Source organism: Kosakonia pseudosacchari, assembly GCF_900184035.1.
GTDB lineage: Bacteria > Pseudomonadota > Gammaproteobacteria > Enterobacterales > Enterobacteriaceae > Kosakonia > Kosakonia pseudosacchari.
This window is the reverse complement of the sequence record NZ_FXWP01000025.1, coordinates 456959-514197: the sequence shown is the minus strand read 5'-3', so window position 1 is coordinate 514197 and position 57239 is coordinate 456959. Positions and strand designations below refer to the sequence as shown.

The 57239-nt window shown below is 55.2% G+C and carries 58 protein-coding genes and 5 tRNA genes (2 of these 63 running past the window's edge); 34 read left to right on the top strand and 29 right to left on the bottom strand.

Going from position 1 to position 57239, the window contains the following annotated elements:
- Nucleotides 1-461, top strand: partial view of a substrate-binding domain-containing protein gene (locus tag BN2591_RS21065; RefSeq protein WP_086873729.1) — the 3' portion only. Its footprint begins 553 nt before the window's first position; 461 of the gene's 1014 nt are visible here — the last part of the coding sequence; the start codon falls outside the window, past its left edge; its stop codon occupies nt 459-461.
- A gap of 244 nt (nt 462-705) precedes the next feature.
- On the opposite strand, the gene BN2591_RS21060 is transcribed toward BN2591_RS21065, so the two are convergent.
- Entirely contained in the window at nt 706-1977 is a 1272-nt protein-coding gene (locus BN2591_RS21060) for a lipase family protein (protein ID WP_244173042.1), read from the bottom strand.
- A gap of 153 nt (nt 1978-2130) precedes the next feature.
- Here BN2591_RS21060 and BN2591_RS21055 point away from each other — a divergent pair, with 153 nt between their 5' ends.
- From BN2591_RS21055 to tcp, 6 genes are all read left to right on the top strand, one after another.
- The gene (locus BN2591_RS21055; protein ID WP_086873727.1) at nt 2131-2442 is read left to right on the top strand and encodes an ArsR/SmtB family transcription factor; all 312 of its coding nucleotides are present in this window, start codon (nt 2131-2133) and stop codon (nt 2440-2442) included.
- Between the two features lie 2 nt (nt 2443-2444).
- Nucleotides 2445-2969, top strand: coding sequence for a rhodanese family protein (locus BN2591_RS21050; protein WP_086873726.1), 525 nt, complete (start codon nt 2445-2447; stop codon nt 2967-2969).
- A gap of 120 nt (nt 2970-3089) precedes the next feature.
- Nucleotides 3090-3437: a type II toxin-antitoxin system RelE/ParE family toxin gene (locus BN2591_RS21045; protein WP_086873870.1), complete on the top strand. Its 348-nt coding sequence runs from the start codon at nt 3090-3092 to the stop codon at nt 3435-3437.
- Nucleotides 3424-3708: a NadS family protein gene (nadS, locus tag BN2591_RS21040; protein ID WP_086873725.1), complete on the top strand. Its 285-nt coding sequence runs from the start codon at nt 3424-3426 to the stop codon at nt 3706-3708. Before BN2591_RS21045 ends, nadS begins: the two co-directional genes overlap by 14 nt.
- 79 nt (nt 3709-3787) lie before the next feature.
- A complete protein-coding gene (locus BN2591_RS21035; RefSeq protein WP_086873724.1) occupies nt 3788-5209 on the top strand; it encodes a DNA cytosine methyltransferase in 1422 nt (473 codons plus the stop codon).
- A gap of 132 nt (nt 5210-5341) precedes the next feature.
- On the top strand, nt 5342-7006 hold the full coding sequence (gene tcp, locus BN2591_RS21030) for a methyl-accepting chemotaxis citrate transducer (protein WP_086873723.1): 1665 nt from the start codon (nt 5342-5344) through the stop codon (nt 7004-7006).
- A gap of 94 nt (nt 7007-7100) precedes the next feature.
- Here the strand turns inward: tcp and BN2591_RS21025 are convergent, their stop codons facing one another.
- Together BN2591_RS21025 and BN2591_RS21020 are read right to left on the bottom strand one after the other, a co-directional pair.
- Nucleotides 7101-7982 carry a hypothetical protein gene (locus tag BN2591_RS21025; protein ID WP_086873722.1) on the bottom strand — a complete coding sequence of 294 codons (882 nt, stop codon included), beginning with the start codon at nt 7980-7982 and terminating at the stop codon, nt 7101-7103.
- 151 nt (nt 7983-8133) lie between these two features.
- A complete protein-coding gene (locus tag BN2591_RS21020) occupies nt 8134-8292 on the bottom strand; it encodes a YqaE/Pmp3 family membrane protein (protein WP_017459341.1) in 159 nt (52 codons plus the stop codon).
- 178 nt (nt 8293-8470) lie between these two features.
- On the opposite strand from BN2591_RS21020, the gene BN2591_RS21015 reads away from it, so the two are divergent.
- From BN2591_RS21015 to alaE, 3 genes are all read left to right on the top strand, one after another.
- Complete coding sequence (locus BN2591_RS21015; protein WP_020454900.1) at nt 8471-8650, top strand: hypothetical protein; 180 nt, start codon at nt 8471-8473, stop codon at nt 8648-8650.
- A gap of 176 nt (nt 8651-8826) precedes the next feature.
- Entirely contained in the window at nt 8827-9018 is a 192-nt protein-coding gene (locus BN2591_RS21010; RefSeq protein WP_086873721.1) for a hypothetical protein, read from the top strand.
- 82 nt (nt 9019-9100) lie between these two features.
- Nucleotides 9101-9550 (top strand): L-alanine exporter AlaE, encoded by a 450-nt coding sequence (gene alaE, locus BN2591_RS21005; RefSeq protein ID WP_017459339.1) that lies wholly within the window; start codon nt 9101-9103, stop codon nt 9548-9550.
- 31 nt (nt 9551-9581) lie between these two features.
- On the opposite strand, the gene BN2591_RS21000 is transcribed toward alaE, so the two are convergent.
- A complete protein-coding gene (locus BN2591_RS21000) occupies nt 9582-9926 on the bottom strand; it encodes a DUF2002 family protein (RefSeq protein ID WP_086873720.1) in 345 nt (114 codons plus the stop codon).
- 162 nt (nt 9927-10088) lie between these two features.
- Between BN2591_RS21000 and BN2591_RS20995 the strand changes: the two genes are divergently transcribed.
- From BN2591_RS20995 to emrB, 14 genes are all read left to right on the top strand, one after another.
- The gene (locus BN2591_RS20995) at nt 10089-10415 is read left to right on the top strand and encodes an ElaB/YgaM/YqjD family protein (protein WP_086873719.1); all 327 of its coding nucleotides are present in this window, start codon (nt 10089-10091) and stop codon (nt 10413-10415) included.
- A gap of 260 nt (nt 10416-10675) precedes the next feature.
- On the top strand, nt 10676-10921 hold the full coding sequence (nrdH, locus tag BN2591_RS20990) for a glutaredoxin-like protein NrdH (protein WP_086873718.1): 246 nt from the start codon (nt 10676-10678) through the stop codon (nt 10919-10921).
- Nucleotides 10918-11328, top strand: a complete 411-nt coding sequence (gene nrdI, locus BN2591_RS20985; protein ID WP_086873717.1) for a class Ib ribonucleoside-diphosphate reductase assembly flavoprotein NrdI — start codon at nt 10918-10920, stop codon at nt 11326-11328. Before nrdH ends, nrdI begins: the two co-directional genes overlap by 4 nt.
- Nucleotides 11301-13445 carry a class 1b ribonucleoside-diphosphate reductase subunit alpha gene (gene nrdE / locus BN2591_RS20980; protein ID WP_086873716.1) on the top strand — a complete coding sequence of 715 codons (2145 nt, stop codon included), beginning with the start codon at nt 11301-11303 and terminating at the stop codon, nt 13443-13445. Before nrdI ends, nrdE begins: the two co-directional genes overlap by 28 nt.
- Before the next feature lie 10 nt (nt 13446-13455).
- On the top strand, nt 13456-14418 hold the full coding sequence (nrdF, locus tag BN2591_RS20975; protein ID WP_086873715.1) for a class 1b ribonucleoside-diphosphate reductase subunit beta: 963 nt from the start codon (nt 13456-13458) through the stop codon (nt 14416-14418).
- Nucleotides 14419-14806: 388 nt separating this feature from the next.
- Nucleotides 14807-16009 (top strand): glycine betaine/L-proline ABC transporter ATP-binding protein ProV, encoded by a 1203-nt coding sequence (proV, locus tag BN2591_RS20970; RefSeq protein ID WP_086873714.1) that lies wholly within the window; start codon nt 14807-14809, stop codon nt 16007-16009.
- Nucleotides 16002-17066 carry a glycine betaine/L-proline ABC transporter permease ProW gene (gene proW / locus BN2591_RS20965; protein ID WP_086873713.1) on the top strand — a complete coding sequence of 355 codons (1065 nt, stop codon included), beginning with the start codon at nt 16002-16004 and terminating at the stop codon, nt 17064-17066. The genes proV and proW overlap by 8 nt, the downstream gene beginning before the upstream one ends.
- 59 nt (nt 17067-17125) lie before the next feature.
- A complete protein-coding gene (gene proX, locus BN2591_RS20960; protein WP_065370247.1) occupies nt 17126-18127 on the top strand; it encodes a glycine betaine/L-proline ABC transporter substrate-binding protein ProX in 1002 nt (333 codons plus the stop codon).
- Nucleotides 18128-18363: 236 nt separating this feature from the next.
- Nucleotides 18364-19548 (top strand): MFS transporter, encoded by a 1185-nt coding sequence (locus tag BN2591_RS20955; protein WP_086873712.1) that lies wholly within the window; start codon nt 18364-18366, stop codon nt 19546-19548.
- Between the two features lie 130 nt (nt 19549-19678).
- Complete coding sequence (locus BN2591_RS20950; RefSeq protein WP_086873869.1) at nt 19679-20425, top strand: AzlC family ABC transporter permease; 747 nt, start codon at nt 19679-19681, stop codon at nt 20423-20425.
- Nucleotides 20415-20750, top strand: coding sequence for an L-valine transporter subunit YgaH (gene ygaH, locus BN2591_RS20945; RefSeq protein WP_086873711.1), 336 nt, complete (start codon nt 20415-20417; stop codon nt 20748-20750). The genes BN2591_RS20950 and ygaH overlap by 11 nt, the downstream gene beginning before the upstream one ends.
- A gap of 90 nt (nt 20751-20840) precedes the next feature.
- Nucleotides 20841-21371 carry a transcriptional repressor MprA gene (mprA, locus tag BN2591_RS20940; RefSeq protein ID WP_017459325.1) on the top strand — a complete coding sequence of 177 codons (531 nt, stop codon included), beginning with the start codon at nt 20841-20843 and terminating at the stop codon, nt 21369-21371.
- 122 nt (nt 21372-21493) lie between these two features.
- Nucleotides 21494-22666: a multidrug efflux MFS transporter periplasmic adaptor subunit EmrA gene (gene emrA / locus BN2591_RS20935; RefSeq protein WP_086873710.1), complete on the top strand. Its 1173-nt coding sequence runs from the start codon at nt 21494-21496 to the stop codon at nt 22664-22666.
- Nucleotides 22667-22681: 15 nt separating this feature from the next.
- Nucleotides 22682-24217 (top strand): multidrug efflux MFS transporter permease subunit EmrB, encoded by a 1536-nt coding sequence (gene emrB, locus BN2591_RS20930; protein ID WP_020454913.1) that lies wholly within the window; start codon nt 22682-22684, stop codon nt 24215-24217.
- A 51-nt stretch (nt 24218-24268) separates the two neighbouring features.
- Here emrB and BN2591_RS20925 read toward each other — a convergent pair whose 3' ends face one another.
- From BN2591_RS20925 to mltB, 20 genes are all read right to left on the bottom strand, one after another.
- Nucleotides 24269-26305 (bottom strand): FKBP-type peptidyl-prolyl cis-trans isomerase N-terminal domain-containing protein, encoded by a 2037-nt coding sequence (locus tag BN2591_RS20925; protein ID WP_244173041.1) that lies wholly within the window; start codon nt 26303-26305, stop codon nt 24269-24271.
- Entirely contained in the window at nt 26302-26586 is a 285-nt protein-coding gene (locus tag BN2591_RS20920) for a hypothetical protein (protein WP_086873709.1), read from the bottom strand. Before BN2591_RS20920 ends, BN2591_RS20925 begins: the two co-directional genes overlap by 4 nt.
- Nucleotides 26587-26949: 363 nt before the next feature.
- Nucleotides 26950-27465 carry an S-ribosylhomocysteine lyase gene (luxS, locus tag BN2591_RS20915; protein ID WP_086873708.1) on the bottom strand — a complete coding sequence of 172 codons (516 nt, stop codon included), beginning with the start codon at nt 27463-27465 and terminating at the stop codon, nt 26950-26952.
- Nucleotides 27466-27617: 152 nt separating this feature from the next.
- On the bottom strand, nt 27618-29162 hold the full coding sequence (gene gshA / locus BN2591_RS20910; RefSeq protein WP_086873707.1) for a glutamate--cysteine ligase: 1545 nt from the start codon (nt 29160-29162) through the stop codon (nt 27618-27620).
- An 80-nt stretch (nt 29163-29242) separates the two neighbouring features.
- Nucleotides 29243-29671, bottom strand: a complete 429-nt coding sequence (locus BN2591_RS20905) for a YqaA family protein (protein ID WP_086873706.1) — start codon at nt 29669-29671, stop codon at nt 29243-29245.
- Complete coding sequence (gene yqaB, locus BN2591_RS20900) at nt 29668-30234, bottom strand: fructose-1-phosphate/6-phosphogluconate phosphatase (protein ID WP_086873705.1); 567 nt, start codon at nt 30232-30234, stop codon at nt 29668-29670. Before yqaB ends, BN2591_RS20905 begins: the two co-directional genes overlap by 4 nt.
- Before the next feature lie 267 nt (nt 30235-30501).
- Nucleotides 30502-30578 (bottom strand) — tRNA-Arg (locus tag BN2591_RS20895).
- Between the two features lie 174 nt (nt 30579-30752).
- Nucleotides 30753-30829 (bottom strand) — tRNA-Arg (locus tag BN2591_RS20890).
- Nucleotides 30830-30891: 62 nt separating this feature from the next.
- A tRNA-Arg gene (locus BN2591_RS20885) sits at nt 30892-30968 on the bottom strand.
- 62 nt (nt 30969-31030) lie between these two features.
- Nucleotides 31031-31107 (bottom strand) — tRNA-Arg (locus BN2591_RS20880).
- A 4-nt stretch (nt 31108-31111) separates the two neighbouring features.
- A tRNA-Ser gene (locus tag BN2591_RS20875) sits at nt 31112-31204 on the bottom strand.
- Nucleotides 31205-31543: 339 nt separating this feature from the next.
- Entirely contained in the window at nt 31544-31729 is a 186-nt protein-coding gene (csrA, locus tag BN2591_RS20865) for a carbon storage regulator CsrA (RefSeq protein ID WP_007370562.1), read from the bottom strand.
- Nucleotides 31730-31967: 238 nt separating this feature from the next.
- On the bottom strand, nt 31968-34598 hold the full coding sequence (gene alaS, locus BN2591_RS20860; protein ID WP_086873704.1) for an alanine--tRNA ligase: 2631 nt from the start codon (nt 34596-34598) through the stop codon (nt 31968-31970).
- A gap of 129 nt (nt 34599-34727) precedes the next feature.
- Complete coding sequence (gene recX / locus BN2591_RS20855) at nt 34728-35228, bottom strand: recombination regulator RecX (RefSeq protein ID WP_086873703.1); 501 nt, start codon at nt 35226-35228, stop codon at nt 34728-34730.
- 68 nt (nt 35229-35296) lie between these two features.
- Nucleotides 35297-36361, bottom strand: a complete 1065-nt coding sequence (gene recA, locus BN2591_RS20850; protein ID WP_020454923.1) for a recombinase RecA — start codon at nt 36359-36361, stop codon at nt 35297-35299.
- A gap of 89 nt (nt 36362-36450) precedes the next feature.
- On the bottom strand, nt 36451-36948 hold the full coding sequence (gene pncC / locus BN2591_RS20845; protein ID WP_086873702.1) for a nicotinamide-nucleotide amidase: 498 nt from the start codon (nt 36946-36948) through the stop codon (nt 36451-36453).
- A 136-nt stretch (nt 36949-37084) separates the two neighbouring features.
- On the bottom strand, nt 37085-37963 hold the full coding sequence (locus BN2591_RS20840) for a metal ABC transporter substrate-binding protein (RefSeq protein ID WP_086873701.1): 879 nt from the start codon (nt 37961-37963) through the stop codon (nt 37085-37087).
- A 12-nt stretch (nt 37964-37975) separates the two neighbouring features.
- A complete protein-coding gene (locus BN2591_RS20835; protein ID WP_086873700.1) occupies nt 37976-38839 on the bottom strand; it encodes a metal ABC transporter permease in 864 nt (287 codons plus the stop codon).
- Nucleotides 38836-39510: a metal ABC transporter ATP-binding protein gene (locus tag BN2591_RS20830; protein ID WP_086873699.1), complete on the bottom strand. Its 675-nt coding sequence runs from the start codon at nt 39508-39510 to the stop codon at nt 38836-38838. Before BN2591_RS20830 ends, BN2591_RS20835 begins: the two co-directional genes overlap by 4 nt.
- A gap of 227 nt (nt 39511-39737) precedes the next feature.
- Nucleotides 39738-40820 (bottom strand): lytic murein transglycosylase B, encoded by a 1083-nt coding sequence (gene mltB, locus BN2591_RS20820; protein ID WP_020454928.1) that lies wholly within the window; start codon nt 40818-40820, stop codon nt 39738-39740.
- 272 nt (nt 40821-41092) lie between these two features.
- Here mltB and srlA point away from each other — a divergent pair, with 272 nt between their 5' ends.
- From srlA to gutQ, 7 genes are all read left to right on the top strand, one after another.
- On the top strand, nt 41093-41653 hold the full coding sequence (gene srlA, locus BN2591_RS20815) for a PTS glucitol/sorbitol transporter subunit IIC (protein ID WP_017459307.1): 561 nt from the start codon (nt 41093-41095) through the stop codon (nt 41651-41653).
- On the top strand, nt 41650-42615 hold the full coding sequence (gene srlE / locus BN2591_RS20810) for a PTS glucitol/sorbitol transporter subunit IIB (RefSeq protein ID WP_086873697.1): 966 nt from the start codon (nt 41650-41652) through the stop codon (nt 42613-42615). The genes srlA and srlE overlap by 4 nt, the downstream gene beginning before the upstream one ends.
- A gap of 10 nt (nt 42616-42625) precedes the next feature.
- On the top strand, nt 42626-42988 hold the full coding sequence (srlB, locus tag BN2591_RS20805) for a PTS glucitol/sorbitol transporter subunit IIA (RefSeq protein ID WP_086873696.1): 363 nt from the start codon (nt 42626-42628) through the stop codon (nt 42986-42988).
- A 17-nt stretch (nt 42989-43005) separates the two neighbouring features.
- Nucleotides 43006-43785, top strand: a complete 780-nt coding sequence (gene srlD, locus BN2591_RS20800) for a sorbitol-6-phosphate dehydrogenase (RefSeq protein ID WP_017459304.1) — start codon at nt 43006-43008, stop codon at nt 43783-43785.
- Between the two features lie 46 nt (nt 43786-43831).
- On the top strand, nt 43832-44188 hold the full coding sequence (gene gutM / locus BN2591_RS20795; protein WP_017459303.1) for a transcriptional regulator GutM: 357 nt from the start codon (nt 43832-43834) through the stop codon (nt 44186-44188).
- 70 nt (nt 44189-44258) lie between these two features.
- Nucleotides 44259-45032 carry a glucitol operon DNA-binding transcriptional repressor SrlR gene (gene srlR / locus BN2591_RS20790; RefSeq protein WP_065370234.1) on the top strand — a complete coding sequence of 258 codons (774 nt, stop codon included), beginning with the start codon at nt 44259-44261 and terminating at the stop codon, nt 45030-45032.
- Nucleotides 45025-45990 carry an arabinose-5-phosphate isomerase GutQ gene (gene gutQ / locus BN2591_RS20785; protein ID WP_086873695.1) on the top strand — a complete coding sequence of 322 codons (966 nt, stop codon included), beginning with the start codon at nt 45025-45027 and terminating at the stop codon, nt 45988-45990. Before srlR ends, gutQ begins: the two co-directional genes overlap by 8 nt.
- A 240-nt stretch (nt 45991-46230) precedes the next feature.
- Here gutQ and norR read toward each other — a convergent pair whose 3' ends face one another.
- Complete coding sequence (norR, locus tag BN2591_RS20780) at nt 46231-47745, bottom strand: nitric oxide reductase transcriptional regulator NorR (RefSeq protein WP_086873694.1); 1515 nt, start codon at nt 47743-47745, stop codon at nt 46231-46233.
- A 183-nt stretch (nt 47746-47928) separates the two neighbouring features.
- Between norR and norV the strand changes: the two genes are divergently transcribed.
- Both norV and norW read left to right on the top strand, forming a co-directional pair.
- Entirely contained in the window at nt 47929-49380 is a 1452-nt protein-coding gene (gene norV, locus BN2591_RS20775) for an anaerobic nitric oxide reductase flavorubredoxin (RefSeq protein ID WP_086873693.1), read from the top strand.
- The gene (gene norW / locus BN2591_RS20770) at nt 49377-50510 is read left to right on the top strand and encodes an NADH:flavorubredoxin reductase NorW (protein ID WP_086873692.1); all 1134 of its coding nucleotides are present in this window, start codon (nt 49377-49379) and stop codon (nt 50508-50510) included. Before norV ends, norW begins: the two co-directional genes overlap by 4 nt.
- Here norW and hypF read toward each other — a convergent pair.
- The 4 genes from hypF to BN2591_RS20750 form a co-directional block, all read right to left on the bottom strand.
- Complete coding sequence (gene hypF, locus BN2591_RS20765; protein ID WP_086873691.1) at nt 50491-52749, bottom strand: carbamoyltransferase HypF; 2259 nt, start codon at nt 52747-52749, stop codon at nt 50491-50493. The genes norW and hypF overlap by 20 nt on opposite strands.
- Nucleotides 52733-54883 (bottom strand): formate dehydrogenase subunit alpha, encoded by a 2151-nt coding sequence (gene fdhF / locus BN2591_RS20760; protein ID WP_086873690.1) that lies wholly within the window; start codon nt 54881-54883, stop codon nt 52733-52735. The genes hypF and fdhF overlap by 17 nt, the downstream gene beginning before the upstream one ends.
- Nucleotides 54884-54919: 36 nt before the next feature.
- Nucleotides 54920-55465 carry an electron transport protein HydN gene (hydN, locus tag BN2591_RS20755; protein WP_020454941.1) on the bottom strand — a complete coding sequence of 182 codons (546 nt, stop codon included), beginning with the start codon at nt 55463-55465 and terminating at the stop codon, nt 54920-54922.
- 137 nt (nt 55466-55602) lie between these two features.
- Nucleotides 55603-56616, bottom strand: coding sequence for a LacI family DNA-binding transcriptional regulator (locus BN2591_RS20750; RefSeq protein WP_086873689.1), 1014 nt, complete (start codon nt 56614-56616; stop codon nt 55603-55605).
- A 265-nt stretch (nt 56617-56881) separates the two neighbouring features.
- Between BN2591_RS20750 and ascF the strand changes: the two genes are divergently transcribed.
- A protein-coding gene (ascF, locus tag BN2591_RS20745) for a PTS cellobiose/arbutin/salicin transporter subunit IIBC (RefSeq protein ID WP_086873688.1) crosses the window boundary here: on the top strand, nt 56882-57239 show its start. Its footprint extends 1085 nt past the window's final position; 358 of the gene's 1443 nt are visible here — the first part of the coding sequence; it begins with the start codon at nt 56882-56884; the stop codon falls past the right edge of the window.

Below are 57239 nucleotides of genomic sequence, written 5' to 3'. Positions count from 1 at the left end.
AAGTCTACTTTCTTGGCGGGCAACCGCGCCTGTCGCCCACCAAAGACCGCCTGGCCGGGTTTATGCAAGGGCTGGAGCGCGCCGGTGTTACCCCGCGACCGGAGTGGATTATTCACGGTAATTACCATCCAAGCAGTGGTTATGAGATGTTCGCCGCTCTGTGCGCGAAACTGGGTCGCCCGCCCAAAGCGCTATTCACCGCTGCCTGCGGCCTGCTGGAAGGGGTGCTGCGTTATATGAGCCAGCACCATATGCTGGAAAGCGATATTCACATTGCCAGCTTTGACGATCACTATTTATATGATTCGCTGACGCTGCCGATTGACACGGTGGAGCAGAATGTCCCGCGCCTCGCGCAGGACTGCTTTGATATCATCACCCGGATGATAGAAGGCAATGAACCGGCTTCACCACAGCGCGTGCTGCCCGCCACGCTGCGCTTTCGCCACCCCGCTTCATAAGAAAATATTCCCCTTCAGCCCTCTCCTGTTTGCTCTATTTTTAATCATGCAGCCCGACTGGCGGCATAACACAAACAGGAGAGAGCAATGAGCCCATCCCTTTACAGTAAAACCCCGTCGGTCGCGGTGCTCGATAACCGCGGCCTGACGGTGCGGGACATTATCTGGCACCGACTTCTCCTTTTTACTTGCCGGCCGTTTTAGGCGGTGCGTGTATCGCTGCGTTTGCGGTTGACCTGGTGCGCTACCGGTTAAACGGCACACCTTCTAATGGTTGCTGCAATTTCCCCGGAGCCTGTAACGAACCACAACTATTGGGCTGCGGGGTGTTTTCCATCACCCCGCGCACAAATTTCAGTTCATCGTCGAAAGCGACGTTAACCACACCGTTATGCGTAATGCCAGGATACGTTTTCCACTCCACCGCATTGCCACCCGCGCAGAGCGCGGCGATAGCGGCATACTGGTGGTGCGGTGACAACGTATGATCGGCAAGCCCGGTTGCGGTAAACAGCGGCGCAGGAAAGGTTTTCACGGGCATATCCGTTACCGCAAGCAATGTTGACTCCACCTGTTTTGTGCCACCGATAAACACCGTGGCGCCAGTCAGTTTTTCGCGCCGCTCATAGCGTCCCAGTTCCGGCATACAGGATGTTCTCGCGAGCGCCAGCATCTTCGCGCCCTTCTCAGTCACCCATTTTTCCGCTGGCGGTGCACCGTCCGGCAGCGAACCGCCAATGATGCGCAGCAGCGTAAAACGGGCAGGATCGCGCTGCCCTGGCCGCGCAGATCCCGGTTTGATCGGGCCATCCGGAAACGTGGCGACCACACCGGTAGCAATGGTCGCGCGAAGCTGAAGTTCCGGCGCGTAATCCGGCGCGAGCAGGCAGGCACCAAGCGATGCGCCAGAACCTTGCGACTGACCGCTAATCACCAGATTATTTGCTACCTGCGGCGTGCTGTTGAGCACCGCGCGCACGCTATCCAGCACCGAACGCCCTTCTGCTTCCCAGTTCATATACGGATGCGGACCAGGCCCGCCAAGCCCCTGATAATCGGTGGCGACGACGGCAAAACCGTGCTTCAGCCACTGGTTGATATAGTGCGCATCTCGCGGGGTCGGGTTAGTCCAGGAAGGCGCACAGCTATCGGCCACGCCCAGCGTACCGTGCGCCCAGGCAACAAGCGGCCAGCCGCCTTTTGGCGCTTGTCCTTTCGGCAACCACAGCGTACCACTGACCGGCACGATGCCGGCATTCCAGCGTTTATCCTGCGAGGTATAAAGAATGCGCGCGATCTGGCTGGCATCGGTAATGTCCGGCTGACCGGGAATTGGCTCTTCACGCAGCATCACGCCGGGTTTATCAGGTAACGTGCCATCCCAGATATAAAACGGGGAAAGCGTTTGATCACCTGCCGCCGGCCCAACCGGCAACGCATTGCTCCAGGCGTTCGCGCCGTTGACCCACATGGTAAGAGCGCAAATCGCATAGTTGAGACGGGGGCAAACGTTCACGATTTTCTCCATAGATAGCGGGATGTTAGCCGTCAGTAAACGAAGTTGGCGGCAAGAATTCAAACCGAAAGTGTGAGTAATTTATTCATACAGGTTGCTTTTGCCTCGCTACTTATTTTAGAGTTATCTAAATTTAGACAATGCTAAACTAAAATGACCAGTCCGGATATCACTTTACTGCAAGCGCAGGCAGAGAAAGCGTCTGCCCTGCTGAAAGCGATGAGTAACCCGCATCGTTTATTGATCCTCTGCATGCTGTGCGATGCGCCTGGCACGTCCGCCGGGGAATTAAGCGCGATCACAGGCCTGAGCCCTTCAGCGACCTCACAGCATCTGGCGCGAATGAAAGAGGAAGGATTGATCGAAAGCCAGCGCCAGGCGCAGCGGGTGAACTACTTCATTAAAGCGCCTGCGATTCGCACGCTGGTCCATACGCTGAAAACCCTTTATTGCCCGGAGGTATAGCCATGCAATACACCCTCGTCACACCAAAAGGAGCCAGCGCGCAGCAGCAAAACGGCGCGCTGATTATTGATATTCGCCAGGCGGATGAATTTCGTCGCGAACATTTGCCCGACGCGCGTTCTCTGCCGCTGGATACACTACTCGCCGGGCAAACCATTACCCAAGTGTCACCGGGCCAGACGGTGATTTTCCATTGCCAGTCCGGCATGCGCACGCAACAAAACGCCGAGGCGCTGGTGCGCGCGGCAGCGCCAGCAAACGTCATGATCCTCGAGGGTGGGCTCAATAACTGGAAGCGCGAAAAGCTACCGACAGTGCAGGATAAACGCCAGCCGCGCCCGCTGATGCAGCAGGTGCAGATTGTGGCAGGCAGCCTGATCCTGCTCGGTGTGGTGCTCGGTTTTACGCTTCATCCCAATTTCTTCCTGCTATCGGGTTTTGTCGGCGCGGGTCTGCTGTTCGCCGGGCTGAGCGGCTGGTGCGGCATGGCGCTGCTGCTGGCAAAAATGCCGTGGAATCGCAGTTAAGAAGCATCGTTATCGCGCGTCATCGCTTCTGCCGATCATTCTGGAAGCTAAATACGCCGAGCCGTATTGTAAGCCTACTCCACAAAGTGTACCCTGTACACCAAAAGGAGAGGTGTGACAGTGAGTCAAGCTATTGTTTTTATTGAAACCTCGATATTTACCCGACAAATTAAACAGATTGCAACGGACGATGAACTGAGAGTGCTCCAGAGAACGCTGATTGAATCCCCGGACAAAGGAGATTTGATTCAGAAGACGGGCGGCCTGCGTAAAATAAGGATGGCAACAGGGTCCCAGGGAAAAAGCGGCAGCGCCAGAGAGATCTATTTTCTGGCAACAGAAGACGTTATCTACCTGGTGATGGCTTATCCTAAAAACGTGAAAGATAGTCTGACTGATGCAGAAAAGGCTGAACTTAAGAAGCTTACCAGGCAATTGAAAGATGAGGTGCAATATGAGTTTCTTTGACGAGCTAAAGGCGTCGCTGGAAGAGGCTGTAGAGATAAAAAAAGGTGCTAAAAAACCAGCCCGTGTTACCCGTTATGAAATTGCAGATGTGAAAGCGATAAGAGAACAACTTAACGTGTCACAGGGCGAAATGGCGAAAGCACTGGGAACGAGTGTGGATACCATTAAAAGTTGGGAGTCCGGGCGGCGCAACCCTACCGGGCTGGCAGCAAAAGTTCTGGCAGCTATCAAAGCTAACCCTGCGTTTTTTAAAGAATTGTCTGCACATTAATGAATAACCTCCGCTGTTGCCGATTATCCTCTGGGTCAAATGAGTGATATATTTCAGAGCCTAACCCCAAGGAGACGTCATGGCGGAATTTGATTCACTTGCGCAGGATCTGCTGGCGCATGCAGATACTGACCAGCAGCGACAGCAGGAACGGGATCGGGTACTACTGGATCAGGTGCTGGAAATTTACGGCCAGAAATATGTGGCGGAGCAGTTAAAAAAAGCGGGTAAAGCCGAGTGGAGCCGCGAATCACTCAATCGCTGGGTCAACGGCAAAGGCAATCCGAGAAGGTTCACCGCCGCCGAAGAGGCGCTGCTGCGCAGCTTGCTGCCCTCCCCGCCCGCTCATCATCCGAACTATCGTTTTCGCTTTATCGATCTCTTCGCCGGTATCGGCGGTATTCGCAGCGGGTTTGAAGCCATTGGCGGGCAGTGCGTGTTTACCAGCGAATGGAATAAAAACGCGGTACGCACCTATAAAGCCAACTGGTACAACGACCACACCGCGCATACCTTCAATCAGGATATTCGCGAAGTGACGCTGAGCGGCAACCCGAATGTTTCCGAAGCCGACGCCTACGCGCACATTGCCGCCACGATCCCCGATCATGACGTTCTGCTCGCCGGTTTTCCCTGCCAGCCCTTTAGCCTTGCGGGTGTCAGTAAAAAGAACGCCATGGGCCGCGCGCACGGGTTTGAGTGTGAAGCGCAGGGCACCCTGTTTTTCGATGTGGCGCGTATTATCAAAGCCCGCCGCCCGGCCATCTTCGTGCTGGAAAACGTTAAAAATTTAAAGAGCCACGACAAAGGCAAAACCTTCAGCGTGATTATGAATACGCTCGATGAGCTGGGCTATGACGTGGCTGACGCCGCGCTAAACGGCAAAGACGATCCGAAAATTATCGATGGCAAACACTTCTTACCGCAGCACCGTGAACGCATTGTGCTGGTGGGTTTTCGCCGCGATTTAGATCTGGCCGACGGTTTTACGTTGCGCGATATCGACCGCTTTTATCCGACAAAACGGCCCGCATTTGGTGAGCTGCTGGAGCCGACCGTCGACAGCAAATATGTGTTGTCGCATAAGCTGTGGGATTACCTCTATCGCTATGCGAAAAAACACGCCGCGAAAGGCAATGGGTTTGGCTTTGGGCTGGTTGATCCAACCCGCGCCGATAGCGTCGCGCGCACCCTTTCGGCGCGTTATCACAAAGATGGTTCGGAAATTCTTATCGATCGCGGCTGGGATAAAGCGCTCGGTGAAACCGATTTTGCCAACGCGGAAAATCAGGCGCGTCGCCCGCGACGGCTGACGCCGCATGAGTGCGCGCGTTTAATGGGGTTTGAAAAAGTGGGCGAAAAACCGTTTCGCATTCCGGTTTCCGATACGCAAGCCTATCGCCAGTTCGGCAACTCGGTTGTCGTCCCCGTCTTCGCCGCCGTGGCCAAACTGCTGGAACCCCGTATTGCTCTCGCCGTAAAACGGCGCAAAAAAATCTAAAACACTTTCCCGGCGCGCAAAGCGCCGGCGCTTATTTAAGTCTTATTTAAGTGTTTAAAAAGTGATCATAAAGTTAATGCTGGCCAGGTCGATATTAGTGGTGCAATCCCGACTCTTTCACGGACTATGGCCATGCTTAAAAATATACGGGTTATTACAGGCATCATTATTGCTCTTTCAGTATTTTGTCTTCTTCAACTGGTTACTGGGGGTCTTTTCTACTCTGCGGTCAATAACGACAGGATTAACTTTCAGAACACTGGCGTGCTGAACGCGCAGCAAGAAAATCTTGGCGACAGCGTGAACACGCTTATTAAAACACGCGTTACGGTTACCCGCGTGGCAATCCGCTTTTTGAAAAACCAGCGCGATCCGGCGTCGCTGGCCAGCATTGAAAAGCTGCTCACTACGGCGGCAGATTCGCTGGGTAAATCTGAAGGGTATTTCAACAACTACAAAAGCACGCCGCGCGTTGCCGGTCAGGACGCCGCATTAGCCGACGAAGTGGCGCAGAACATCACCCAAATGCACGATGTGTTGCAGCAGTCGATCGCTTTCCTGCGCGCCAATAATTACGAAGCTTACGGCAACCTCGACGCGCAGCAAGCGCAGGATGATATGGACGCCAGCTACGCCAAATGGCGGGCGGAAAATAACACCTTCCTGCAAGCCGCCGCGCAACAAAACCAGAGCAGTTTTACCAGCATGCAGTGGACGCTGGGCGTAATTTTGTTAGTAGTGATTGCTGTAATGACCGTTATCTGGCTGGGTTTGCAGCACTTGCTTCTGCGCCCGCTGCACAGCGTGATGGGGCATATCCGCGCCATCGCCGGTGGCGATTTGACGATGACCATCTCGGCCGAAGGGCGCAACGAAATGAGCCAGCTCGCCGCTGGTTTACATGAAATGCAAACGTCGCTGGTGAAAACCGTCAGCGCGGTGCGTAATAGTTCCGATTCGATTTACACCGGCGCCAGCGAAATCTCCACCGGTAACAACGATCTCTCGTCGCGTACCGAGCAACAAGCCGCCTCGCTGGAAGAAACGGCCGCCAGCATGGAACAGTTAACGGCGACGGTGAAACAGAACACCGATAACGCCCGTCAGGCATCGCATCTGGCGAAAAACGCCTCTGATACCGCCGCGCGCGGTGGTGAAGTGGTGAATAACGTGGTGCGCACGATGAGCGAAATTTCCGACAGCTCGCAGCAAATCGCCCATATCACCAGCGTGATCGACGGCATTGCCTTCCAGACCAATATTCTCGCGCTCAACGCGGCGGTCGAAGCGGCGCGTGCCGGTGAGCAGGGCCGTGGTTTTGCGGTGGTGGCAGGCGAAGTCCGTACGCTGGCAAGCCGCAGCGCGCAGGCGGCGAAAGAGATCAAAACCCTGATTGATAACTCTGTGAACCGGGTGAACTCCGGGACCACGCAAGTTGCCGAAGCGGGCGATACCATGAAAGAGATCGTCAACGCCGTGACGCGCGTGACGGATATCATGGGCGAAATCGCCTCCGCCTCTGAAGAACAGAGCAAAGGCATTGAGCAGGTGAGCCTCGCGGTATCGCAGATGGATAGCGTCACCCAGCAGAACGCCGCGCTGGTCCAGGAATCGGCTGCCGCTTCCGCTGCGCTGGAACAGCAAGCCGAGCAGTTGCGTCAGGCGGTTGCCGTGTTCCGTGTTAACGGACACAGCACGCTTCTGAATGCAAAAGCTGGTAAGCCGCAAGCCACGCCGCTGCGCCCGGTCGCTACCGCGGCACCTTCGAGCAGTGACAACAACTGGGAAACGTTCTAACTCCTCGCTAAAAACCAGCGCGATATGCTTGTCGCGCTGGTTTTTCTTCATTTCACAATAGCGTTTGGCACTACAACGCTGTCGCGGTTACTGGCTACTGCTTGCCAGCCTCATGTGCTGCATCGCTCTGTTTTGCGGTCTGCAAAAAGACCGCAAACTGCTGCCACTGCTGCTGTAGCGCGCTGATGTGGTTTTTCTCGATATCACGCATAAACGGCAGCGTTCCGCTACTCTCCACTGACTGGTTGAACTGCCTGAACCAGCTCTCGCTGTCGCTGTTACTGGCGGTAATACTCAGCATTTGATTGCGTACCGCTTGGGAGGCATGTGTGCCCGCGCTTAGTTGATCCATCGCTTGCTGATGTTGCCTGGCTTGTGCCGTATTGCCCAGGCTTTGTGCCAGATTCGACGCCTGCGTCAGTACCACGCGGTGCGTCTGATCGGCCTGCTCGGCTTTTTCGGCAATAAAACCGGCGACAAACTCGCTGGCCTGCTGCTGATAATCAGCAGAGATGTACTTTGACACGACCTCATTCAGCTTCGCCTGGGTCATCGACAGATCCATCGCGCTGGTCGTGTAATCACCGCTCGCTTGCGGTGAGACCAGCGCCTGATGCAGCGCGGCGGCCATGTCATCAGGGTTAACGGTCGAGTGCTGGAAAAAGTCGATAAACTTCACCGCGTCGCCCGCGCTTTGCGGATCGGAATAGAACTCGCTGGCGAGGCTTGGCCCACGCGCATAAGTAGCCGTGTTGGCATTACGAACCACCGCCATTGCCTGCGCCCGCTTTTCAGCTTCTTCTTTGGTTGGCGCAGTGCGCCCTTCCATGCCCTTTGCCAGCGCTTCTGCTGAAATGTTGACGGAAATCGAGCGCTCCGTGACGATCTCTTTTCCGGCAAAGGTGATGGTTTTTGACTGACGTATTTCGGGTAGCGTCTGCAACGCGGCAGCCGAACCGACATCCTGAATGCTCATATCTTCTCCATAGAATTGACCTTCACCAGTCGGTTATCGTCGACAACGCAGGGGTTCTTTACTGGTTTGCGCAAAATTCACGCAAAACCACCATAACCAGGGGTGTTGTGAGGTGAGTTTTAATAGTGGGCGGAGACCCGCCCGACAGGAGTTAATTACGGGTTTGCACCCAAAACGCGTGGATCAGGCCAGGGAAATAGCCCAGCAGTGTAAGCAGGATGTTAATGATAAATGCCCAACCAAAGCCTTTGCCAAGCAGCACGCCCAGCGGCGGCAGAATAATGGTAAATACAACTCGCCAGAAACCCATATAAACCTCCTGTGCAACGTCATTCCAGCTGATTGAAAAAAAGACAATCCCTTAAAGATTAGCCACTTTGCCTGCACCTGCCACTTTCATTGGCCGTGTTTACCCTCTTTTACGCTGTACCCTGGCGGACGTTCAGGCTATGTTTACCTTCACAAACTCATTACAAAAGGAGCAAAGCATGTTTTCTGTCGGCGATATTGTGCAGCCACGCATTGGCGGGCCAAAACTGAAAGTACTGGAAGTTCATCAGGATCAGATTGTCGCGGTTCCGGCCCACGACGAGCAGGCAGCAAAAATCACGCTGAAAGCGGAAGATGTCTCTCTGTATAAAGAAGACGGTGATTTTGGCGTCTGCTGATCGGCGGCGGTGGGCGTTCTCCCACCGCTTAAATCTTCATTTCCATTCAAAAAAACCGCATAAACACGCAACCTCATTTTCAGCACTAAACACTGCCATTCACGCTTAGTTAGCATAAAAAATGCTGCCCACGGTTTTATTTCTCCCCCGGAAGCATAGCGCGCTAAAACAGGGGTATGCGCTTACCTGTTAATGAGTGCATCACATCACATATCAAAAATAACGCTTTGATATTTAATGAATTTAATGACCGCTCCAACAAAAATAATGAAATGCGTAAAATTCACGCAAACGCAGAGCACTTTATCCAACAAAAAAAAGAAAATAAAAATTTATCGCTAGTTGTTAGTTTCAATGCAGATAGATAATCTACACACATCAAACCAGCCGTTGTAAAACGCTAACACGACCGTTCATTTGCCCGTTTATTGATTATCAAGGAGCACCACCATGTTCTCTTCGCAGTCTCGCCTGCGTCACGCCGCTGCGGACACCTTTGCTATGGTTGTCTACTGTTCGGTAGTGAACATGTTGATTGAAATATTTCTCTCCGGAATGAGCTTTGAACAGTCACTTTCATCGCGGCTTGTCGCTATCCCGGTGAACATTATTATTGCCTGGCCTTATGGTATGTACCGCGATGCGTTTATGCGTTACGCCCGTCGTATTAGCCCGTCTGGCTGGATGAAGAATCTCGCCGATGTGCTGGCCTACGTGACCTTTCAGTCACCGGTGTATGTCGCCATTTTGTGGGGAGTCGGTGCCGACTGGCACCAGATTGTCGCCGCGGTCAGCTCCAATATTGTGCTGTCGATGATGATGGGCGCGGTGTACGGTTACTTCCTCGATTATTGCCGCCGCCTGTTCCGGGTGAGCAACTACCATCAGGCCAAGGCCTGATGGCGGGCGGCAGGCTTTGGTCTGTCGCCTTTTAATGCGCGTCGCCAAATAACCCCGTAATAAACTTTTCCAGCGCCACGCGCGAGCTAAAGCCGTGCGGAATGCCGTAATGCTCCTGCGCATCGCCGCCGAAATAGAGCGGGAAATTCTGGTAGTGATCGCACAGTTTGATGTCCGAGGCGGGTTCCGCAAGCGACGAACTGCGTTCTTTCAACGTGGGGTGGATCACCAGCGCCGTGCGTCCCATACGCGCTTCGCGGTTAACATACACATAATTTTCGCCACGGCGATAACCATAGGTTTTCGGCGTGGCCACATCCATGGTAAATCCCACTTTTTCCAGCACGCGCGCCACTTCATCGGGTCTTAAATACATAGATTTTCCTCGTCATCTTTCCAAAGCCTCGCCACCTTACATGACTGAGCATGGACCGTGACTCAGAAAATTCCACAAACGAACCTGAAAGGCGTGATTGCCGTCTGGCCTTAAAAATTATGGTCTAAACTAAAATTCACATCGAAAACGAGGGAGGATCCTATGTTTAACAGACCGAATCGCCGTGACGTAGATGAAGGTGTTGAGGATATTAACCACGATGTTAACCAGCTCGCTGACAGCCTCGAAGCTGTGCTGAAATCCTGGGGCAGCGACGCAAAAGACGAAGCGGAAAGCGCGCGCCGTAAAGCACAGGCCCTGCTGAAAGAGACCCGCGCGCGCATGCATGGCCGCACCCGTGTGCAACAAGCGGCAAGAGATGCCGTGGATTGTGCCGATACATTTGTCAAAGACAAACCCTGGTGCAGCGTTGGCGCTGCCGCTGCGGTCGGTATTTTTGTTGGCGCGCTGCTAAGCTTGCGCCGCTAACGAATTTCCGCACGACGCAACCCCTGCCGGTTCTCCCGCAGGGGTTTTTATTTGCCTGCTCCTTGCCCTTTTCTGTACAAAACGCGTACAAACCGCCCTTACCCATTGTTTCCATCCTTTGGGCAAAGCCTATGATAATTTCCTATATATTGTGTGGTTGCATCTTTAAATAACTACATCTAGTATTCATATCAGTAGCACACACACTAACTGACGCGAAACTTCGCGCCGCGACTCCATTTTAGACGGAAATACGAATTATGCGCATTACCATTTACACTCGAAATGATTGTGTTCAGTGCCACGCCACCAAACGTGCCATGGAAAGCCGTGGCCTGGCGTTCGAAATGGTGAACGTTGACCACGTGCCGGAAGCAGCAGATGAGCTGCGTGCGATGGGCTTTCGTCAGTTACCGGTGGTTGTCGCCGGGGACACAAAATGGTCCGGTTTCCGCCCGGATATGATTAACCGCTTACATGCCGCGCCGAGCGTCGCCAGCGCATGAGCACCCTCGTCTACTTCTCCAGCAGCTCGGAAAACACGCAGCGTTTTATCGCGCGTCTCGGGCTGCCGGCCGTGCGCATTCCACTTAATGAGCGCGAACGCCTGCAGGTAGACGAACCTTATATCCTGGTGGTGCCCAGTTATGGCGGCGGCGGTACGGCCGGCGCGGTTCCCCGCCAGGTGATCCGCTTTTTGAACGATCCGCACAACCGGGCGTTGATTCGCGGCGTGATCGCCTCCGGCAACCGTAATTTCGGCGACGCCTTTGGTCGCGCAGGCGATGTGATATCGCAAAAATGCGCCGTGCCGTATCTGTATCGTTTTGAGTTGATGGGCACTCAACAGGACATCGACAACGTGCGTAAAGGAGTGAGCGAATTTTGGCAACGACAACCGCAGAGCGCGTGATGCAATCCGCGCCCGATTATCACGCGCTGAATGCGATGCTGAATCTTTATGATAAAGATGGCCGCATTCAGTTTGATAAAGACCGCGAGGCGGTGGACGCCTTTATGGCAACCCATGTGCGCCCCAATACCGTCACGTTTAACAGCCAGGATGAACGTCTGAACTGGCTGGTGGCGGAAGGTTATTACGATGACAGCGTGTTAGCCCGTTACGATCGCGCGTTCGTCGTCGATCTGATTGCCGATGCGCACGCCAGCGGTTTCCGCTTCCAGACCTTTCTGGGCGCATGGAAGTTTTACACCAGCTACACGCTGAAAACCTTTGATGGCAAACGCTATCTTGAACATTTCGAAGATCGCGCCTGTATGGTGGCACTGACGCTGGCGCAGGGCGATAAAACGCTGGCGCGTCAGTTAACCACCGAGATCCTCTCAGGCCGTTTTCAGCCCGCGACGCCAACCTTCCTCAACTGCGGCAAACAGCAGCGCGGCGAGCTGGTCTCCTGCTTCCTGCTGCGTATTGAAGACAATATGGAGTCGATTGGCCGTGCGGTGAATTCCGCATTGCAGCTTTCCAAACGCGGCGGCGGCGTCGCATTTCTGCTCTCCAACCTGCGAGAAGCCGGCGCGCCGATCAAGCGCATTGAAAACCAGTCGTCCGGGGTGATCCCGGTAATGAAAATGCTGGAAGATGCCTTTTCCTATGCCAATCAACTTGGCGCACGCCAGGGTGCTGGCGCGGTCTATCTACACGCTCATCACCCGGATATTCTGCGTTTTCTCGACACCAAGCGCGAAAACGCCGACGAGAAAATCCGTATCAAAACCCTGTCGCTCGGCGTGGTGATCCCGGATATCACGTTCCGTCTGGCGAAAGAGAACGCGGAGATGGCGTTGTTCTCGCCTTATGACGTTGAACGTCTGTATGGCAAACCGTTCGGCGATATCGCCATCAGCGAGATGTACGAGCAACTGCTGGCCGACCATCGCGTGCGTAAAAGCTACATTAACGCCCGCGATTTCTTCCAGACGCTGGCGGAAATCCAGTTTGAGTCCGGCTACCCGTACATCATGTTTGAAGATACGGTTAACCGCGCCAACCCGATTGCCGGGCGCATTAACATGAGCAACCTATGCTCGGAAATTTTGCAGGTGAACAGCGCCTCGACTTTTGATGAGAATCTTGATTACGCCGACACCGGGCGCGATATCTCCTGTAATCTTGGCTCGCTGAACATTGCGCATACCATGGACTCACCGGACTTTGGTCGCACGGTGGAAACCGCCATTCGCGGGTTAACCGCCGTGTCGGATATGAGCCATATCCGCTCTGTGCCGTCGGTAGAAGCGGGTAACGCCGCATCACATGCTATCGGCCTTGGGCAGATGAACCTGCACGGTTATCTGGCACGCGAAGGCATCGCCTACGGCAGCCCGGAAGGGCTCGATTTTACCAATTTCTATTTCTACACCATTACCTGGCATGCGCTGCATACCTCCATGATGATCGCCCGCGAGCGCGGCCAGCATTTTGCCGGTTTCCCGGCTTCGCGCTACGCCAGCGGCGAATATTTCAACCAGTACCTGGAAGGCGACTGGCAGCCGAAAACCGAGAAAGTCCGTGCGCTATTTGAACGTGCTGGCATCACCATTCCAACCCGCGAGATGTGGCAGCAACTGCGCGACGATGTGATGCGCTACGGCATTTATAACCAGAACTTGCAGGCGGTGCCGCCCACCGGATCGATTTCGTATATCAACCATGCGACATCGAGTATTCACCCGATTGTGTCGAAGATTGAGATCCGTAAAGAGGGCAAAACCGGGCGCGTTTACTACCCGGCACCGTTTATGACTAACGATAATCTGGCGCTGTATGAAGACGCCTACGACATCGGGCCGGAAAAGATCATTGATACTTACGCCGAAGCCACGCGCCATGTGGATCAGGGATTATCGCTGACGCTGTTCTTTAAAGACACCGCCACCACCCGCGATATCAACAAAGCGCAGATTTACGCCTGGAAAAAAGGCATCAAGTCGCTGTATTACATTCGCCTGCGCCAGCTTGCGCTGGAAGGCACCGAAATCCAGGGCTGCGTGTCCTGCGCGTTGTAAGGAGAAAAGGATGAGCCAACTATCACGCGTCAGCGCGGTGAACTGGAACAAAATCCAGGACGACAAAGACCTGGAAGTGTGGAACCGCCTGACCAGCAACTTCTGGCTACCGGAAAAAGTGCCGCTGTCGAACGACATTCCCGCCTGGCAGACGTTAAGCCCGGCGGAACAGCAACTCACCATTCGCGTGTTTACTGGTCTGACGTTGCTCGACACCATTCAGAACACCGTCGGCGCGCCCGCGCTGATGGCGGACGCGCTAACGCCGCACGAAGAGGCGGTATTGTCGAATATCAGCTTTATGGAAGCGGTACACGCCCGTTCTTACAGCTCGATTTTCTCTACGCTCTGCCAGACCAGGGATGTCGACGCCGCCTACCTTTGGAGCGAAGAGAACGCCGCATTGCAGCGCAAAGCGCAACTGATTTTGCAGTATTACCGTGCCGATGAGCCGCTGAAGAAGAAAATCGCCAGCGTGTTTCTGGAATCTTTCCTCTTCTATTCCGGTTTCTGGTTACCGATGTACTGGTCGAGCCGCGGTAAGCTCACTAACACCGCCGATTTGATTCGCCTCATCATTCGCGATGAAGCGGTGCACGGCTACTACATTGGTTATAAGTACCAGAAAGGGCTGGAAAAAGTGAGTGCGGAAAAACGCGAAGAGCTGAAAAACTTCGCGCTCGATCTGCTGATGGATCTCTACGAGAACGAACTGCGTTACACCGACGATCTGTACGCCGGAAGCGGCTGGGACGAAGATGTGAAAGCGTTTCTCTGCTACAACGCCAACAAAGCGTTGATGAACCTCGGTTACGAGCCATTATTCCCGCCGGAAATGGCCGAAGTGAACCCGGCCATTTTGTCCGCACTCTCGCCAAATGCCGATGAAAACCACGACTTTTTCTCCGGCTCCGGCTCGTCATACGTGATGGGTAAAGCCGTCGAAACCGAAGACGAAGACTGGAATTTCTAATCTTTCTTTCCTCTCCCCATCGGGAGAGGAATATTCCCGTGGCTAATACATTTAAAATACCCCGCAGTGAAAAAGGATATTATTATTTCAATAATGTCTTCACGATTTCCCGGCACAATATCCCCGGAGCTTCTACACTGTAATTGCTTCGTCATTTTCATCTGAATCAGCACTATTCAGGTGCGATTTCCCGATGAATTTCAAAAAAAATCTCATCCGCCGCCAGCCCTTATTTCATGGGAAATGGCGGCAATTATTGCTTGAGCAAATTCTTAAAGACGGGAAATTCAGGGTTGTCTCAGATTCTGAGTATGCTAGGGTATAGCCAGTAAATTATTATCACCAGGTACGATATCGACACAATAAATAACAGGAACTCTATTATTGCATGGCAATTAAATTAGAAGTTAAAAACCTATATAAGATATTTGGCGAGCATCCACAGCGGGCTTTCAAATATATTGAAAAAGGACTTTCGAAAGAGCAAATACTGGAAAAAACGGGTCTGTCGCTTGGCGTGAAAGACGCCAGTCTGGCCATTGAAGAAGGCGAGATATTTGTCATCATGGGGTTATCCGGATCGGGTAAATCCACTATGGTACGCCTTCTCAATCGCCTGATTGAACCCACCCGTGGACAGGTGCTGATTGACGGCGTGGATATCGCCAAAATATCAGACGCCGAATTACGCGAGGTGCGCAGGAAAAAGATTGCGATGGTCTTCCAGTCATTTGCATTAATGCCCCATATGACGGTGCTGGATAATGCCGCCTTTGGCATGGAGTTAGCCGGTATTCCGGCGCAAGAACGCCAGGAAAAAGCGCTGGATGCGCTGCGTCAGGTTGGGCTGGAGAATTATGCGCACAGTTATCCGGATGAACTCTCTGGCGGTATGCGTCAGCGTGTTGGTCTGGCGCGCGCATTAGCCATCAACCCCGATATCTTATTAATGGATGAAGCCTTCTCCGCGCTCGATCCATTAATTCGCACCGAGATGCAGGATGAACTGGTAAAACTTCAGGCCAAACACCAGCGCACCATTGTATTTATTTCCCACGATCTCGATGAAGCCATGCGTATTGGCGACAGGATTGCCATTATGCAAAACGGCGAAGTGGTGCAGGTCGGCACGCCGGATGAAATATTGAATAATCCGGCTAATGATTATGTGCGTACTTTCTTCCGCGGCGTCGATATTAGTCAGGTATTTAGCGCCAAAGATATTGCGCGTCGAACGCCTGTCGGGCTAATTCGCAAAACGCCCGGCTTCGGCCCGCGTTCGGCGTTGAAATTGTTGCAGGATGAAGACCGTGAATTCGGTTACGTGATTGAACGCGGCAATAAATTTGTCGGCGTTGTCTCCATCGACTCCCTGAAAGAGGCGCTCGGTCAAAGCCAGGGGATCGAGGCGGCGTTAATCGACTCCCCGCTTGCAGTGGATGCCGAAACGCCGCTCAGCGAGCTGCTCTCCCACGTTGGGCAAGCGCCCTGCGCCGTGCCAGTGGTGGGTGAAGAGCAACAGTATGTGGGCATCATCTCCAAACGGATGCTGCTGCAAGCTTTAGATCGCGAGGGGGCAAACAATGGCTGATCAAAACAACCCGTGGGATAGCGCACCAGCAACCGACAACGCCGCGCAGTCGGCGGATGCCTGGGGCGGCGGCAGTAGCGCACCAGCCGATGGCGGCAGCGCAGACTGGCTGCACAGCGCGCCGGCACCCGCGCCGGAACACTTCAATATTATGGATCCGTTCCATAAGACGCTGATCCCGCTCGATAGCTGGGTGACGCAGGCGATCGACTGGGTGGTGATGCACTTCCGCCCGCTGTTTCAGGGTATTCGCGTGCCGGTGGATTACATCCTCAGTGCGTTCCAGCAAATGCTGCTGGGTATGCCCGCACCGGTAGCGATTATGCTTTTCTCGCTAATCGCCTGGCAGATGAGCAGCGCCGGAATGGGCGTTGCCACGCTGGTATCACTGATTGCTATTGGCGCTATCGGTGCCTGGTCGCAGGCGATGGTGACATTAGCGCTGGTGCTGACCGCCCTGCTGTTTTGCGTGGTGATCGGCTTGCCAATGGGGATTTGGCTGGCACGCAGCCAGCGCGCGGCGAAAATCGTTCGCCCGTTACTGGATGCGATGCAGACCACCCCCGCGTTTGTCTACCTGGTGCCGATTGTGATGCTGTTTGGTATCGGCAACGTGCCGGGTGTAGTGGTGACGATTATCTTCGCCCTGCCGCCGGTGGTGCGTCTGACCATTCTCGGCATTAACCAGGTGCCGGCCGATTTGATTGAAGCCTCACGCTCATTTGGCGCCAGCCCGCGCCAGATGTTGTTCAAAGTACAGTTACCGCTGGCCATGCCCACCATTATGGCGGGAATTAACCAGACGTTGATGCTTGCCCTCTCCATGGTAGTGATCGCCTCGATGATCGCCGTTGGCGGGCTTGGCCAGATGGTACTGCGCGGTATTGGTCGTCTTGATATGGGGCTTGCCACCGTGGGCGGCGTGGGGATTGTTATCCTCGCCATCATTCTCGACCGCCTGACGCAGGCTGTCGGTCGCGATTCCCGCAGCCGCGGTAATCGTCGCTGGTATCAAACCGGCCCGCTGGGTCTGCTGACCCGCCCTTTCGCTAAATAATCTGTCGCCCGGCAACCTCGCCGGGTAGCAGTATCCCACCTGAACAATAAGGAACAACGATGCGACATAGCGTACTTTTTGCCACAGCGTTTGCCACCCTTGTCTCTACCAGTGCATTTGCTGCGGACGCAGAACTGCCAGGCAAAGGCATCACCGTGAAGCCTTTTCAAAGCACTATCGCCGAAGAGAGCTTCCAGACATTGCTGGTGAGCCGCGCTCTTGAAAAACTCGGCTATACCGTGAATACCCCGGACGAAGTGGATTACAACGTCGGTTACACCTCAATGGCGGCGGGCGATGTGACATTCACCGCCGTCAACTGGCAACCGCTGCATGACGACATGTATGCCGCTGCCGGGGGCGACAAAAAATTCTACCGTGAAGGCACTTATGTCACCGGTGCGGCGCAGGGTTACTTGATCGATAAGAAAACCGCCGAGAAATATCACATCACTAACATTGAGCAGCTAAAAGATCCGAAAATCGCCAAACTGTTTGACGGGAACGGCGACGGCAAAGCCGACATGATGGGTTGCTCACCGGGCTGGGGATGCGAAGCGGTGATTAACCACCAGCATCAGGCATATGGTCTGGAAAACACCGTCACCGTCAGCCACGGAAATTATTCGGCGATGATGGCCGATACCATTACCCGCTTCAAAGAAGGCAAACCGGTGCTCTACTACACCTGGACGCCATACTGGGTAAGCGACGTGCTGAAACCGGGTAAAGATGTGGTCTGGCTGCAGGTTCCATTCTCTTCCCTGCCGGGAGAGCAGAAAGATATCGACACTAAACTGCCAAACGGCATGAACTACGGGTTCCCGGTAAACACCATGCATATTGTTGCCAACAAAGCCTGGGCCGAGAAAAACCCGGCGGCGGCGAAACTGTTCGCAGTGATGAAACTGCCGCTGGCCGATATCAATGCCGAAAACGCCATGATGCATGCGGGCAAATCGTCTGAAGCGGATATTCAGGGTCATGTTGACGGCTGGATCAAAGCGCACCAGCAGCAGTTTGACGGCTGGATCAAAGAGGCTCTTGCCGCGCAGAAATAACCTGTCGCAGTCACCTTTTCACCAGCGCCACCGGTTTCGTGCCGGATGGCGCTTTTGCTTATTCAGCGCTCGCCTGTTCGCCTGTTCGCCTGTTCGCCTGTTCGCCTGTTCGCCTGTTCGCCTGTTCGCCTGGCAGGTTACGCAACCGCACGTTCCGACACGCGAACTTCCTCACACATTTCAATCTATTGGCTATCATGAGTGTCTGGAAAAAACATACCTGACTGACAACGCCAATGACTACACCGAACCAGGGCCTTAGCCCGGCGCTGATTGCGCTGATGTCCGTTGCTACCGGCCTCGCCGTCGCCAGCAACTACTATGCGCAACCGCTCCTCGATACCATCGCCCACGCCTTTTCGCTCACGCCCAACCAGGCCGGATTTATTGTTACCGCCGCCCAGCTTGGCTACGCCGCCGGGCTGTTATTTCTTGTGCCGCTTGGCGATATGTTCGAACGACGTGCGCTGATAGTGCTGATGACGCTGTTGTCGGCAGGCGGCATGCTGATCACCGCCAGTAGTTCGTCACTCGGGCTGATGATCCTCGGTACCGCGCTGACCGGGCTGTTTTCCGTGGTGGCGCAAATTCTCGTCCCGCTGGCCGCCACGCTGGCAACGCCGGACAAACGCGGCAAAGTGGTGGGCACGATCATGAGCGGTCTGCTGCTCGGCATTTTGCTGGCGCGTACCGTTGCCGGATTACTGGCAAGCCTCGGCGGCTGGCGCACGGTTTACTGGGTCGCCAGCGTGTTAATGGTGCTGATGGCGCTGGCGCTGTGGCGCGGGCTGCCGAAAATCAAGCAAGAGAATCACCTTAATTATCTGCAACTGCTGGGTTCGGTATTTGCTCTGTTCGCGAGAGATAAACTGTTACGTACCCGGGCAATGCTTGGCTGCCTGAGCTTTGCGAACTTCAGCATTTTGTGGACGTCAATGGCGTTCCTGCTGGCCTCACCGCCATTTCAGTTCTCCGAGGCGACGATCGGCCTGTTCGGCCTGGTGGGCGCCGCAGGCGCACTCGGCGCGCGGCAGGCCGGTGGTCTGGCGGATCGGGGTCACTCCCATCTCACCACCACCGGCGGTCTGATTCTGTTGCTGCTCTCCTGGGTGGCTATCTGGCTTGGACACAGCTCGGTTATCGCCCTGGTCATTGGCATTATCGTGCTGGATCTCACCGTGCAGGGGGTGCATATCACCAACCAGACGGTTATCTATCGCGTGAAACCTGATGCGCGAAACCGTCTGACCGCAGGCTATATGACCAGCTATTTTATTGGCGGCGCGGCAGGCTCGCTCATCTCCGCTTCCGCCTGGCAACACGCAGGCTGGACAGGGGTTTGCCTGGCGGGTAGCGTTCTGGCGCTGCTGAATCTGCTGGTTTGGTGGCGAGGATTTCACCGTCAGGAGGCGGCAATGTAAACAACTCCCCCACGTTTGCACGTTTCGGAGGAACACCGGGGTGTTAACGAGTCCCTCAGTCTGTTAAGGTTATGGGACTTGTTTATCCCGGTTATATTAACGTGGGTGATATATAACAAACATTATGGATATGGATAGTTCTGCAACCGCAACAAAGAGTACGTCTGACCAGAGCGCGACATTTCTGGAAGGTATCAAAGACAGCCTTCCCATCGTTTTGAGCTACGTCCCCGTTGCGTTTGCCTTTGGCATGAATGCCACCAAACTTGGTTTTACCCCACTCGAAAGCGTTTTCTTCTCCTGCATTATTTATGCGGGCGCCAGCCAGTTCGTCATTACCACCATGCTTGCCGCGGGTAGCGCATTATGGGTTGCCGCGCTGACCGTGATGGCCATGGATGTTCGCCACGTACTGTATGGCCCGTCGCTGCGCAGTCGTATTCTGCAACCGCTCAAAAACCGCAAAACTGCCGCCTGGGCTTTTGGTCTGACGGATGAGGTATTTGCCGCCGCCACGGCGAAACTGGTGCGTGATAACCGCCGCTGGAGCGAAAACTGGATGATCGGCATCGCCTTATTTTCCTGGCTTTCATGGGTGGCGGGCACGGTGCTGGGTGCGTTTTCCGGCGACGGACTGCTGGAAGGGTATCCGGCGGTGGAATCGGCGTTAGGGTTTATGTTGCCCGCGCTGTTTATGAGTTTTCTGCTCGCCTCATTCCAGCGTCGCCAGATAAGTGCTGTCTCGGCGGCGCTGCTTGGCGCGCTGGCGGGCGTCACGCTGTTTTCCATTCCTGCCGCAATTCTGGCCGGGATTTTCGCTGGCTGCCTGGCCGCGCTGGTTCAGGCGTTTTATCAAGGAGCACCGGATGCGCAATGAGGTGCTGCTGCTCGGCCTGCTGGTGGGCTGCGTCAATTTTCTTTTCCGTTATCTGCCGTTGCGTATCCGCGCCGGACAGTCACGCCCGACGAAACGCGGCGTGAGCGGTGTGTTTTTAGACACCATTGGCATCGCCTCTATCTGCGCACTGCTTGTGGTTTCCTGCGTGCCGGAAATTGCCGCCGACAGCCGCCGTCTGCTGCCAACACTTGCCGGTTTCGCGGTGCTCGGTGTCAGCTTCTGGAAAACACGCAGCATTATTCTCCCCACGCTACTGAGCGCTTTCGCGTACGGAATCGTCTGGAAACTCCTGACAGAAGCATAGATAAGGCAAATTTATTACTACAAATAATACATTTACTTTATTTGTCACTGTCGTTACTATATCGACTGCAATTAATGAGGTTATACCCAAATGGATAGTTCGTTTACGCCCATTGAACAAATGCTTAAGTTTCGCGCCAGCCGCTATGAAGATTTCCCGTTCCAGGAAATTCTGTTAACCCGCCTGTGTATGCATATGCAAGGCAAGCTGCTGGAAAACCGCAATAAGATGCTGAAAGCGCAGGGCATTAACGAGACGTTGTTTATGGCGCTGATTACCCTGGAATCTCAGGAAAATCACAGTATTCAGCCTTCTGAGCTGAGTAGCGCGCTGGGATCATCCCGTACCAATGCGACACGCATTGCCGATGAGCTGGAAAAGCGCGGCTGGATTGAGCGTCGCGAAAGCGATAACGATCGCCGCTGTCTGCACCTGCAGTTGACCGATAAAGGTCATGAGTTCCTGCGCCAGGTTCTGCCCCCGCAGCATAACTGCCTGCATCAACTCTGGTCTTCGCTAAGCGTTAGCGAAAAAGATCAGCTTGAGCATATCACCCGAAAACTCCTGACGCGTCTCGACCAGATGGAAGAGGACGATGTCATTCTCGAGGCGTTGCGCTAACGCGATAAGACGCTCGAATATCCAGGATATAAAAATACTGAAGAGCCAGTATCTACTGGCTTTTTTGGCAAAAACAGGCCGGCGGTTGCCGGGATGAAAATAAGAAGATCGTGGAGAAAAGCATGAGCGCAAATGCGGAGAGTCAAACCCCGCAGCAACCGGTCAAAAAGAAAGGCAAACGTAAAAGTACCCTTCTTCTGCTGACCTTGCTCTTTATTGTTATTGCCGTGGCATACGGGATTTATTGGTTTTTGGTACTGCGTCACTTCGAGGAAACCGATGACGCGTACGTGGCAGGGAACCAGGTGCAAATCATGGCGCAGGTGTCTGGCAGCGTGACGAAAGTCTGGGCCGATAACACCGATTTCGTTAAACAGGGCGATGTGCTGGTCACGCTGGACGCGACAGATGCGCAACAGGCGTTTGAAAAAGCACAAACCACGCTGGCAAGCAGCGTTCGCCAGACCCGCCAGTCAATCATCAACAGCAAACAGTTGCAGGCGAGCATTGAGCTGAAAAAAACCGCCCTCGCCCAGGCGCAGAGCGATTTTAACCGCCGCGTGCCGCTCGGCAGTGCCAACCTGATTGGTCGCGAAGAGCTGCAACACGCCCGTGACGCCGTGGCCAGCGCACAAGCAGAGCTGGATGTCGCCATTCAGCAGTACAACGCTAACCAGGCCATCGTGCTGGATACGCCGCTGGAAGATCAACCGGCAGTCAAACAGGCGGCAACGGAAGTCCGCAATAGCTGGCTGGCGCTGCAACGCACGAAAATTGTTAGCCCGATTACCGGCTACGTTTCTCGCCGCGCCGTGCAGCCTGGCGCGCAGATCACCACCTCAACACCGCTGATGGCAGTAGTTCCGGCCAGCAACCTGTGGGTGGATGCCAACTTTAAAGAGACGCAGCTTGCGCATATGCGCATTGGCCAGAATGCCACCATCATCAGCGACATTTACGGTGATGAAGTGAAGTACACCGGTAAAGTGGTCGGTCTGGATATGGGCACCGGCAGTGCGTTCTCGCTGCTGCCCGCGCAAAACGCCACCGGTAACTGGATCAAAGTGGTTCAGCGTCTGCCGGTACGTATTGAGCTGGATGCAAAACAGCTCGCCGATCATCCGCTGCGTATTGGCCTTTCCACGCTGGTGAAAGTGGATACCGCCGATCGCGAAGGTCAGGTGCTGGCAAGCCAGGTGCGCACCAGCCCGGCTTATGAAAGCAACGCCCGGGAAATCAGCCTTGAGCCGGTCAACACGTTGATCGAAAACATCGTGAAAGCCAACGCCGGTTAATCTGAGGTGAGTGCAATGCAACAGAAACCGCTGGAAGGCGCGCAGCTGGTCATTATGACCATTGCGTTGTCGCTTGCGACCTTCATGCAGGTGCTGGACTCGACCATCGCTAACGTTGCTATTCCGACTATTGCCGGTAACCTTGGCTCCTCGCTGAGCCAGGGGACCTGGGTGATCACCTCGTTCGGGGTGGCGAACGCCATCTCGATTCCGATCACTGGCTGGCTGGCGAAACGCGTTGGGGAAGTGAAGCTGTTTCTCTGGTCTACCGTCGCCTTCGCTATCGCCTCCTGGGCATGCGGCGTCTCCAGCAGCCTGGGGATGCTTATTTTCTTTCGCGTGATCCAGGGGATTGTCGCAGGGCCGCTGATCCCGCTGTCGCAGAGTTTGTTGCTTAGCAACTATCCGCCTGCCAAGCGTTCTATCGCGCTGGCGCTGTGGTCAATGACGGTGATCGTCGCCCCCATTTGCGGGCCGATCCTCGGCGGTTATATCAGCGATAACTACCACTGGGGTTGGATCTTCTTTATCAACGTACCAATCGGTGCGCTGGTGGTGTTGCTGACCTTGCAAAGCCTGCGTGGGCGCGAAACGCGTACCGAGCAGCGGCGCATTGACGGTGTGGGTCTGGCGCTGCTGATCGTCGGTATCGGTAGCCTGCAAGTGATGCTCGACCAGGGTAAAGAGCTCGACTGGTTTAACTCGACGGAGATCATCGTGCTGACGATTGTCGCCGTGGTGTCGATAAGCTTCCTGGTGGTGTGGGAGTTGACTGACGATAACCCGATTGTCGATCTGTCGCTGTTTAAGTCGCGCAACTTTACCATCGGCTGCTTGTGTATCAGCCTTGCCTATATGCTCTATTTCGGCGCGATTGTATTGTTACCGCAGTTGTTGCAGGAAGTGTATGGCTACACCGCGACCTGGGCGGGGCTGGCTTCCGCGCCGGTTGGCGTGATCCCGGTACTGCTGTCGCCAATTATTGGCCGCTTCGCACATAAGCTGGATATGCGCCGTCTGGTGACGTTCAGCTTTATCATGTACGCGGTGTGCTTCTACTGGCGCGCCTATACCTTCGAGCCGGGCATGGATTTTGGCGCTTCGGCGTGGCCGCAGTTCATTCAGGGTTTCGCGGTGGCGTGCTTCTTTATGCCGCTGACGACCATCACCCTTTCCGGTTTGCCACCAGAGCGACTGGCGGCGGCGTCGAGCCTGTCGAACTTCGCGCGTACGCTGGCGGGCTCCATCGGGACCTCGATCACCACGACGCTGTGGACGAACCGGGAATCGATGCACCATGCACAGCTTACGGAGTCGGTCAACCCGTACAACCCGAACTCGCAGGAGATCTATAACCAGTTGCAGGGAATGGGCATGTCGCAGCAACAGGCTTCCGGCTGGATAGCACAGCAGATAACCAACCAGGGGCTGATTATCTCCGCTAATGAGATTTTCTGGTTCTCTGCGGGGGTGTTCCTGATCTTGCTGGGGCTGGTGTGGTTTGCCAAACCGCCCTTTGGTGCGGGCGGCGGCGGCGGTGGCGCGCATTAACCTGAAAAGCAAATCGCCTCCATCAGGAGGCGATTTTTTTAATGGCTTGTTTTACTTCTCAATACCGAGGACTTCCAGCGTCATCACGGAAGTCACGCCGGGCGGTACCGCGCCAGGTATACCTTCCTCGCCGTAAGCCAATTCGGTGGGAACATAAATCTTCACTCTGCCGCCCACGACCAGTTTTTTTACGCCAGCACGCATCACCATCGGCAGCTCGCTCACGCGCGCGGTGTTGACTTCGTTCTGTGCGAGAACCTGCCCGGAGCTGACCTTTTCATCCACTTTGAAACGAATGACATCGCTATCGCCAATAGCGGCACCCGGCCCACGTTTTTCAACCAAATAGACCACGCCGTTATCCGCCCGCACCGCGCCCTTTAGTTTCGCCGCGTCGGCCAGCAACTGCTGCCCTTGCTTCTTGTTCCGGGTTATTTCACGTTGCCGCGCATCGTCTACCTGCTTGTTGAGAGTACTGAGGACCTTTTCAAGATCGGCATTCGGCATTTGCAGGCTGCCTGCAAATTTATCCTGCAAGCCTTGCAGAAAAGCCTGCGGCTTAAATTGTTGCCCAATCTCTTTCAGCATTTCGCTTTCAAGCTGCACTTTTGCCGCAAACCAGACGCCCCAGGCATAGTTCACGCGCGCAAGTTCGGACTTATCCGCTGCCAGCGAGAATGCCGGTGAATTCGCTTTACTCGCCCCCTTTTCCGCCGCAGTTGGCGCACGCTTCGCAGCAGCGAGTTGCTGTTCCATTTGCGCCTTCTCTTCGCCGCTCTGTTTTAATTTCGCTTCCAGCGCGGCGATATGCGCTGCCTGATCTGCTGCTTGTTTGGTGGCGGCAGCGAGCTGGCTGGTTACCTCGTCGCGCTTTTTGTTCGCGTCAGCAAGCTGGTTTTGCTGATCTGTGGCTCGTTTCGCGACGGTTGCGAGCTGGCTGGTTGCCTCGTCGCGCTTTTTGTTCGCATCGGCAAGCAGTTTTTCCTGTTCTGTGGTTTTCGTGGCTGCCTGTTGCAGCTTCGCGCTGAGCTCCGCCCCCTGCTTTTTCGCCTCCGCCAGTTGCTGTTCTGCCTGCGTTTTCTCTTCGCTCCGCTGTTTCAGCGATGCTTCCAGCGTGGCGATGTACGATGCCTGATCTGCTGCTTGTTTGGTGGTGGCAGCAAGCTGGCTGGTTATCTCGTCGCGCTTTTTATTCGCATCGGCAAGCAATTTTTCCTGTTCGGCGGTTTTCGAGGTCGCCTGTTGCAGCTTCGCGCTGAGTTCGGCACCCTGCTTTTTCGCCTCAGCCAGTTGCTGTTCTGCCTGCGATTTTTCTTCGCTGCGCTGTTTCAGCGATGCTTCCAGCGTGGCGATGTACGACGCCTGCCCACTACTCTCTTTTTTCGCGGCTGTGAGCTGGCTGGTTACCTCGCCGCGCTTTTTGTTCGCATCGGCAAGCAGTTTTTCCTGTTCGGCGGTTTTTGCTGCCGCCTGTTGCAGCTTCGCGCTGAGCTCCGCCCCCTGCTTTTTCGCCTCCGCCAGTTGCTGCTCTGCCTGCGTTTTCTCTTCGCTGCGCTGTTGTAACTCATGTATCAACGTCGTAATACGCAGTGCCTGCTCACTCATCTTTTTCGCGGCAGCATCAAGGTAATGATTTGCCTCTTCGCGCTTGCTATTCGCAGCAGCAAGCTGCTTCTCGCTGGCCTGCAGCTGTTGTTGTAGCTGCTTGTTTTCACTGCTAATGACAGGCGGTGGCTGTTTGTTATCATTGCCTGCGTTATTTTTTGGCTGTACGGACGTTGCTGTAGTCTGTTTTTTGCGCAGTGCTTCTGCCTCACGCCGTAACGCCGCGAGTTGGCGTTTCAGTAACCTGATTTCTTGCTCACTCGACGCATTTTTTGGCGCAGCCTGCTGTTTAACAGCAGCATGTGATGAAGACGTAGCAACCGAGCCTGCACTGCCATGATCAGCCGTAAACGGAGACTGCGGTTCGGCTGATATTATGTGCTCATCGTTCAGACGGTCGAGTAATGAGGCAGGCTCAGCGCTGGTGGCTAAGGATGATATAGCCGATAGCAGCACAGCAGAGGAATAAAGTAGTTTTCTCATAACTGTTTCAGTGCATTTGCGCGACTGGACATATTAGTGAATACCGCGCTGCGCACGCGCGAGCAAACCACTTCAATCTTACTATCAATTTCGGATTTCATTATTTCCGCAGAATTCTTATCAATTATCGGTCGATTTCGCTTGTAGACTTCATAGCTTTTATTAATCGTATTAAATTGCTGTTTGTAAGTTTCAAATGCAGAATTATCCAGACCTTTTAAGGCGGTCAGAAGCTCGTAACATTGCTGCGCCTGCTGTTTCTGCGGCGCATCCTTTACCACGGAGGGCACCGTTGATTTAACACAACCCGTTAACGTAAAAGGTAAAACGAAGGAGAGACATAAAAGATAAAAATGTGAACGCCGCATAATATCCTCATCATTCAGGCATATTTTTCACTGAATTACATTCAATTAAAAAATAAATTAAACGTGAAATATCCGTCAAATAACAACAGGGGTGAAAACTATCATGCCGTGATTTAAATAACAACAAGAAGCCCTGTGACTTTAATGGATATTATTGGCGCATCATAATTTCATTATAAATAATGAAATACTATATTTCCGATGAATAAATAGAATACGAAAGGGAGCGGATAAAATAATAATGCCGCCTTCCGGGCAGAAAGGCGGCATGGGAAACTAGATGTGCAGTTCCTGCAATTTCTCTTTCGGCAGGGCGAGTTCTTCGTTGCTGTTAACGCGAACATCACGATCGAGGATGTGACGCGCGATCTCTTGCGCTTCTTCCAGAGAGTGCATTTGGTATGTCCCGCACTGATAGATGTTCAGTTCCGGGATCTGATTCTGCTCTTTTACTTTCAGGACATCTGCCATCGCCGCTTTCCAGGCATCGGCGACGCGCTGCTCGTCCGGCGCACCGATCAGGCTCATGTAGAAACCGGTGCGGCAACCCATCGGAGAGATATCGATAATCTCAACGCCGTTGCCGTTGAGGTGGTTACGCATAAAACCGGCGAACAGATGCTCCAGCGTATGGATACCTTTTTCCGGCATCACTTCTTTGTTCGGTACGCAGAAACGCAGGTCGAATACGGTAATGGTGTCGCCGTGCGGCGTGTCCATAGTCTTGGCAACACGGACTGCGGGCGCTTCCATACGGGTATGATCGACAGTGAAGCTATCCAATAATGGCATTTAGTCACCTCCGACAGTGATTTTTTAAAAATAAAATGAACTCTTTTTTCCCGTGCGAGTCTGAGTATATGAAAGACGCGCATTTGTTATCATCATCCCTGATCTTCAGAGATGAAATTTTGGCCACAGAGATGTGGCCTTTTTCTTTTGTATCAGGCGTGACGCGCGAGTAACGCCTCGAATGACTCCGAATCTCCGGCTTCAACCTCTGCCTGACGCACCAGCGACGCTTTGCGCTCGGCGATAAAATCTTCCTCAAGCAAAATTTCCAGTGGCTCTTCACGCAGCTGCGAACGGTACTGATCGCCCAGCGCTTTCCCCGTGCCGCCAATACCATTATCAATCATTGAGCGCAGAATGCGCGCAGAGAATGTCAATTCCGGATCGTCGAAGCTGGCAACCAACTGGTCGCACACTTTTTCGTACTCACTGCCACCGTACACGCCATCCAGCGTCTGCGCTACTCGTTTCAGATCGCTAAACAGATCCTTACCGACTTGCGCGAGCGGGAACTGTGCGGTTTCACAGCCCATTCCGAGCGTCAAACCGGGTTTACGCCCTTCCAGAATCACGCGATTCCAGTTCGTACGGGTGCAGAGCAATTCATCGCTGCTCATTTCTGGCGCATCGGCCAGCACACACCAGACCATAAACAGATCGAGGAAGCGCACCTGCTGCTCGTCAACGCCAATGGCGGTGAACGGATTGATATCCAGAGAACGAACTTCGATGTACTCAATACCGCCACGCAGCAACGCATCCGATGGTGTTTCGCCACTACGGGTCACACGTTTCGGGCGAATAGGCGCATACAGCTCGTTTTCAATCTGCAGAATATTGGTGTTGATCTGTAAGTATTTGCCCTCTTTTTTCAGACCAATTTTGGCGTATTCCTCAGAAGGCGTTTTGATTGCGCGCTTCAACGCCACGACGTAATCGTGCAGGTTATTGAAGGTAATGCCGAGATTACTTTGCGATTTATTGGTGTACCCGAGGTCGCTCAGGCGTAATGAGGTCGCATACGGCAAGTAGTACATACCGTTCGGTGTTTTCTCAAACGGCAGCGTTGTCGGTTTCCCTTGCAGGAAGGATGAGCAAATTGCTGGTGAAGCGCCAAACAGATACGGGATCACCCAACCAAACCGGTAGTAATTGCGAATGAGGCGAAAATAACCATCCGACACCGCTTCTTTATCCGTACTGCCGCTTTTCGCTTCCCAGAAAGCCATTGGCAGCGAGAAATTGTAATGCACGCCGGAAATGGTTTGCATCAGCGCGCCATAGCGATTTTTCAGCCCTTCGCGGTAGAGCGTTTTCAAACGACCAATATTGGACGTGCCATACTGCGCCAGCTCAATATCCTGGCCATCCTTGATATAGCACGGCATGCTCAACGGCCACATGCGTTCGTCACCAATCTGGCGCGCAGTGTAGCGGTGAATATCGCGCATAATGGTCAGCATATGATCGATATCGCCATCCACCGGAGTGATAAATTCCAGCAGCGCTTCAGCAAAATCGGTGGTGATCCATTTATGGGTCAGTGCTGAGCCAAGCGCAGCCGCATGACCCGTAGTTGCCAGAGAGCCATCCGCATTTACGCGCAGCGTTTCACGCTCAAGACCGCGTTGTATCCCCTTCAGAGCTTGAGGATGTTTTTCCAGCCAGGACAGCGCCTGTGATACGTCCGGGATCAAATTGACCTCCCGCCTGTCATAATCATTTCATTAAGCATAATTGTAATGGTTGACGATTAAAGGTCACTCACTCAGTCCAATTAGTGCCACCACGTCATACCCTGCAGCGTTACAAAGGCGATCGCCAGATAGCGCAACGCTTTTCCAAGGCATAAAAAAATTACTACCGGCCCCCACGACAAGCGCATCCATCCTGCCAGCAGGCACAGTAAGTCGCCTATAACAGGCACCCAGCTTAATAACAGCGCTGCCGCGCCGTATCGTTTAAGCCAGTTAGTCGCTTTTTCCTGCCAGCGCGATGTTTTACGCTGCGGGAAGAAACGCCCAAGAATAACGTTAGTCAGCCCTCCAAGGCTATTACCCATTGTTGCTATTACAACAAGAAGCCAGGGCTGGCTAACGTGAGAAATTAACATTGCAACCAGCACGACCTCAGAATTGCCAGGCAACAGCGTGGCGCTGAGAAAGCTGCTGGAAAACAGTGATAACAGCGACAGTGTGTCGCTCACAATAAGCGTACGTCCACGACATCCATACCGGCTGCACGCGCCGCCTGAAGCCCAAAATCTGCATCTTCGAAAACGATGCATTGCGTCGGTTCCACTCCCATGCTTTGCGCGCAAAGCAGGAAAGTATCAGGCGCGGGTTTGTGATGTTTAACATGATCGGCTGCGATAACGGCGTCAAAGTACCCCCGCAGCCCAAGGTGTGCCAGCAGCGCTTCCGCAATCGCGCTTTCGCTGCCCGTTCCTACAGACATTGGACGACGACCATGCCACGCTTTCACCACCTCGATAAGCGGTAATGGACGAACAGAATCCAGCAGCATCGCTTTTACAGCCGCCGTTTTTTCCTGAGCCAACAGATGAGGATCGAGATCGCCCTGGTTGGCCTCAATGATGGATTGCGCGATACGCCAGGTTGGAGAGCCGTTAAGCCCAATCATCGCCTGTTCGTCAAAACGCATCCCATAACGCCCGAGCACTTCATGCCAGGCTTTACGGTGAGTTGGCTCTGTATCAAGAATAGTGCCATCCATATCGAAAATCAGACCAGCGTAACGTTCGTACATCATGTTCTCACAAAGCGGATAACAAACAGTTACTTTAACGTAAACAGTGATTTTTGTCGCTGCCAGCGAGTGAGAAGCATAGTGTTACGCATGATTTTGGCGGGGTAACCGGTAAGATGACGTTTTGTGTTTTGCGGAATTGACGCGGTCTGGAGAATCGCTTTGCTTAGCTTGCGGGATATTGCCGGGGCAGCGCTATTCTTGCTGGTATCAGCAGAAATATGCACTAAACCTGAGAGAATAAATCGACTGGGGTATCGCAGAAGATGGTGCATCCGGGAGGATTCGAACCTCCGACCGCTCGGTTCGTAGCCGAGTACTCTATCCAGCTGAGCTACGGATGCATCGGGAAATGCTATTTACAACACAGATTCAGAACGTCATGACCAAACAAACCCGGGGAGATAATCCGGCCTTGCCGCGCCTTCAGAGTATCGCTGAAGCAGCGCTGTCACTTCTGATTCCAGCAATGCTGCCTGCCAGAACTGAAGAATGAATAGGCCAGGGTATCAAGAAGATGGTGCATCCGGGAGGATTCGAACCTCCGACCGCTCGGTTCGTAGCCGAGTACTCTATCCAGCTGAGCTACGGATGCATCGGGAAATGCTATTTACTACACAGATTTAGTCTGCATAACATCGGCGTACTGAGCAAGAATGGTGCATCCGGGAGGATTCGAACCTCCGACCGCTCGGTTCGTAGCCGAGTACTCTATCCAGCTGAGCTACGGATGCATCGGAAAACTTACTTTACAACGCTGATTCAGTGCTGCGTTACCTCGCCACACTGAGCAAGATGGTGCATCCGGGAGGATTCGAACCTCCGACCGCTCGGTTCGTAGCCGAGTACTCTATCCAGCTGAGCTACGGATGCAAAATGGCGGTGAGGCGGGGATTCGAACCCCGGATGCAGCTTTTGACCGCATACTCCCTTAGCAGGGGAGCGCCTTCAGCCTCTCGGCCACCTCACCACACGCGCCTCTTTCGAGTGCTTCGAAGAACTTGTTAAGGGCTCATCGTCGCTGCGTGGCGCACATATTACTTTCTGGGACTTATAAGTCAAACACTTTTTCCAGCCCCTGAATCGTTTGCACACTTCGCAGGCAATTAGCCTGCAAAAAGGCCAAAAAGGATGTTTTATCAGCAGAAATTCTGCCGTTTCGCTGTAGAAAAATGGCAAAGACATTCCCTCTCAACATGCGGATAACAGGGAAAAACAGCAAGTCTGAAATAAAAAGGAAACGTAGTGAGGGGAAAATCAGGAGGAGGTGTTGCGTCTCGCCGGGAAACAGCGAGACGCGATAATAGCATCAGTAGTTCGACTGCTGTGACTTTTCAGCCTGGATACGCTGGTAGATCTCTTCACGGTGAACGGAAACTTCTTTAGGGGCGTTAACGCCGATACGAACCTGGTTACCCTTAACCCCTAATACAGTCACAGTGACCTCATCCCCAATCATGAGGGTTTCACCAACTCGACGAGTCAGAATCAGCATTCTTTGCTCCTTGAAAGATTAAAAGAGTCGGGTCTCTCTGTATCCCGGCATTATCCATCATATAACGCCAAAAAGTAAGCGATGACAAACACCTAAGTGTAAGCAGTCACGGCATTACATTCTGTTAAACCTAAGTTTAGCCGATATACAAGACTTCAACCTGACTTTATCGTTATCAATAGCGTAGTGGCAACAACGCCATAACCGCAAGGTTATGGCGTCTGCTTTCGCTTTGTAATTATGACAGTTTAGCGCTTACCCAGTCTTTTACACTGGCGAGAGCGGTAGGCAGCGCAGCTGCGTCAGTACCACCGGCTTGCGCCATATCCGGACGTCCGCCACCTTTACCCCCGACCTGCTGGGCAACCATACCAATCAATTCCCCTGCTTTCACACGGTCGGTCACGTCCTTCGACACACCCGCAATCAGGGAAACTTTTCCTTCCGCCACGGTGGCAAGCACAATCACTGAAGCACCCAGTTGGTTTTTCAGATCATCTACCATGGTACGCAGCATTTTCGGCTCGACGCCAGCCAGTTCGCTAACCAGCAGTTTTACGCCGTTAAGATCGATAGCTTTACCAGACAGGCTAGCGCTCTCCTGCGCTGCCGCCTGCTCTTTCAGTTGCTGCAACTCTTTTTCCAGCTGGCGAGTACGTTCAATAACAGTACGCACTTTATCGCCAAGGTTCTGGTTGTCCCCTTTCAGCAACTGCGCGACCTCATGCAGTTGGTCACTCTGCGCATGCAGGCTGGCAATCGCGCCTTCACCGGTAACGGCCTCGATACGACGTACGCCTGCCGCCGTGCCGGATTCAGACACAATGCGGAACAGACCAATATCGCCAGTACGGGAAGCATGTGTGCCGCCACAAAGTTCAGTCGAGAAATCCCCCATACGCAGCACGCGCACGCGATCTTCGTATTTCTCGCCAAACAGCGCCATTGCGCCATTCGCTTTCGCCGCCTCCAGATCCATGATGTTGGTCTCGATTGGCAAGTTACGGCGAATTTGTGCGTTCACCAGATCTTCTACCGCACGGATTTCCGATGGCTTCATGGCTTCGAAATGGGAGAAGTCAAAGCGCAACGCTTTGTCGTTCACCAGAGAGCCTTTCTGCGCAACGTGCGTACCGAGCACATCGCGCAACGCGGCATGCATCAGGTGTGTTGCAGAGTGGTTCAGACGAATACGCGCACGGCGCGCTTCATCGACTTCCGCTTTTACGCCGTCGCCGACCTTCAGCGAACCGCTACTCAACTTACCGAGATGACCAATCGCCTGACCGTATTTCTGCGTATCCTGTACGACAAAGGCAAAGCCATTACCTTTCAGTTCGCCTTTGTCGCCCACCTGGCCGCCAGATTCGGCGTAGAACGGCGTCTCATCAAGGACAACCACCGCTTCCTGACCTGCGGCAATTGCATTCACTGGCTTGCCGTCGACAAACAGCGCAGTGACTTTGCCGTTCAGTTCCAGATGGTCATAGCCTTTAAATTCTGAAGCGCTATCAACGCGGATCATCGCGTTGTAATCTGCGCCGAAACCGCTGGATTCGCGCGCGCGACGGCGTTGCTCTTCCATCGCGGCTTCAAAGCCCACTTCGTCAACCTTCAGGTTACGCTCACGGCAGACATCGGCGGTTAAATCCACCGGGAAGCCATACGTGTCGTACAGGCGGAAAGCGGTTTCGCCATCCAGCGTGTCGCCTTTCAGTTTTGCCAGCTCTTCGTCCAGCAGCGCCAGACCACGCTCCAGTGTACGCGCAAACTGCTCTTCTTCGGTTTTCAGAACCTGCTCAACCTGAGCCTGCTGGCGTTGCAGATCTTCGCCAGCGGAACCCATCACCTCAATCAGCGGGCCAACCAGTTTATAGAAGAAGGTGTCCTTCGCGCCCAGCATGTTGCCATGACGAATCGCACGACGAATGATACGACGCAGCACATAGCCACGGTTTTCGTTCGACGGAATGACACCATCGGCGATCAGGAAGGCGCAGGAACGGATGTGGTCAGCGATAACGCGCAGGGATTTATTACCCAAATCGGTTGCGCCGGTCACGTTTGCCACCGCCTGAATCAGCTTCGTGAACAGGTCGATTTCGTAGTTGGAATTCACATGTTGCAGCACCGCGGCAACACGCTCCAGGCCCATACCGGTATCCACGGACGGCTTCGGCAGCGGTTCCATGGTGCCATCGGCCTGGCGGTTGAACTGCATAAAGACGATGTTCCAGATTTCGATATAGCGGTCGCCGTCTTCTTGCGGGCTGCCCGGAGGGCCACCCCAGATGTGGTCGCCGTGATCGTAGAAAATCTCGGTGCAGGGGCCGCACGGACCGGTATCGCCCATCTGCCAGAAGTTGTCAGAAGCATACGGCGCGCCTTTATTATCACCAATACGGATAATGCGCTCGCGCGGCACGCCCACTTCTTTTTCCCAGATTTCGTACGCTTCGTCGTCCGTTTCGTATACCGTCACCCACAGACGCTCTTTCGGCAGGTTAAACCAGTTCTCACCGGTCAGCAGTTCCCATGCGTACTGAATAGCATCATGTTTGAAGTAGTCGCCGAAGCTAAAGTTGCCCAGCATCTCAAAGAAGGTGTGATGACGTGCGGTGTAACCGACGTTTTCCAGGTCGTTGTGTTTACCACCGGCACGAACGCAACGCTGTGCTGTGGTAGCGCGGGAATAATTACGTTTGTCGAGCCCAAGGAATACATCCTTGAACTGGTTCATCCCGGCGTTGGTAAACAGCAGAGTCGGGTCGTTATTCGGTACCAGGGAGCTGCTGGCAACTACCTGATGTCCCTTACTATGGAAAAAATCGAGAAACGCCTGACGGATCTCAGCGGTGCTCTTGCTCATAATTATCCTGAAATCAAGCTAACGAAATGTGGTAACCGGCCGTTGCCATACATGGAAAACGCGCCAGCTACTGGAAAAAGTGGGAATAAGATAAGTTTTCTTTACTGCGAAGTAAAATCCCGTATGCGCTCAGTCGGCAAAATTTCGCCATATTTCCTGAATATCTTCCTGCATAAAGCCGCGATAGAGCAAAAAACGCTGCACTTTTACTTTCGCCGCATATTCAGTCGGTAGTGGTTCGCCATATTTACGCTGCGCTTGCGTACGTGCACTTTCCACCCAGTCAACATCGCATTCGCGTAGCGCGCTTTCGCTCTCTTCTCGCGAGATCCCTTTCTGATTTAATTCCTGCCGAATGCGCGCCGGACCATAACCTTTACGCGCACGGCTGGCGATAAACTGGCGCACAAAGCGCATGTCATCAAGAAAATTATGCTCCCGACACCACGCAACGACCTCTTCGACCTCTTCCGGCGTGATATCCAGTTCTTCCGGGCCGTTTTTACTCATTACTGGCGCGGTTAATTTACGACGAAACTCTTTTTCGCTGTGATCGCGCATTGCCAGAATCCGCATCGCCCGGTCACGCAGGCGGGAAACGGCGGAGCGGCGAGAAGGGTTATCAGACATGACTTGATCCTGTGTTCATAGAAAAGCAAAAGGGCTGCATCAGCAGCCCTTGATTACGATTCAGATTATCAGAAATCTTCGTTGGTCTCTTCAACGTCTTCGTCATTGCCATCGGCAGTGAATTCAGCGGAGGAACTTTGATTGCTGAGCAGAATTTCACGCAGCTTTTTCTCGATCTCTTTCGCTGCAGCCGGGTTTTCTTTCAGCCAGGTTGTTGCGTTCGCTTTACCCTGACCGATTTTGTCGCCGTTGTAGCTATACCAGGCGCCCGCTTTCTCAATCAGCTTCTCTTTCACGCCAAGATCGACCAGCTCACCGTAGAAGTTAATGCCTTCACCGTAGAGGATTTGGAACTCAGCTTGTTTGAACGGCGCAGCGATTTTGTTTTTCACCACTTTCACGCGGGTTTCGCTGCCGACGACGTTATCGCCCTCTTTTACCGCACCGATACGGCGAATATCCAGACGCACAGAAGCGTAGAATTTCAGTGCGTTACCACCGGTGGTGGTTTCCGGGTTACCGAACATTACGCCAATTTTCATACGGATCTGGTTGATAAAGATCAGCAGTGTGTTGGACTGTTTCAGGTTACCGGCGAGCTTACGCATCGCCTGGCTCATCATACGCGCCGCAAGGCCCATATGAGAGTCACCGATTTCACCTTCGATTTCCGCTTTCGGCGTCAGCGCCGCAACGGAGTCGACCACCAGCACGTCAACCGCACCGGAGCGCGCCAGCGCGTCACAGATTTCCAGCGCCTGTTCACCGGTATCCGGCTGAGAACAGAGCAGGTTGTCGATATCAACGCCCAGTTTGCGAGCGTAAACCGGATCCAGCGCGTGTTCAGCATCGATAAACGCACAGGTTTTGCCTTCGCGCTGCGCTGCGGCAATGACTTGCAGGGTCAGCGTCGTTTTACCTGAAGATTCAGGCCCGTAAATCTCGACGATACGCCCCATCGGCAAACCGCCAGCGCCCAACGCGATATCCAGCGAGAGCGAACCGGTAGAGATGGTTTCCACATCCATGGAACGGTCTTCACCCAGACGCATGATGGAGCCTTTACCGAATTGCTTTTCGATCTGACCCAGTGCGGCTGCAAGCGCCTTTTGTTTGTTTTCGTCGATAGCCATGATTACTCCTTCATGCAGAGTGAAGCGCGTTACGCTCCGCGGTGAATTACTGTTCTGTTGTCGCAATTATACTGTATGGTCATACAGTATCAAGCATTTTGTAGAAAATGTTGCCAAAGGGTTTGCAGAGCATAGGCGGTGGCCTGTCTGCGCACCGCTTCACGATCGCCCGGGAAGCATTCACGACGCGTGATCCCCTCCCCGCTAACACAGGCAATGCCAAACCAGACGGTGCCAACTGGCTTCTCGTCGCTGCCGCCATCTGGCCCGGCGATACCGCTGATAGAAATGGCATAGTCGGCGCGCGCCGCTTTCAGCGCGCCAATCGCCATCTCGACCACCACCTGCTCGCTGACCGCGCCATGCGCATCCAGCGTGGCGGGTTGTACGCCAATCATTTGGGCTTTCGCTTCATTACTGTAGGTAACAAACCCGCGTTCAAACCAGGCGGAACTGCCAGCGATATCGGTTACCACCTTCGCCACCCAGCCGCCGGTACAGGATTCCGCCGTTGTCAGCGTTGCGCCGCGCGCCTTAAGCGCCAGCCCGATGCGTTCGCTGAGCTGCATTAATTCGTTGTCCGTCATCATGGCTCCCGTGCGTCTAAAAACTGTGGCGGAGAAGATACCACTTTCCGTGAAAAGATGGGGATGAGATGGAGAATTTACGAGGAGGCTTCAGAAAAAAGGCCAGCGAGCGCCAGCCTGCGTGGTTTATTGCCCGTTACTTCATGCTGTTATAGATAGTGTCGACGTTGTGACGAAAGGCTTTCTGATAGGTATCTGCCACCCCGCCTTTGGCGCTTAACGCTTCCGGATAAAGCTCGCCGCCCGGTTGCGCGCCGGTTGCGCTGGCAATTTGCTTCACCAGCCGTGGGTCCAGTTGGTTTTCCATAAACCACACTTTCACACCATCAGCTTTGATTTGTTTGATAAGCGAAGCCACCTGCGCGGCGCTGGCCTCGCTTTCAGAGGAGATGCCCTGCGGTGCTATAAACTCAACGCCGTAAGCGCGAGCAAAGTAGCCAAACGCATCGTGGCTGGTCAGCACTTTGCGTTTCGCCTGCGGCACCGCGCTGAAGCGCTCTTTCGCCCAGCTATCCAGTTTGTTTAACTGGTCGATATAACGCTGACCGGAGGCATTCAACGCGGCTTCGTCAGCCGGATCGGCTTTCACCAGCGCGGCAAGAATATTTTTCGCATACAGCGCACCATTCGCCGCACTGTTCCAGGCGTGGGGATCGGTCACCGTTGCGCCATCTTCTTCCAGCGTATGCGTGGCAACACCGGTTGATGCGACGACAAGCTGGCCTTTAAAGCCAGAGGCTTTCACCAGACGGTCCAGCCAGCCTTCGAGCCCCAGGCCATTGACCACCACTACATCGGCGCTGTTAAGCAGAGCGCTGTCTTTCGCCGAAGGTTCAAAGGTGTGCGGATCGCCATCCGGCCCCACCAGCGTCGTCACCTTGACGTGATCGCCGCCAACTTGCCGGGTGATATCGCCCAGAATCGAGAAGCTGGCGACCACATTTAACGTTTTTGCCATTGCGCCCTGAGCCATCAGGCCGAGCGCCAGCGCCAGAATAAGCCCTGTCCGTTTCATCATTTCCCCTTGCTATGTTAAAAGTGCGCGCAGGCTGTGAGCCAGCCCACTGCGCGTGCCGAATAAAATGGAAAAAAAGAAGACCATACTGGCAGTCAGCACAATCGCCGGTCCGGCGGGCAACCCCGCCATCCACGACAGGCTTAACCCAAGCCACGCGCACAGCGCGCCAATGCCAGCCGCCAGCAGCAATAATCCCGGTAATGTCCGCGCCCAGCAGCGCGCCGCCACGGCGGGCAGCATCATCACGCCCACGGCCATCAATGTGCCGAGTACCTGAAACCCGGCTACCAGGTTGAGCACCAGCAACGCCAGAAACAGCCCGTGCAGCAGACCCGGCGCACGCGCCGAATTAACCTGCAAAAACGCGCTGTCGAACGCTTCACTGACCATGCCTCGATAGCAAAACGCCAGTACCAGCAGCGTCAGGCTGGCCACACCCGCGACAAACAGCGCCGAGTCGCGATCGACCGCCAGAATCGAACCAAACAGCAGATGCAGCAGATCAACACTGGAGCCGCGCAGCGAAACCAGCGTGACGCCGAGTGCCAGCGAGCCAAGGTAGAAACCGGCAAAGCTGGCGTCCTCTTTAAGCGGAGTGCGGCGACTTACCCAGCCGGCCACCAGCGCGACGGTAATACCGGCGACAAATCCGCCGATACTCATCGCCAGCAGCGACATCCCGCTCAGCAAATAGCCCACCGCCACGCCGGGCAGAATGGCGTGCGACAACGCGTCCCCCATCAGGCTCATGCGGCGCAGCAGCAAAAAAACGCCCAGCGCCGTGGTGCTGATGGAGAGCGCCAGACACACCACCAGTGCGCGGCGCATAAAACCAAATTCGATAAACGGCTGGAAAAAGAGATGCCAGATCATGCGCTGCACGCCTCATCTTTTGCCGCAACAGGCGCTGTCGCGCCCCACTGCGCGACTCGTTCGTCGAGGCGTAAGGTTTGCGGGAAGTAGCGAGACACGCGCTCACTATCGTGCAGCACGGCAATAATGGTTTGTCCGGCGCGATGCATGTCCACAATCTGCTCCATCAGCAGTTGCGATGTGGCTTCATCAATACCGGTAAACGGCTCGTCGAGCATGACCAGCGGCGCGTTCTGCACCCAGACGCGGGCAAACAGCATGCGCTGAAACTGCCCGCCGGAGAGCGTATCAATCGTCTCGCGCGCCATTGCCGCCAGCCCGACACGCTCCAGCCCCTGAGCGATTCGGCTACGGACATCGCGGTTCAACCCGCGAAACAGCGAAACGCGCGGCCAGCAGCCCATACTCACCACGTCCTGCACGGTGAGCGGAAATTGCGATTCCAGCGCGTGGCGCTGCGCCAGCCAGCCGATGGTTGGCCGCGCCGGTTGCCAGCGCAGAACGCCACTCACCGGCGGTAAAAATCCGGCCAACGTTTTTAACAGTGTCGATTTGCCGCAGCCGTTCGCGCCAACAATCGCCGTCATACTTCCACGCGCCAGCGTGCCGCACAGTGCCGGGGTGATCGCAAGGCGATCGTAGCCTGCGACGAGATGATCAAGTTCAATCATGGCAGCGCAACCGCCCAGCTTGTCAGGAGCCAAAGCGCCGCTAATAGCGCGGCCGCCAGCACGAGGCGGATCGTGCCGGAAAGGGAAAACAGCGTTACGGGAATCATTCACACACCTCATATGTTATAACGTAACAATAATCAGTATAAATGATTATGTAAATCGCTATGCGTAACGGGAGTGCATCGAAATGTTTCAGATTCCCCTCCCGCAGGAGGGGAGCGGGATCAGCGAACGCGCGCCAGTGAAACGGCCTGGCCGAGCTGCCAGACCGCCATCGCGTAGTGTGTGCTGTGGTTATAGCGGGTGATAGTGAAGAAGTTCGGCAGACCGTACCAGTACTCATAGCCGGTGCCGACATCAAGGCGCAGCAGGCTCGCCTGTTGATGCGCGCCCAGCGGCTGTTGCGGCGTTAAACCCGCCGCAGCCAGTTGCCCGACGCTGTAGTTAGTTTTAAAGCCATTTTCCAGCCCCGGCGCCTGCCCGTTCGCCGGCACCGCGACGATATCGCCCTTCACCCAGCCGTGCTGTTTGAAGTAGTTCGCCACGCTGCCAATGGCATCCACCGGATCCCACAGGTTGATATGTCCGTCGCCGTTGAAATCGACGGCGTATTGCTTGTACGAAGAGGGCATAAACTGCCCATAGCCCATTGCACCAGCGAAAGAACCTTTCAGTTCGAGCGGATCATCGCTTTCATCACGCGCCATCAGCAAAAACGTCTCCAGCTCGCTGGCGAAATACTCCGCGCGACGCGGGTAAGCGAAGGCCAGGGTCGCCAGCCCGTCGAGAATACGCGTTTTGCCCATCACGCGGCCCCAGCGGGTTTCCACGCCGATAATGCCCACGATAATTTCCGGCGGCACGCCGTAAACCATCCATGCGCGGTTAAGCGCGTCTTCATACTGATTCCAGAACGCCACGCCATTTTGCACGTTGTCCGGGGTGATGAACTGCTTGCGATAGCGCAGCCAGGCACCGTTCGGCCCGGTGGGTCCCGCCGTCGTCGGCGCTTGCTTATCCATCAGGCGCAACACGTAATCCAGGCGTTTGGCCTGCGAAAGAATTTCGTGCAGTTGCTGGCGGTCAAAACCGTGCTTGCTGACCATCATATTGATGAACTGCTCCGCCGCCGGGTTATTGGCAAAGTCACCGCCGGTCATCAGAACATTGTGCTGCGGCTCAAGCAGAAAACCGCCGGAAGGCGCGGGTGACGCGGTTTGCGGGGTTTCAGCAAGCGGGGGTTTACTGCTACAGGCACAGAGCACAACAAACGCAGGCAGTAATGCTGCGTAACAACGCTTCAACATGGGACTTCCATTTTAAACGAATCAGCCAGGAGCAAGTATGGTAAAGCATCTGGCTACCGACAAGGAAGCGCCGTAACGCCTGCGCACGCGATCTCACTTCATTTTTTCATCTTCCATTACGCGTTCATTTAATTCCGATCATTTTCGCAAAAACTTTCACAATGATCATTTTTTCTTTCATAACGAGATCTAAATAACACATTTCAACCTTTCATCATGATTATGATAGCGCACGGTTAAACAACAAAACGACAACCCTACAGGAGAGAACAATGGAGACCATTACGCATGGTGCCGAATGGTTCATCGGGCTGTTTCAGAAAGGCGGCGAAGTGTTCACCGGCATGGTGACCGGTATTTTGCCGCTACTGATAAGCCTGTTGGTCATCATGAACGCGCTGATTAACTTTATTGGCCAACACCGTATTGAAAAATTTGCCCAGCGCTGCGCGGGCAATCCACTTGCCCGTTATTTACTGCTGCCCTGCGTCGGCACGTTTGTCTTCTGCAACCCTATGACGCTGAGCCTCGGGCGCTTTATGCCAGAGAAGTACAAACCCAGTTATTACGCTGCCGCGTCCTACAGTTGCCACTCCATGAATGGCCTGTTTCCACATATCAACCCCGGCGAGCTGTTTGTGTATCTGGGGATCGCCAACGGTCTGACAACACTGGGCTTGCCGCTCGGCCCGCTGGCGGTGAGCTACCTGCTGGTTGGCCTGGTAACCAACTTCTTCCGCGGCTGGGTAACCGACCTGACCACGTCCATTTTCGAGAAGAAAATGGGCATTCAACTTGAACAAAAAGTCCAACTCGCTGGAGCAACATCATGACGCGCATAGTGATTGAAAAAGGCACCGGCGGCTGGGGCGGCCCGCTGGAAATCGACGCCAGCACTGAGAAAAAAATCGTCTATATCACCGCCGGTACACGCCCGGCTATCGTCGATAAGCTGGCGCAACTCACCGGCTGGCAGGCGGTTGACGGCTTTAAAGAGGGCGAACCGCCAGCAGAGGAGATCGGCGTCGCGGTGATCGACTGCGGCGGCACGCTGCGCTGCGGCATCTATCCGAAACGCCGCATCCCTACGGTGAATATTCACGCCACCGGGAAATCCGGCCCGCTGGCGCAGTACATCCTGGAAGATATCTATGTTTCCGGAGTGAAAGAGGACAATATCCATCTGCACGGTGAAGCGCCGACCGCCGCGCCAAAACGCCCGGTCGCGAAGGATTACGACACCAGCAAAAAAATCACCGAGCAGAGCGATGGCCTGCTGGCGAAAGTTGGCATGGGCATGGGCTCGGCGGTCGCGGTGCTGTTCCAGGCCGGGCGCGACACCATCGACACGGTGCTGAAAACCATTCTGCCGTTTATGGCCTTCGTCTCGGCGCTGATCGGCATCATCATGGCCTCCGGGCTTGGCGACTGGATTGCCCACGGCCTCGCGCCGCTTGCCAGCCATCCACTCGGGCTGGTGACGCTGGCGCTTATCTGCTCCTTCCCGCTGCTGTCACCCTTCCTCGGCCCAGGTGCGGTGATTGCACAAGTTATCGGCGTGCTGATTGGCGTACAGATCGGCCTTGGCAATATCCCGCCGCACCTCGCCCTACCCGCACTTTTTGCCATTAACGCCCAGGCGGCGTGCGACTTCATCCCGGTCGGCCTGTCGCTGGCGGAAGCGCGTCAGGATACGGTGCGTGTCGGCGTGCCTTCGGTGCTGGTCAGCCGCTTTTTAACCGGTGCGCCAACGGTGCTGATCGCCTGGTTTGTCTCCGGTTTCATTTATCAATAAGGGGTGTTTTATGAGTGTGATTTATCAAACCACCATTACCCACATCGGTGAGAGCGCCCCGGACGCGCTGGGCGACAACATGCTGATTACCTTCCGCGAAGGCGCGCCTTCGGATGTCGCCGAGTTCTGTTTTATCCATAACCACGGTGCGCTTTCGGGCGCGCTGTTACCTGGCGCGCAGTTTGAACTTGGCGATCGTCGCTACCCGGTCACCGCCGTCGGCGATGTCGCCGAGCAGAATCTGCGTGAATTGGGGCATATCACCCTGCGTTTCGATGGGCAAACGCAGGCGGAATACCCCGGAACGGTACACGTCGCAGGCCCGGTGCCGGACGGTATCGCCCCCGGCTGCATTTTGAAATTTGTCGCTTAAGTCGTAAGGAGAAGAGTATGAAACAGGTTGCCGTTGTCATTGGCGGAGGACAAACCCTTGGGGCGTTCCTTAGCCGTGGGCTTGCCGCAGAAGGTTACCGCGTGGCGGTAGTGGATATTCAAAGTGATAAAGCGGCAAATGTCGCCCAGGAGATTAACAGCGAGTTTGGCGAAGGGATGGCCTACGGCTTTGGTGCGGACGCCACCAGCGAGCACAGCGTGCTGGCGCTGGCGCGCGGCGTGGATGAGATTTTTGGCCGCGCGGATTTGCTGGTCTACAGCGCTGGTATCGCCAAAGCGGCATTTATCAGCGACTTCGCACTCGGCGATTTCGATCGTTCCTTGCAGGTGAACCTGGTGGGCTATTTCCTCTGCGCACGCGAGTTCGCGAAGTTGATGATTCGCGACGGCATTCAGGGGCGCATCATCCAAATCAACTCCAAATCCGGCAAAGTGGGCAGCAAACACAATTCCGGCTACAGCGCGGCGAAGTTCGGCGGCGTGGGCTTAACGCAATCACTGGCGCTGGATCTGGCGGAGTACGGCATTACCGTGCATTCGTTGATGTTGGGTAACCTGCTGAAATCGCCGATGTTCCAGTCACTTATTCCGCAATATGCCAGCAAACTGGGCATTGCGGCGGATGAAGTTGAGCAATATTACATCGACAAAGTACCGCTCAAGCGCGGCTGCGACTACCAGGATGTGCTGAACGTGCTGATGTTTTACGCCAGCCCCAAAGCCTCTTACTGCACCGGTCAGTCGATTAATGTTACCGGCGGCCAGGTGATGTTCTGATCCGCATGGCCCTCCGCGCGGGGGCCCGATTTAAAAGGAGAGTGCTATGGTTTCAGCCCTGATTACCGTTGCCGCCATCGCCTGGCTTTGCCAGATGGCGCTTGGCGGCTGGCAAATCCGCCAGTTTAACAAAGCGTTTGATACGCTGTGCCAGCGCGGGCGCGTCGGTGTTGGGCGCTCCGGCGGGCGTTTCAAACCGCGCGTGGTGCTGGCCGTCGCGTTTGATCAACAAGACCGCGTGACCGACACCCTGCTAATGCGCGGTCTCACCGTTTTTGCCCGACCAACAAAAATCGACCACGTAATGGGGATAAAAAGAGAGGAATTAGAGCCTGATGTGATCTTTCCCCATGATCCTGGCTGTCAGAATGCTCTATCATTAGCGCTTAAAATGAAACATTGATAATTTCGTTGTGAACGCTAATAGCTTGCGAAATTATCATTTCGCAACGTAACGCAGGATATCAGCGCCTATGAAACCACGTCAGCGTCAGGCGGCTATTCTTGAGCATCTGCAAAAGCAGGGAAAGTGTTCTGTTGAAGAGCTGTCAGCTTACTTCGACACCACAGGGACGACCATACGCAAAGATCTCGTCGCGCTGGAACATTCCGGCGCGGTGATCCGCACTTATGGCGGCGTGGTGCTCAACAAAGATGAAGCCGATCCCCCGATTGATCACAAGACGCTTATCAACACCGTGCAAAAAGGGCTGATTGCCGAAACGGCAGTGACCTACATCCACGACGGCGATTCGATCATCCTTGATGCGGGCAGTACGGTACTGCAAATGGTGCCGCTGCTTAGCCACTTCAATAACATCACGGTGATGACCAACAGTTTGCATATCGTTAATGCCCTTTCTGAGCTGGATAACGAGCAAACGATCCTGATGCCGGGCGGCACTTTCCGTAAGAAATCGGCCTCGTTTCACGGCCAACTGGCGGAAAACGCCTTTGAGCATTTCAGCTTCGACAAGCTGTTTATGGGCACCGACGGTATCGATCTCAACGCGGGCGTCACCACCTTTAACGAGGTATTCACCGTCAGCAAAGCGATGTGCAACGCCGCGCGGGAAGTGATCCTGATGGCAGACTCCTCCAAATTTGGCCGTAAAAGCCCGAACGTGGTCTGTAGCCTGGAAAGCGTAGATAAACTGATCACCGACTCGGGGATCGCCGCCGACGTGCGCGCCGCGCTGGAAGCCAAAGGGGTCGAAGTGATCATTGCCGGAGAAAAACATGAGTGAGTCATTAATTAACGCCGGACGGCAAACCCTGCTGCTGGAGCTTCAGGAAGCCAGCCGTCTGCCGGATCGCCTCGGTGACGCGTTTGTGCGCGCCGCCGAAACCGTGCTGCACTGCGAGGGGAAAGTGATCGTTTCCGGGATCGGCAAATCCGGTCATATTGGCAAAAAGATTGCCGCGACGCTTGCCAGCACCGGTACACCGGCGTTTTTCGTCCACCCGGCGGAAGCGCTGCATGGCGATCTCGGCATGATCGAAAGCCGCGACGTGATGCTGTTTATCTCCTACTCCGGTTCGGCAAAAGAGCTGGATCTGATCCTGCCGCGTCTTGAAGAGAAAGCCGTTGCCCTGCTGGCGATGACCGGGAAACCGCGCTCCCCGCTGGCGCTCGCCGCGCGAGCGGTGCTGGATATCTCGGTTGAACGCGAAGCCTGCCCGATGCACCTGGCCCCCACCTCCAGCACCGTCAATACGCTGATGATGGGCGACGCGCTGGCGATGGCGGTGATGCAGGCGCGCGGGTTTGATGAAGAGGATTTCGCTCGTTCTCACCCGGCAGGCGCACTTGGCGCAAGGTTGCTCAATAAAGTGCACCATCTGATGCGCAAAGAGGAGCAGATCCCGCAGGTGCAACTGACCACCAGTGTGATGGACGCGATGCTGGAACTGAGCCGCACCGGGTTGGGCCTGGTGGCGGTCTGCGACAACCAGCGTCATGTACAAGGGGTATTTACCGATGGCGACCTGCGCCGCTGGCTGGTGTCAGGCGGGGCGCTAACCGCACAGGTGGATAAGGCGATGACGCCAGGCGGCATCACGCTGGAGGCAGGTAGCCGCGCCGTGGACGCCAAAGAGCGCTTAATGCAGCGCAAAATTGCCGCCGCCCCGGTGGTGGATGACGCCGGTTTACTGGTCGGCGCTATCAACCTGCAGGACTTCTACCAGGCCGGCATTCTTTAACACTTCCCCCCTGGACGTTTCGCCAGCCGGTGCAGGCTGGCGACGTCACTCTGTCGAATTCTGGCAGACGGTAATCTTTTAATGCTTCAGCCCGGACATTTCGCCAGCCGGTGCAGGCTGGCGACGTCACTCTGTCGAGCTCTGGCAGACGGTAATCCTTTAACACTTCAGCCCCGACATTTCGCCAGCCGGTACAGGCTGGCAACGTTACACTGCCGATCTCTGGCAGGCGGCAATCCTTTAACGCTTCAGTCCCAGGCGTTTCGCCAGCCGGTGCAGGTTGGCGACATCCATCTCCATACTCCGTGCGCAGGCTGCCCAGTTACCACCCTGCTCTTCCAGCGTGCGGGTAATATACGCCCGCTGAAAATCCTCCGTCGCATCGCGCAAATTTTGCCCCACGGGCAGCGACGTTATCGGGCCGGATGGCTGTGCCGGTTCATCGCTGAGGGCAAAATGGCGCGCTTCCAGCACCACGTCATCACGGTTACGCGTACCGCGCGCCAGCACCACCGCCCGGTGGATGGCGTGTTCCAGCTCGCGCACATTGCCCGGCCAGCCGTAGCGCAGTAAATGCGCACGCGCGCCGGGGCTTAACGCCACTCTCCCCAGCCCCAGCCGCAAACGGCACTGTTCGCAGAAATAGCCCGCCAGCAGAACAACATCTTCCCCGCGCTCGCGCAGCGGCGGCACAGAAAGCGGAAACACGCTCAAACGATGGTAGAGGTCGGCGCGAAAACGCCCGGCCAGCACCTCTTCGCGCAGGTCGCGGTTGGTCGCCGCCAGCACACGAACATTGACACGCAAACTGCGGTCGTCACCGACGCGCTGAATGTCGCCGTATTGCAGTACACGCAGTAATTTTGCCTGCAACGACAGCGACAATTCGCCAATCTCATCAAGAAACAGTGTGCCGTTGTCCGCCATCTCGAATTTACCGCTACGGTTGCTGATAGCGCCGGTAAATGCGCCTTTAACGTGACCGAAGAGTTCGCTCTCCGCCACGCTTTCCGGCAGCGCGGCACAGTTGAGATAGACCAGCGGATGAATCGCACGCGGAGAGCCTTCATGAATCGCTTTCGCCACCAGCTCTTTACCGGTGCCGGTTTCACCGCTTATCAACACGTTCAGATCGGATGCGGCAACGATATCGATCTCTTTTTTTAGCTGCGCCATGCCCGCCGACAAGCCAATCATTTCGCTGCGCGTTACCTGTTCGAACGCCGCTGGCGCGCCGGGCAGCATATTCTGGCTCTCCAGTTGCTCTATCAGCAGCGCGTTGTTCAGCGCCCCTGCCGCCAGCGCGGCAATCAACCGCAGCTCTTCATCGCTAAAGGTATCGAACTGATCCGGCGACATACCATCGAGCGTCAACGCGCCAATCAGATTTTGCCCGGCGAACAGCGGTAGCCCTACGCAGGCGTGCACTTTCAGGCTCTCCTGACCGGGGATCAGCCCATCGTAAGGATCGGGCAAATCGCTGTCGGCGGGAAAACGCACTACATCACCGGCACGGGCGATTGCCTCCAGCCGTGGGTGGCCTTCCAGCGTAAAACGTCGGCCTAAAACATCCTGCGCCAGCCCGTCGATTGCCAGCGGGATAAACTGCCGCGCGTCGTAGCGCAGCAACGCAGACGCGTCGCACTCCAGCACCTGGCGCAGCGTGGTGATCAGCCGCTGGAAACGATCCGCGTGACCGATACCGCTTTGTAATTCGATGGCGATCCCCGCCAGTACATTCAGCGAAAAACTCATACCTGCCTCACTGTCTTTTTGACAATGCATGGTGTCATATTGACTGTATTTAGCATAGTCATAATGACAATTTATTTTTTCAAAGAACACTAAAAATACATATAAATCAACACAATAAAAAACTGGCACGCAACTTGATATTAGCCATACATCAAATTGAGAAAACTGCACAGGACAACTGATATGGCTATTCATGTAAAAAACAACATTCACTGGGTCGGACAACGTGACTGGGAAGTGCGCGACTTCCACGGTACCGAATATAAAACCCTGCGCGGCAGCAGCTACAACAGCTATCTGATCCGCGAAGGCAAAAACGTGCTGATCGATACCGTCGATCATAAATTTAGCCGTGAGTTCGTGCAGAACCTGCGCAGCGAAATCGATCTGCAAATGATCGATTACATCGTTATCAACCATGCGGAAGAGGATCACGCCGGTGCGCTGACCGAACTGATGTCGCATATCCCGGACACGCCGATTTACTGCACCAGTAACGCCATCGACTCGATTAACGGCCATCATCACCATCCTGAATGGAACTTCAACGTGGTGAAAACCGGTGACACGCTGGATATCGGCAACGGCAAACAGCTTATTTTTGTCGAAACGCCAATGCTGCACTGGCCGGACAGCATGATGACCTACCTGACCGGCGATGCGGTGCTGTTCAGCAACGACGCTTTTGGTCAGCACTACTGCGACGAACACCTGTTCAATGATGAAGTGGATCAAACGGAACTGTTCGAGCAATGCCAGCGTTACTACGCCAACATCCTCACACCGTTCAGCCGCCTGGTAACGCCGAAAATCACTGAGATCCTCGGCTTCAACCTGCCGGTCGATATGATTGCCACCTCACACGGTGTGGTGTGGCGCGATAACCCGACGCAAATCGTTGAGCTGTATCTGAAATGGGCGGCGGATTACCAGGAAGATCGCATCACGATTTTCTACGACACCATGTCCAACAACACCCGCATGATGGCCGATGCCATTGCGCAGGGTATTAACGAAGTCGATCCACGCGTAGCGGTAAAAATCTTCAACGTCGCCCGCAGCGATAAGAACGACATTCTGACCAATGTGTTCCGCTCCAAAGGGGTGCTGGTTGGCACCTCGACCATGAACAACGTGATGATGCCGAAAATCGCCGGGCTGGTCGAAGAGATAACCGGCCTGCGTTTTCGTAATAAACGCGCCAGCGCCTTTGGTTCCCACGGCTGGAGCGGCGGCGCGGTTGACCGCCTGTCAACGCGTTTACAGGACGCCGGTTTTGAGATGTCGGTCAGTCTGAAAGCGAAATGGCGACCGGATATCGACGCGCTGGAAATCTGCCGCCAGCACGGACGCGACATTGCCCGGCAGTGGGCGCTGTCGCCGCTGCCGGAGCCGGTGAAAACATCAGCCGCCAGCACACAAGAAACCTGTGCCTGCGCAGCCGCAGCAGCGGCGGATCTCGGCCCATCCATGCAGTGCAGCGTCTGCCAGTGGATTTATGACCCGGCAAAAGGCGAGCCGATGCAGGATGTCGCGCCTGGTACGCCGTGGCGCGAAGTGCCGGACAATTTTCTCTGCCCGGAATGTTCCCTTGGCAAAGAGGTGTTTGACGAACTGGCAACGGAGGCAAAATGAGCGCAGGTATCGTCATTATCGGTTCGGGCTTCGCCGCCCGAACATTGGTGAAAAACATCCGCAAACTGGACAGCGCCGTACCGTTGACGCTGATTGCCGCCGATGGCATGGAAGAGTACAACAAGCCAGATCTCAGCCACGTGATTAGCCAGGCGCAGCGCGCTGAGGATCTGATTCGCCAGTCGGCGGGCGAGTTTGCCGAGCAATATCATCTGCGGCTGTTCCCGTACACCTTCGTCAGCGCCATCGACACACAAGCACGGGTGGTGAAAAACGCCGACAAACAGTGGCAATACGACAAACTGGTGCTGGCGACCGGGGCAAAAGCGTTCGTTCCGCCGCTGCCGGGGCGTGAAAAAATGCTCACGCTCAATAGCTTGCAGGAGTATCACGCCAGTGAAACCACCCTGCGTGATGCCAGCCGCGTGCTGATTGTGGGTGCCGGGCTGATAGGCTGCGAGCTGGCGATGGATTTTCGCCGCGCGGGCAAAACCGTGACCGTCCTTGATAACGCCGCCAGTATTCTGCCTTCGTTAATGCCGCCGGAAGTGAGTGGCCGCCTGCAACACTGCCTGACGGCGCTGGGCGTGCGTCTGCTGTTGCAATCGCGTTTAGTGCAACTCGACGAGCATGAACAGGGGGTGCGTGCGCAGCTGGATGATGACCGCTATATCGATGCGGATGTGGTTGTCGCCGCCACCGGGCTGACACCGCAGGTGTCGCTGGCGCAGAACGCCGGGCTGGAGGTTGGGCGTGGGATTGTGGTGGACGGTACGCTGCAAACCAGTAACCCGCACATCTTCGCACTCGGTGACTGTGCCCAGATTTACGGCAAGGTGCTGCCGTTCCTGCAACCGATCCAGTTGAGCGCGATGACGCTGGCGAAAAACCTCACCGGCAACAGCACGCAACTGGTGCTGCCCGCGATGCTGGTGAAAGTGAAAACGCCGCTGATGCCGCTGCATCTGGCCGGAGAAACGCACCGCACCGATCTGCGCTGGCACATTGCCACCGGGGCCGATGGCATGGTGGCAAAAGGCCTCGACACAGAAGATAAACTGCGGGCATTCGTGGTCAGCGAAGACAGAATGAAAGAGGCGTTTGCCCTGCTTAAAGCGCTGGCGGTATAGCCCGCGCTGCCGCCACCAGTCCCTGGCCGAAGGCAATGCCGCCATCACCGGCCGGGAGCTGGTGCGCAAACAGCAAAGTAAACTCCGCAAGATAGTGCTGTAAGCGTTTTTTCAGCAGGCGGTTATGCATCACGCCGCCGCTGAACACCAGCACATGGATCCCGCATAATATCGCTTCCTGTCGCGCCAGCGCTGCCAGCCCCTGCGCCAGCGCATCATGAAAGGCCCATGCGCGCTCGGCTGGTATGGCCTGCCAGTTGAGCCAGCTTTGCCAGAACGCCGCCAAATCCAGCATGGTGCCGCGAAGCGGCATCTGAACCGGATGTTCAACAGACGCCACGCTCGCCGCCAGCGCTTCCAGTTGGCAAGCTGCTTCGCCTTCATAACTCAGGTGCAGCGGCGCACAGCCCAGCGCACAGGCAATAGCATCAAATAAGCGCCCGCAGGATGAGGCTTTCGGCGCATTAACCCCGCGTTCAATTGCACGCGCCAGCATCGGCCAGTTTTGCCGCTGGATATCAGCGGTTTCCGGGTAGCGCTGCCAGTCAGGGACAAAATCCAGCATCTGCGCCAGCAGGTTGCGCCACGGCTGCTGCGCGGCTAAATCACCACCGGGGAGCGCCACCGCCGGTAGCCCGCCTAAGTGTTCACACTCGCGGTAATTGACCCGCAGGCATTCGCCGCCCCACAGCTCGCCGCCTTCGCCCATACCGATGCCATCAAGCGTTATTGCAATCACATCACCGCCTTCCAGCGGCCAGCCGTGTTCACCGAGGCAGGCCGCGGCATGAGCGTGATGATGCAGCACTGTCTGCACCGGCAGGCCATAACTGCTGGCCCATTGATGCGTGCGGTAACCCGGATGGGCATCAACCACCACCTGTTCCGGGGAAAAATCGTAAATATCCAGCATCAAACGCAGCGCACTGCGCCACTGCGCTTCGACGCCTTCATCGGTGAGATCGCCAAAATGCTGGCCCGGCACCGCGCTGTTACCGCGCAGCAGACAAAAGGTGTTTTTCAGATCCGCGCCCAGGCACAGCAGCGACGGAAGATCGTTAAACCCCGGCGGCAGCGATATCGCATCCGGCACATAGCCACGCGAGCGGCGCAGCATCTCCCCGCTCTCGCGCACCACGGAGTCATCCATGCGCTGAACAATATCGCGGTTGTGCAGCAAAAAACCGTCGGCGATGTCCGCCAGATCGCTTAACGCCTCGTCATTACCGATTGCGGGCGGTTTTCCGCTGAGATTGCCAGACGTCATCACCAGCGGGCGCTGTAACGCCTGCGCCAGCAGGTGTTGCAGCGGATTGGCAGGCAGCATGACGCCCACTTCATCAAGGCCAGGCGCAATCGCCTCGCACAGGCCGCTCACGCGCTCTTTTTCCACCAGCACAATGGGTGCGGCGGGCGTCGCAAGTAAGCGCTGCGCCTGAGCCGTCACGCCTTCCGCGACGGGTAACATCACCGCCAGCGGTTTTGCCGGGCGATGTTTTCGCGCGCGCAAGTGCATCACCGCCGCCTGGTTTGTTGCATCGCAGGCGAGATGAAAACCGCCAATGCCTTTTACCGCCACAATGCCGCCGCTTTTTAGCAGCGCGATCGCCGCCTGTAGCGCCGCTTCCCCGTGCGCATGCTGTTCGCCGCTGCGCCATTCAAGCGCGGGGCCGCATTCATGGCAGGCGACGGGCTGAGCGTGAAAACGCCGGTCCAGCGGATCGCGGTACTCGGCTTCGCAAACCGGGCACAACGGAAAGCTCGCCATCGCGGTGTTAGGCCGGTCATAGGGCATGGCGTGAATAATGGTGAAGCGCGGCCCGCAGTGGGTGCAGTTAATAAACGGGTAGCGGTAACGGCGTTCAGAAGGGTCGTTCATCTCCGCGAGGCAGGCCGGACAGGTTGCCGCGTCGGGAACAATTTGGGTATTCATTGCGCCACCCGCGCTGTGGCGAATGGCGAAATCAAGCGGTAAAACGGACCAGCAAAACGGCGCGCTGGTCACCATATCAATGCGCGCCAGCGGCGGGCACTGTTGCTGCAACAGGGCGAGGAATTCGCGCTCGTTGCCAAGCAGACGCACCTCCACGCCCTGCGCATCGTTACAGACATCGCCTTTCAGCCCGAGCTGTTGCGCCAGTTGCCAGACAAAGGGGCGGAAGCCCACCCCTTGTACTTTACCGTACACGCGCAAACAGACACCGATGCTGTTGGCCGTGTCATCATTGCATCGCTGCATTGAGCAATCGACTCTTCATCTGTTGATAAGTGCTCTGAGTGTACTCTTCGGCCCAGCGCTGATCGTTGATCGCACTCACCCGAACTGCGCAATATTTGGTCTCCGGCGTTTTTGAAATCGGGTCCAGATTATCCTGCGTCAGTTCGTTACACGCGCCAATCCACCACTGGTAAGTCATATAGACACTACCGTGATTGACGCGCTCGCTGACATCCGCGCGGGTGATCACCTTGCCACGGCGCGACTCAACCCACACAAGCTGGCGATCCTGTACGCCCAGCGCCGCCGCATCGTCCGGGTTAATCTGCACAAATCCGGGTTCATCGGCGAGGGTTTGCAGCGCCGCACAGTTGCCGGTCATTGAACGACAAGAGTAGTGCCCCACTTCGCGTACCGTGCAGAGCACCAGGGGGAATTCATCGTCCGGGCGCTCCGCTGGCGCACGCCACTGGGCAGCAAAAAGATGGCCTTTGCCGTCCGGCGTATCGAATTTGTTGTTCTGATACAGGTATGGCGTACCGGGGTGATCAAGCGTCGGGCAAGGCCACTGGACGTGCCCCATATCACCCATTTTTTCGTAGGTCACACCGTAGAATAGCGGGCACAACTCGCGCAGCTCATCCCAGATTTGCTGGTTGTTGTCATAGTGCATCGGGTAGCCCATTTCTGTGGCAATCAGGCTGATGATCTCCCAGTCACGCTTGACGTTGTACTTCGGCTCGATGGCTTTTTCAAAACGCTGGAAACCACGGTCGGCGCAGGTAAACACGCCGCCATGCTCGCCCCAGGAGGTTGCGGGCAACAGCACATCGGCTTGCTCGGCGGTTTTGGTCATAAAGATATCCTGCACCACCACGAAATCGAGCGCTTCAAAGCCTTTCCGCACCAGGCCTAAATCCGCTTCAGTCTGCAACGGATCTTCGCCCATGATGTAGTAGGCTTTCACTTTGCCTTCCAGCGCCAGATGCGGCACTTCGGTAATACGCACGCCAACTTTGTCATCCATTACCGCCGGGTCGATGCCCCAGGCTTTGGCGAATTTAGCGCGTACTTCCGGGTTTACCACATCCTGATAGCCAGGAAACTGGTTGGGGATCACGCCCATATCGCACGCGCCCTGCACGTTGTTTTGTCCGCGCACCGGGCCGACACCAACATGTTCACGCCCAAGGTTACCGGTGAGCAGCGCCAGGCTGGAGAGCCCTTTCACCACATCTACCGCCTGGCCGAACTGGGTGACGCCCATGCCCCACATAATGGTGGCCGACGGCGCGGCGGCATAGGTGCGCATCGCCTGGCGTACCTGTTTTGCCGGCACGCCGGTAATGTGTTCCACCGCTTCCGGCGCGTAATCTTTTACCGTTTCACGGTACGCCTCCAGCCCGGTAGTAAAGCTGGCAACATAATCTTTGTCGTAAAGTTCTTCTTCCAACAGCACATAACCAAAGGCATTAACCAGCGCCATATTGCAGCCGTTATTCAGTTGCAGGTGCTGATCGGCGATACGCGCGGTTTCGATGCGGCGTGGATCGCAGACAATGATTTTCGCCCCTTTCTGTTTGGCTTTGATCACCCGGCGCGCGACGATCGGGTGTGAATCGGCGCAGTTATAGCCAAATACCAGCAAACAACTGGAATTTTCGATATCGCTGATGGAGTTACTCATCGCGCCGTTGCCAAGCGTTTCCTGTAACCCGGCAACAGACGGGCCGTGGCAAACGCGCGCGCAGCAGTCGACGTTGTTGGTGTTGAGCACGCCGCGGGCAAATTTTTGCATCACATAGTTGGTTTCGTTGCCGGTGCCGCGTGACGAGCCGGTGGTCATAATGGCGCGCGGGCCGTATTTCGCTTTGATGTCGCTAAGGCGTTTGGCGGTGTAGCGGATCGCTTCATCCCAGCTAACCGGCGTCAGTTTGCCGCCTTTTTCGTAGCGGATCATCGGCTGGGTCAGGCGCGGCGTCAGCAGTTTGGTGTCGTTGAGGAAATCCCAACCGTAGTAGCCTTTCAGGCACAGTTCATTCTGGTTAGTGTGGCCGTTGGCCGCTTCCGCACGGATGATTTTTCCGTTATCCACGACCAGTTTCAGTTTGCAGCCAGCGCCGCAGTAAGGGCATACGCTCGTAATTTTTTTCATCAGTAACAGACCTGTTAAAAGTGAAATTCAGATTGTTTAGAACACCAGGGAAACGGCGCCATCCAGCGCGGCGCGACGACGTTTTTCCGCGCTCATCTGTTCCAGTAAGTTGCGATCGACACACACCAGCGCGTTGGTCGGGCAGGCTTGCATGCAAGCGGGGCCGCTTTCGCGGTGGTGGCACAAATCACATTTGTTGGCTTCGGCTTTCTCGGCGCGCACATTCAGGCCTGCGCCGCTGTGGCGAATAACCGGGCGCACCACTACCTCCATCGCACCGTACGGGCATGCGACTACGCAGGTTTTGCAGCCAATGCAGCGCTCCTGCATCACATGCACAAACCCTTCGTCGCGGCTGATGGCGCCGTTCGGGCAGACATTGGCGCAGGGCGCATCTTCGCACTGACGGCACAATGTCGCCGTCGACACATTGACACCCTTAATGACATGAATACGCGGCAGAAACGTCTCAGGGGTGAGCGCCGCGCAATCCTGGTTTTCCTGATGAGACACCACGCAGGCGACCTCACAGGTGCGACAGCCGATGCATTTTGCCGCGTCAGCCATAATAAATCGGTTCATGAATTCCTCCGGAAAAAAGGCGATATCCCGCCGGAGTATTCACAAAGCGTGCCAGAAATATAATTTACTGTAATTAAAAGGAATTTATAGAATCACTGGGCTGTCATCGTCAGAAGTGACGATGACAGCTGACGAGATCAGGCGTGCGGGCCATTAATAATGGAATCGCGAGTGATGAGCTCGCCGGGAAAGGTTTGCTGGTAGTGAAAATCGCCGCCATCGAGCATAAAGATCAAGCGGTTAATCGTCTCTTTGATCATCTCGGTGACCGGAATTTTCACGCTGGAGAGCGCCGGCACGGTAAATGGCGCAATAGCGATATCATCAAACCCCACCACCGACACCTGCCGGGGGACCGCAAGCTGGCTTTCATGCAACTGTTTAATCGCGCCAATGGCCATATCGTCATTGCTCGCCACCAGCGCGGTGAAGGTCGCCTTGCGGGAGAGCAACTCCGCCACGCCCTGCGCGCCGCTGGCTGGCGTCCATTTTCCTTCGGCGATCAACTCATTACGCACCTCGATCCCGTGCTGGGCCAGCGCGTCTTTATAGCCTGATAAACGTTCGATACCGGTGGGAGAATCCAGCGAACCGGTAATAAACGCAATATCGCGGTGGCCACGGGAGATAAGCCGCGACACCACGCTCATGCTGGAGGCTTTCTGGTCAGAGTAAACGCAGTGGCTGGCGTGTTTACGCAAGCGGCGGTTGAGCACCACGATGGGCTGCGAATGGTTGTCGATAATCTCATCGAGTTCATCAACGCTAAGAAAGCGCGGATAAATAATGATCGCGTCACAGCGTAAATCGAGCAGGTACTGGATCGCCTGACGCTCCTCTTCGGCGCTGTGTTTGCCATCTGCCAGCAGCAGCCGGCGACCTTTATCTTCGGTCATGCGCGCGGCGTGGGAAAGCAGCTCGCTAAAGTAAACGCCGTGATAGAGGGTGTTGGTGACCACCAGCCCGAGCGTTTGGGTTTTGCTGGAAGCCAGGCTGCGCGCCAGTAAATTCGGGCGATAACCACTTTCGGCAATGGCCTGAAAGACACGCGCTTTCGTCTCTTCGCCGACATACCCTTTGCCTGTCAGCACGCGGGACACGGTGGCTTTCGACACGCCGGCCCGCTTGGCTACTTCCTGCATTGTCGCCATCGATCCTACCCCTGCAAAAATCGTGACCCGAAGTGTACTTCAGGCGTTGCGATGATGGGAACACTTAACCCCGACAGATACACATTTCGCCCGCACAGCATTAAGTGATCACCATCACGATTATAGAAATAACCGCTTTTTATCTATTGTTTCATGCAATGAAACTCATCATGATTTTGTGGAACCGGTTACCTATTTCATGTTTCATGGCTGCAATAATGCGGCGATGAATCCGTACCTTATTGATAGAACAGGATAAAATCTGATGGCAAAGAATTATGCCGCGCTGGCCCACTCGGTGGTGGACGCGCTGGGCGGAGCCGAGAATATCGCCGCTGTAACGCACTGCATGACGCGTCTGCGCTTTGTAGTGAAAGACGAAACCCGTATCGACGCGCCAACGCTTAAAAGCGTCAGCGGCGTAATGGGTGTGGTACGCAACGACAATCAGTGCCAGGTCATTATCGGCAACACGGTTTCCCAGGCGTTTCGCGAAGTGGTCAGCCTGCTGCCGCAAGATATGCAGCCGGTTGAAGTACAGACGAAGCAAAAACTGACGTTGCGCCGCATTGGCGCGAGCATTCTTGATGCCTTGATCGGCACCATGTCGCCGCTGATCCCGG

Bases quoted from the DNA above. Each gene is read 5' to 3' on its own strand.
- BN2591_RS21050 (WP_086873726.1), top strand. From the start codon at position 2,445: ATGCAATACACCCTCGTCACACCAAAAGGAGCCAGCGCGCAGCAGCAA.
- BN2591_RS21025 (WP_086873722.1), bottom strand. From the start codon at position 7,982: ATGAGCATTCAGGATGTCGGTTCGGCTGCCGCGTTGCAGACGCTACCC.
- nadS (WP_086873725.1), top strand. From the start codon at position 3,424: ATGAGTTTCTTTGACGAGCTAAAGGCGTCGCTGGAAGAGGCTGTAGAG.
- BN2591_RS21010 (WP_086873721.1), top strand. From the start codon at position 8,827: ATGCGCTTACCTGTTAATGAGTGCATCACATCACATATCAAAAATAAC.
- BN2591_RS21035 (WP_086873724.1), top strand. From the start codon at position 3,788: ATGGCGGAATTTGATTCACTTGCGCAGGATCTGCTGGCGCATGCAGAT.
- norR (WP_086873694.1), bottom strand. From the start codon at position 47,745: ATGAGTTTTTCGCTGAATGTACTGGCGGGGATCGCCATCGAATTACAA.
- gutM (WP_017459303.1), top strand. From the start codon at position 43,832: ATGGTTTCAGCCCTGATTACCGTTGCCGCCATCGCCTGGCTTTGCCAG.
- recX (WP_086873703.1), bottom strand. From the start codon at position 35,228: ATGTCTGATAACCCTTCTCGCCGCTCCGCCGTTTCCCGCCTGCGTGAC.
- proV (WP_086873714.1), top strand. From the start codon at position 14,807: ATGGCAATTAAATTAGAAGTTAAAAACCTATATAAGATATTTGGCGAG.
- alaS (WP_086873704.1), bottom strand. From the start codon at position 34,598: ATGAGCAAGAGCACCGCTGAGATCCGTCAGGCGTTTCTCGATTTTTTC.
- BN2591_RS20995 (WP_086873719.1), top strand. From the start codon at position 10,089: ATGTTTAACAGACCGAATCGCCGTGACGTAGATGAAGGTGTTGAGGAT.
- emrB (WP_020454913.1), top strand. From the start codon at position 22,682: ATGCAACAGAAACCGCTGGAAGGCGCGCAGCTGGTCATTATGACCATT.
- nrdI (WP_086873717.1), top strand. From the start codon at position 10,918: ATGAGCACCCTCGTCTACTTCTCCAGCAGCTCGGAAAACACGCAGCGT.
- alaE (WP_017459339.1), top strand. From the start codon at position 9,101: ATGTTCTCTTCGCAGTCTCGCCTGCGTCACGCCGCTGCGGACACCTTT.
- BN2591_RS20950 (WP_086873869.1), top strand. From the start codon at position 19,679: ATGGATAGTTCTGCAACCGCAACAAAGAGTACGTCTGACCAGAGCGCG.
- srlB (WP_086873696.1), top strand. From the start codon at position 42,626: ATGAGTGTGATTTATCAAACCACCATTACCCACATCGGTGAGAGCGCC.
- BN2591_RS20955 (WP_086873712.1), top strand. From the start codon at position 18,364: ATGACTACACCGAACCAGGGCCTTAGCCCGGCGCTGATTGCGCTGATG.
- nrdF (WP_086873715.1), top strand. From the start codon at position 13,456: ATGAGCCAACTATCACGCGTCAGCGCGGTGAACTGGAACAAAATCCAG.
- emrA (WP_086873710.1), top strand. From the start codon at position 21,494: ATGAGCGCAAATGCGGAGAGTCAAACCCCGCAGCAACCGGTCAAAAAG.
- BN2591_RS20750 (WP_086873689.1), bottom strand. From the start codon at position 56,616: ATGGCGACAATGCAGGAAGTAGCCAAGCGGGCCGGCGTGTCGAAAGCC.
- BN2591_RS21055 (WP_086873727.1), top strand. From the start codon at position 2,131: ATGACCAGTCCGGATATCACTTTACTGCAAGCGCAGGCAGAGAAAGCG.
- norV (WP_086873693.1), top strand. From the start codon at position 47,929: ATGGCTATTCATGTAAAAAACAACATTCACTGGGTCGGACAACGTGAC.
- tcp (WP_086873723.1), top strand. From the start codon at position 5,342: ATGCTTAAAAATATACGGGTTATTACAGGCATCATTATTGCTCTTTCA.
- mltB (WP_020454928.1), bottom strand. From the start codon at position 40,820: ATGTTGAAGCGTTGTTACGCAGCATTACTGCCTGCGTTTGTTGTGCTC.
- hypF (WP_086873691.1), bottom strand. From the start codon at position 52,749: ATGCAGCGATGCAATGATGACACGGCCAACAGCATCGGTGTCTGTTTG.
- mprA (WP_017459325.1), top strand. From the start codon at position 20,841: ATGGATAGTTCGTTTACGCCCATTGAACAAATGCTTAAGTTTCGCGCC.
- luxS (WP_086873708.1), bottom strand. From the start codon at position 27,465: ATGCCATTATTGGATAGCTTCACTGTCGATCATACCCGTATGGAAGCG.
- fdhF (WP_086873690.1), bottom strand. From the start codon at position 54,883: ATGAAAAAAATTACGAGCGTATGCCCTTACTGCGGCGCTGGCTGCAAA.
- nrdH (WP_086873718.1), top strand. From the start codon at position 10,676: ATGCGCATTACCATTTACACTCGAAATGATTGTGTTCAGTGCCACGCC.
- BN2591_RS21020 (WP_017459341.1), bottom strand. From the start codon at position 8,292: ATGGGTTTCTGGCGAGTTGTATTTACCATTATTCTGCCGCCGCTGGGC.
- BN2591_RS21000 (WP_086873720.1), bottom strand. From the start codon at position 9,926: ATGTATTTAAGACCCGATGAAGTGGCGCGCGTGCTGGAAAAAGTGGGA.
- proW (WP_086873713.1), top strand. From the start codon at position 16,002: ATGGCTGATCAAAACAACCCGTGGGATAGCGCACCAGCAACCGACAAC.
- BN2591_RS20840 (WP_086873701.1), bottom strand. From the start codon at position 37,963: ATGAAACGGACAGGGCTTATTCTGGCGCTGGCGCTCGGCCTGATGGCT.
- BN2591_RS20835 (WP_086873700.1), bottom strand. From the start codon at position 38,839: ATGATCTGGCATCTCTTTTTCCAGCCGTTTATCGAATTTGGTTTTATG.
- norW (WP_086873692.1), top strand. From the start codon at position 49,377: ATGAGCGCAGGTATCGTCATTATCGGTTCGGGCTTCGCCGCCCGAACA.
- BN2591_RS21015 (WP_020454900.1), top strand. From the start codon at position 8,471: ATGTTTTCTGTCGGCGATATTGTGCAGCCACGCATTGGCGGGCCAAAA.
- srlE (WP_086873697.1), top strand. From the start codon at position 41,650: ATGACGCGCATAGTGATTGAAAAAGGCACCGGCGGCTGGGGCGGCCCG.
- srlD (WP_017459304.1), top strand. From the start codon at position 43,006: ATGAAACAGGTTGCCGTTGTCATTGGCGGAGGACAAACCCTTGGGGCG.
- srlR (WP_065370234.1), top strand. From the start codon at position 44,259: ATGAAACCACGTCAGCGTCAGGCGGCTATTCTTGAGCATCTGCAAAAG.
- BN2591_RS20830 (WP_086873699.1), bottom strand. From the start codon at position 39,510: ATGATTGAACTTGATCATCTCGTCGCAGGCTACGATCGCCTTGCGATC.
- pncC (WP_086873702.1), bottom strand. From the start codon at position 36,948: ATGACGGACAACGAATTAATGCAGCTCAGCGAACGCATCGGGCTGGCG.
- ygaH (WP_086873711.1), top strand. From the start codon at position 20,415: ATGCGCAATGAGGTGCTGCTGCTCGGCCTGCTGGTGGGCTGCGTCAAT.
- recA (WP_020454923.1), bottom strand. From the start codon at position 36,361: ATGGCTATCGACGAAAACAAACAAAAGGCGCTTGCAGCCGCACTGGGT.
- gutQ (WP_086873695.1), top strand. From the start codon at position 45,025: ATGAGTGAGTCATTAATTAACGCCGGACGGCAAACCCTGCTGCTGGAG.
- BN2591_RS20925 (WP_244173041.1), bottom strand. From the start codon at position 26,305: ATGAGAAAACTACTTTATTCCTCTGCTGTGCTGCTATCGGCTATATCA.
- srlA (WP_017459307.1), top strand. From the start codon at position 41,093: ATGGAGACCATTACGCATGGTGCCGAATGGTTCATCGGGCTGTTTCAG.
- yqaB (WP_086873705.1), bottom strand. From the start codon at position 30,234: ATGTACGAACGTTACGCTGGTCTGATTTTCGATATGGATGGCACTATT.
- proX (WP_065370247.1), top strand. From the start codon at position 17,126: ATGCGACATAGCGTACTTTTTGCCACAGCGTTTGCCACCCTTGTCTCT.
- csrA (WP_007370562.1), bottom strand. From the start codon at position 31,729: ATGCTGATTCTGACTCGTCGAGTTGGTGAAACCCTCATGATTGGGGAT.
- hydN (WP_020454941.1), bottom strand. From the start codon at position 55,465: ATGAACCGATTTATTATGGCTGACGCGGCAAAATGCATCGGCTGTCGC.